Here is a 57,671-nt window from a genome sequence, read left to right as displayed (position 1 = left end):
CATTTGCATCACCGGTTGAAAAATTTCGTTCTGCGATTATAGTTCTAATTCCGGAGGCTACAGTATTAGAAGTTACAGTCCAGTTTTGTGTAGCATCTGTGCTTGGAGTAGCTCCAACTCCGTTTTGTCTTGCATCAACCAGAGTAGTCCCATTTGAGTATATTAAATCTTGTCCTGAAGCCATACCTCCGCTCCCTGTAAAACTTCCAAATTGCAGTGCAAACCATCGGTCTGAAGGACCTATAAGTTTTATTGTTGCTTTTTGAGTGGTATTGTTTAATGTCAAATTAGCTGTAATGTTGGTTGAGAAAGTAACATCTCCTGTAGATTTTTGCTGGGCAAAACTGCTTATACCAATTGCTAAAAGTGTTAAAAGAGTAATTTTTTTCATAATCGATTATTTTAAAAGGTTAATGATGGGTTCATTTTGAGAAAAAACAGCATATTCAAATGCTGTTTTTCCTTGATTATCTTTAATTGTTTTATCAGCTTTATGTTCTAAAAGCAATTTTACTAATTCAGTATTCTTAAATTGAACTGCTAGTGACAATGCTGTGATTCCGTTTGCATCTGTTGCATTTGGATTTGCTTTTTTCTCTAACAATAATTTTACTAATTGTGGCTGGTTTTTATACGTTGCCGCCATTAGAGCCGTTCCCATATCAGAGTTGTAGTTAATGTTTTTTACATTTTCTATAAGAAATTTGGCAACTTCAATATTTCCTCTGTAACAAGCCAGTATCAACGGACTTGTTTTATTTTCGTTAAGCGAATTGATTAAATCCGGGTTTGATTTGTTGAGATTTTGAATCTCTGTTAAAGTTCCGCTTCGGGCAATATCAAATACATTTTTTTCTTGTGCCGTAGAGATATAAAAACATAATAAAGCAGTCAATACGAATAGTTTTTTCATAGTAAAATCAGTTGTTTAATTAATTTGGTTCAAGAACGAAATTCATTGTAACTTTTACATTTTCAGCTATTTTTCCTTTAACCAGGCTTGGAATTTCAATTTTATAATCTTGCGGTTTAACCGAAATGGCGCTTGCTGCAAGAATTTTGGCTCCACTTAAAGTAAGGCTGATTTTCGTTTTTACCTTTTTTGTAACACCATGTATGGTTAGATCACCTTCTAAGTCATAAGTTGTTTTTGTAGCAGATAATTTTTTAGCATCAAAATTTAAAATCTTTCCTTTAAAAGTTGCTTTTGGAAATTGAGAAGACTCCATATAATTTTCATTAAAATGCTCTTCCATCAATGGTGCTTTGAATTTGAATGATTTTATCAGAGTCAAAGCCACAAAGTCGCCTGTACTCTTTTCAAGGATAGCAGATGCTGTTTTGTTAGTTGCTGCTATTTCTTCAAAAGCAGGCATTGAGGCTTCAAATTTTACTTCTCCGGTTCTGGTTACCATTTTTTGCGAAAAAACCATATTTCCCGCCAATAAAAACAATGCTGATATTAGTATTTCTTTCATTTTATATGTATTTAATTTTTGTATCCTTCTTTTTGCCAAAGCAAAATCATGTCGATGGTTGTTCTGGGCATAGGTGCACCTGGCGGCATAACGCTTCCACAGGATTGGGTTTGATCTATTCTGCATATCAGGTTTCCATTTTGAGCGGCATCCCTGACCTGCTCATACGTTTCTAAAGTAGGCGATCGCCTTCCTGCAGAGTGGCAACCCACACAGTTTAATTGTATGACAGGCCCAACATTTGCTGTATAAGTAGGTGAAGAGGATGACTCTGACTCTGAAATTTCTTCATAAGTTCTGGTTGTACAGGAAACTAAAAATGCTGTACAGATAAATAATAATAATACTATATTCTTTTTCATATGTTAACTTAAATGTTTCTTGTTTTTAAAAGGATCTGTACATGTTAAATCCAAAATAAATCTTTCCTTTATTCCAGTCTCCTGAGGCAGTTGAAAATACCGCTACATCATTCATAGGCTGGCTGTTTGAGAATACGAGTTGAAAAACGTGTCCTCCGGTTTCAATATCCAAACCAACCGTAAGCGGATTATGGTAAGGATCTATTGCTTTTTCTTCTGTTATTACTCGTGCAGCATATTCCAGGTTAACGCTCATTCTTTTGGCAATTTTGTATCGTAATCCTCCTGCTGCCGAAAATACATTTTGCTGTTCAATCGAATCATCATATAGATTTTTATAGACATTAATAAGTCCCAATTCGACTGATAATTTTTCATTTACTTTTCTGGAAACCAATAATTGGGTAGTAAAAGCTAAACGATCCGAAAATTGTAAATTTGGATACACTTCTTTTTCCAGTGCGCTGTTGATATCCATTGTATTGTAACCTACAATTGTAACCGGAAAACCATTTACTTGCTGATTAGCCATTTTATATTTGGCAGTTACCTCATATGTTTTATTGTATGTGTGACGGGTTGCACCAAGACTAAGCCAGTTTGTTACACCATAAATTCCACCAAACTTTGTCAGGGCATTATCTAAACCAAAGAAATTATTAAATCCTTCAGACAAATCACCAAAACGATGTGATACAAGCATATACCATTCTCCTTTTGCCGGCAATTTTGTAGATTGCATATTGGCTATCTGCAATCCTTTAAAGGCTGCAATTTCAATTTGTTTTTCATCTGATTTAATGGTATCCAGCTGACTCAGTAAATCATCTTGTGCAAATAGATTTCCCGTTAAAAAAAACACAAGCATAAAGCCTAAAAAATTCTTCATTTTTATTTTATTAATCATTATTTATTACTGTACACTCGTCTAATTTGATCTCTCCCATAAGGTCGTCATATCCTACAACTCTGCCTTTAAGAGTTATTTCCTGATCTTCTTTAATCGCAGGATCTAATTCTTTCAAATCACAAACAATTGTGTTGTCCAGAATGACTTGTTTTTGGTCTGCTTTACTGACGATTCCTTTGATGGCGATTGCTTTTTCCAGGTACTTTGTATTTGATTTGTCAATATCAGCATCAAATTCTGCTATAATGCTTTTTGAGGTAACATTAAATACAGCATCTTCGGCAGATACGTTTCTGGCACCTCCATACCAGACGTAGCAGTAACCAAAAATGCCAAAAGCAACTATTGCAAGAATAGTTAGTATTAATTTTTTTTTCATTTTTATTCTTTTAGGGGTTCAGTAGTAAAACAGCCTTGATGTAGATTACCCTACCAAAGAATTATTATTTTTTGAAAAAAAAATGAAAGAAATGTATTGCTTATTTTGCAATCCGGGATATTTGGATTAAAAGGAAACTCTAAAGCTCAGGTTTGGAGTTCTTTGTAGTGAAAATGTTTCGACATCCTCTATCGAATTTGAAAGGGAACTTATTCTGTAATATTCGCTAATTTCATTTTTCCTGTTGAGGATATTCAGGATGGAGATTCCTAATTTGTACTGAATTCCATTGGGCATTTTCCATTTATATGTAGAGGAAAGATTGACTTGCGAAAAAATATTCAAATTCGTATTGTTTGGTTTATTGTAAACCAACACAGGATCTGAAAGGTCTATTTTAGAAATATCAGGAGATGTTTTTGGTCTTCCTGAAGACCATTTTGTTCCCAAAGCTATTTTAAAATTATTTTTTTCATAACTTCCGGCCCACGATATGGTGTGTATTAATTCGAAGTTGTTCGGAAAACTTGGGTATTCATAATTAGAGAAATGGTAATTATTATTGTTGTAAGTATAGCTAAGCCAGGTCAGAAAATGATTCATCTTTTTTTGAATTAGAAATTCTGTTCCTAAAACTTCATAGTCACCGGTTGTTCTCACAAATTCTAACTGGTTCTGAAAACCCTGACTGGCAGTTGTAATTCCGTTTACTTTTTTATAAAAATTTTCTATATCCAGCAACCAGTCATTTTTTTTATAGAACAGACTCAATGATATTTGCTTGCTTCTTTGTATTGGAATTGTTGTATTATTTGAAATAATCCAGCGCCTTTTTTCAATGCCAAAATAATCTTTCTGTAAATCAATAATTTGTTGGGAGTTTTGACTTTTTAATTCTCCAAGCAATTCCAGATTTAGATTTTTGTTGAACCCATAATTAAACTGTATGCGGGGTTCAGGAATATATTTTTTAAATTTTTCAATATAATTTAATCGTATTCCCGCATTTAGTATTACTCTGGAAATGGTGTCATTGTATCTTCCTTCTAAAATTAAGGCATGGGTTCTTAAAACGTCTTTGGTCTTACGATAAAAATCCGGATTAGTTACTTGTTCTAAATTAGTGATACCAATTTCATTAAACTGATAGCCATCATGAAAACTGAATTTTGAATTAATCGTGTGGTTGTTTTCTAAATTAATTCCATTATTAGCGACAGTGTTTTCCTGAATTACTATTTGATTTCCAGTTGTAGTTTTTTGGTCCGCAAGAAGTTCATACGAAGAATTGTAAATATTTATTTTAGTAGTGTTTAAGCTATTCCAGTTTCTTTTCCAGGATAAATTACCACCATAGTTTTGTTGTCGTAAAATATTATCCTCAGATTTATTTATGTTGTACGAATCAGCACTCTGAAATACTTTTAAGTTGTCTTGTATGGTTATCAAATCTAATATTATTTGATCCTTTAAACCCAGTTTTTGAACGTATTTAAGTGTGGCATCGTAGAAATCGAATTCTTTGTCGCTTTTGTAATTAATATTTTGATTTTGAGAAAAATCAGTAATGGTTGTATTTTGAAATACTTTATTAAAATATTCTTTGTACGTTGGTGTTTCTACAAAATCGGTGATGGATTTTCGTCCTGAAATTTCTATATAACTCTTTTTCGAAAGATTGTATTTTGCATAAATATCAGCATTAATCATATTGATTCCTGCGCTAAAACTATTTTTTTCTGTTGTTTCAGGTGTTGAGGAAATAGCCACTACACTAGAAACGCTTTCGCCGTAAAATGGAGAGCTTCCATTTTTATAGATAGAAATAGTATGTGCCAAATTAGGATTAAATACCGATATTAAACCAAAAAAATGTCCAGTTTGAAACATTCGTATTCCATTCCATAAAAACAAATTTTGATCGTGTGTTCCGCCACGGACATTAATACTTGATACGCTTTCGTCGATACTGTTTACACCTGGAATTTGCTGCATGGTCTGCAAGGCATCTGATTCAATAAGCCCGGGTAAAATACCAAATTTCTTTGGTTTAATTTCAAATGAACCATCACTATTTTTCGAAATACCGGAAGCTAAAATAGGATTGGTTTTGATTTCTTCAAGTTCGGTAATTTCAGGTTCTAAGATTATTTTGAGACAATTTTGAGAATCTAAATTCGCGGTTGTTATTTTTTTGACCATAAATCCGACATGACTAATAAAAAAAATATTTTTAGAGCCTTTTTCAAATTCAAAATAACCATTTGAATCAGTAGTGATATGAGTGATGCTGTTTAAATGAATATTAGCATTTTCAATAGGTTTTTTATCAATATTAGAAAAAACATATCCGCAAATTACTTTTGAATCGTTATTTTTTTTATAAATGTTGATGAATTTATTCCCCAGGTTTTCAAAAGATAAATTGGTTTTTCTGGTGAGATATTGTAGTTTTTGTTCTAAAGAAAGTGAACTTTTAGGAGGCAATAATAAAAAGTTTGCAACATTTTCTTCAGTGTAATTAAAGTTTACCTGATGCTGTTGTTCTATTTCAGTTATAATTTTTTTTAAAGGCATAACATTTCCTTTGTCTTGCGCGTAAACGTTCAGGACAAGAAAAAGGTAAAAAAACAAAAAATGAAATGGTTTGGGGCGTAACATTTATTTTTCGTCAAAAATTATTTTATTTTTTGAAACTTTTTTTGCTTTTAAATGATAGGTTGTACTAATAATTTGTAATGCCATATCCAGGTCTTTCGTAGGCAGTTTTCCTGTAAACAAAGAAGTTGTATGGTCCGCATTTAATTCAATTGTAATGTCGTATTGCCTTTGAAGTTCGTCTAAAATGCTTTTTATATTTTCTTTATTAAAACATATTTGGTTGTCGATCCATGCAGGTTTAGATGACTTTATATCCGTATTGAATTGTTTTCCGTTTTCAAAAGTTACACTTTGCCCGCGTGTCAATATGATTTGTGTGCTGGCATAATTTACTTTGACACGACCTTCATAACAGGTTACATCAAATCTGTTTTTTCTGGCTTTTACATTAAATTGAGTTCCTAAAACCGAAACTTTTCCAAGTGGCGTCTGCACTTCAAAACGTCTGCCTTTTGATACCCTGAAATAAGCTTCACCTTTCAGTTCAAGACGTCTGTTAGTGTCCCAGTTCCATTTTTTATAGTTTATTTCAGATCCTGAATTCAATACAACCTCAGAATTATCGGGTAATGAAAAAGTGGTTTTTTCTCCAAAATTTGCTGTCTGGCTTTGTGGTACAAAATTTTTCATCACAAAAGTTATCCCAAGTGCTAAGACAAAAATAGCTGCTACACGAAATAACCTTTTTTTGTATAACGGAATCACTTTTGGAGCTGTTTTTTTCTGTTGAAGAATATTTGACAGCATCGCATTTTCATCCAGGTCATCTACTTCCAGGTGAGCCGTATAATTTTTTATTTTGTGGTATTTTTCGAAATCAGGACTTGCTTCAAACTCGGCTAATTCTTTCTCGGATAAATCATCGTTAAGCCATCTGGCTAATAAATCATCTTCTTTCATTGTATTGGCATTATAATTTTAAAACAACCAGGGTTGCATTTACCCTACTTTTATAAATCAATTTCTTTGCGTAAACTTAATAAAGCCAGATGAATGCGCTTTTCTACTGCTTTTACGCTTATATTCAACTCTACGGCAATTTCACTATATTTTTTCTTATCAATTCGGTGCATTAAAAATGCCACACGCTGTGTTTCGTTTAAATTTTCAATAGCTTTTAAAAGTTTGACCTGAAATTGTTTTTCTTCTAAAAGATATTCGGGACTTTCATTGGTTCTGTCTAAAGGAGCGAAATTTTTTTCATATCGTAAAACTACTTTTTGGTGCGCAATTTCATTTAAAGTGCTATTGTTTGCAATCGTATAAATATATGATTTTGCTTTTTCAACAGGTACAGAAGCACAGTTTTGCCAAAGTTTCAAAAAGGCTTCCTGAGCTACATCTTCGGCCTGATCTTTATTTCCAAATTTGTAAAAAAGAAAATTCCGAAGTGCTTTGATATGACTTTTAAAAAAAGACGAAAATACTATTTCGTCGCAAGTATTTGATTGTTCTATATTTGGCATTAGCAGTAAAATCTTTCAATTTGGATTTGCAAAAGTATTTCTTTTTAATTCAAGTAGGGTATAACCGAAGTAAAATGTTTTTATTCAGGTATAGACTGGTTGAATTATTTAGTATTCAAAATCAGGTTTTACCTTGCCAACGCTCATTTTAACCATAATTTATTCCTTGTAAAAAAAGGATTACTTTATCTGGAAAAATGGGCAAATTATGCAATAAGTGATGGGCAATTTGCCAAAAACAATATGTTAAATTATACATTTGTAAAAATATAAATATGTTTCGTTTTAATAAATATTTATCTATATTAGCTTTTCTCTTCTTTTTCTCTTGTCAAAGTGAATCAGACGAACAAAGCTATAATACCCAGACAGTAAACAGTTCTTCCCCGCTTACATCTTATTTGCAAAGGGTTGCCATGGTAAAAACCGTACAGGATAACGTAATCGACGGGTCTAATTATTGCACTATAAAACTACCTTATACTGTTACTGTTAATAATGCAAGTATTGCGATTAACACTACTGCAGATTATCAAAAAGTGGTTGACAATATAAACGCAAGTACTACTGATGATGATATTGTAAAAATAGATTTTCCGGTAACAATGATTTACTATAATTATATAGAAAAATTGATTCCAAATGAAGCCGACTTTGATTCCTTAATCGATTATTGGAATCTTTACCCTGATCTTTTATCCAAAATAAATGGGTTAAATATAAATTATCCCATAACAATTAATATTTACAACAGTTATAATCAGTCTGCAAGTTCTGTTTCTATTACAAGTGACCAGGCATTTTTTAATTTTATAAAAAATTTAAATGATAGCCAGTATATTTCGTTAAGTTATCCTATTTCAATAACAGAATGTAATAATCAGACAAAATCGATAAAGAATAATTTAGAGTTCGAAAATGCAATTAAATATGCAATTGATAATTGCGCAGAAAATAACATTGTATCGCTTGATTTTACACAAACAATAACTAATGGTACCTGGAAGATTGCTTATTTTTTTAAGGATTCAGATAAAACTTCTTCCTATACTGGATATGAATTTGTTTTTAAAAACGACAAAACGGTGGTCGCTACAAAAGATGGAATTTCTGCCACAGGACAATGGGATTGTAATATAGTAAACGGTGCCAAAGAGTTCAAAATTTACTTTAATTACAGCTCCTTACTGCTTCATAAATTAGATTATAGCTGGGTATTATTTGAATTTAATAATTCTGTAATACGCTTTCGCGACATAACTAACAATAACTATCTTTATTTTGAAAAAAATTAAATTCAAAAGAGAACATTATTAGCATAAGAATTACAGAGTATAACAAAAAACCAGTTAGTTAAGCTGGTTTTTTTATTGATATTCTCTAAATTTTACAAGTTGGTATCTTTGTGACTTTGTAACTTTAGTTTATATTTGCACTTCAATAAAAGAAAACAAAATTATGTTTGATAATTTAAGTGATAAGTTAGATAAAGCGTTCCATATATTAAAAGGACATGGTAAAATTACAGAAGTAAACGTTGCCGATACCTTAAAAGAAGTTCGTCGTGCTTTGCTTGATGCCGACGTTAACTTTAAAATTGCTAAAGATTTTACCACCAAAGTAAAAGAAAAAGCAATTGGTCAGGATGTATTGACTACGCTTCAGCCAGGACAATTATTGGTGAAGCTGGTAAAAGATGAGCTGACAGAATTAATGGGAGGCGATGTAGCCGGAGTTAACCTTTCAGGAAATCCAACAGTAATTTTGATGTCAGGACTTCAGGGTTCAGGTAAAACAACTTTTTCAGGAAAATTAGCCAACTTTTTAAAGACTAAGAAAAATAAAAAACCTCTTCTTGTAGCGTGTGATATCTACCGTCCTGCAGCGATCAATCAATTACATGTGGTTGGAGATCAAATAGGTGTTGAGGTTTACTCAGAACCGGAAAATAAAAATCCTGTAGAGATTGCTCAAAACGCAATAAAACATGCCAAAGCAAACGGATTTAATGTTGTTATCGTCGATACAGCAGGACGTTTGGCTGTAGATCAGGAAATGATGGATGAAATTGCACGTGTACACAAAGCAATTCAACCTCAGGAAACCTTATTCGTTGTCGATTCTATGACAGGGCAGGATGCTGTAAACACAGCAAAAGCTTTCAACGATATCTTGAATTTTGATGGCGTTATCTTAACGAAATTAGATGGTGATACTCGTGGTGGAGCGGCGCTTTCGATTAAATCAATTGTAAACAAGCCAATCAAATTTGTAGGTACAGGTGAGAAGATGGAAGCAATTGATGTTTTCTATCCGGAACGTATGGCTGAGCGTATTTTAGGAATGGGAGACGTCGTGTCTCTTGTTGAAAGAGCTCAGGAACAATTTGATGAAGAAGAAGCCAGAAAACTTCAAAAGAAAATCGCTAAAAACGAATTTGGTTTTGACGATTTCTTAACGCAGATACAACAGGTTAAGAAAATGGGTAATATGAAAGACCTGGTTGGAATGATACCGGGAGCTTCAAAAGCCATGAAAGATGTTGAAATCGAAGATGATGCATTTAAACATATTGAAGCGATTATTCATTCGATGACACCGGGAGAAAGAAGCAAACCCGCCATTATCGACGTAAAAAGGAAAGCCAGAATCGCAAAAGGCTCCGGGACAAAAGTCGAACAGGTGAATCAATTGATGAAGCAGTTTGATCAAATGAGCAAAATGATGAAAATGATGCAGGGACCAGGCGGAAAAAACCTGATGAAAATGATGGGTGGTATGAAAGGTATGCCAGGCGGAATGCCGAGATAATAAAAAAGAAAGTTTCAAATTTAAGGTTTCAGGTTATGAAACGAAATTTGAAACTTTTTTACTTGAATCTACATAAGTGTCGTTTCAACTTGAAATCTGAAACAAAAAATTAAACCAGAAACAAAAAACAATGCAAATACTAGACGGTAAAAAAACATCTGAAGACATTAAAAACGAAATTGCAGCTGAAGTTCAATCCATAAAAGCAGCCGGAGGAAAAGTGCCTCATTTGGCAGCAGTAATTGTTGGAAATAACGGAGCAAGTTTAACCTACGTAGGAAGCAAAGTAAAATCTTGTCAGCAAATTGGCTTCGATTCAACATTAGTAGCCTTGCCTGAAGATATTACCGAAGTAGATTTATTAGGAAAAATAAAAGAGTTAAATGAAGACGATAATTTAGACGGATATATCGTTCAGTTGCCTTTGCCAAAACACATAGATGAGCAAAAAATTTTATTAGCTATTGATCCTGACAAAGATGTTGACGGATTTCATCCAACAAACTTCGGAAGAATGGCATTAGAAATGGAAAGTTTTATTCCTGCAACACCATTCGGAATTATGGAATTGTTGGAGCGTTATAAAGTAGAAACTGCAGGAAAGCATACTGTTGTAATTGGGAGAAGTCATATTGTAGGACGTCCAATGAGTATTCTGATGAGCCGTAAAGGCAATCCGGGAGATTCAACCGTTACCTTAACACACAGCCGAACTAAAAACTTAGCCGACTTTACTAAAAATGCAGATATCATTATTACAGCTTTAGGAGTTCCTGAATTTTTAAAAGCAGATATGGTAAAAGACGGAGTTGTAATTATTGACGTTGGAATCACAAGAGTTGAAGATGCAGCAAACTCAAAAGGATATGTTATAAAAGGAGATGTTGATTTTGATGGTGTAAGCAAAAAAGCATCTTTCATTACCCCGGTTCCGGGTGGAGTAGGGCCAATGACAATTGCCATGTTGCTTAAAAATACACTTTTAGCACGTAAAATGAGAAGCGCAGCAAAATAATATTTTATAGAATATCAATAAACAAACCCATTCAAACGAGTGGGTTTTGTTATTTTACATTAAAGACAAGTGTCAGGCTGAGCGGAGTCGAAGCTTTTCACACTCAAAAACCTTCAACTTCGCTCATGTCCTCAATTTTTCCAATAGGTTATTTTTAATTTTTAATTAATAGTTTAAAGTTTCAGGTTTTAAAAATAAAAGATACTTTTGCCACACTAAAAAAACACTTCTCCAAATGGACGATTATTATTCGTTAGTATTAAATTAAAGCAGCTTTTGAAAAATTTCAAAATGCTGTGATAACACCCTGTATTTTGAAATGAAAGCCTTTTACACAAACAACAACGGAGTAATAGAAATCCCAAAATGGAATCCAGATTGCTGGGTTAGTATTCAGGATCCAACAGATTCAGAAAAAAAATATTTATTAGAAGAGCTTCAGATTCCCGAAGCCTTTTACAATGATATCGAAGATATCGACGAAAGACCCCGTATCGAAATTGAAGATGGCTGGACGCTAATTATTATGCGGGTTCCCATCAAAAGCGATGATGTTAAATTGCCATTTCAGACCATTCCGCTGGGCGTAATTTTTAAAGAAGATATCTGTGTAACCATTACTTTTTACAAAACAGAAATCATAGCAGATTTTGTCTCGTATTCACAACGTAAGAATATTGAAATCAAAGACAATCCTGATTTGGTTTTACGATTGCTGCTTTCATCGAGTGTTTGGTATTTAAAATATTTAAAACAAGTCAATCAAAAAATTAAACTTGCAGAAGATAATTTGGAGAAATCCATCAAAAACGAAGAACTGCAGGCATTACTTCAAATCGAGAAATGTCTTGTGTTTTTTATTACTTCTCTGAAAGCCAACGATGTCTTATTTCAGCGAGTTAAAAACCTAAAAGCACATAAGGCAAATTACGATTTGGATTTGCTGGAAGATGTCGAAATCGAATTAAGTCAGGCACAGGATACCGCTAATATTTATAGCAACATCTTAACAGGAATGATGGATGCCTATGCTTCAGTAATTTCAAACAATATGAATAATATTATGAAGCAGATGACTTCAATTTCTATCATTTTAATGATTCCCACGCTAATCGCCAGTTTGTACGGAATGAACGTACCAAATGGTTTAGAAGAGAGCAGATACGGAATCTGGATTCTGCTTTTGGTTTCCATTATTTTATCTGTTTTAGGGGTTTTGTTATTCAAAAGAAGAAGATGGTTTTAATTAAAAATCTCACTATAAAGCAAAAGCCTGTTCACTGCAAACAGGCTTTTTCGTTTTTATATACTTTGGGCGTGACCCTGTTTGCAAAAAGGCGCTCCAATCTTGACGTATATTGTGCGCCTTTCCGCAAACAGGGTCGGGCTATCCATGCTACTTCGGTAGCTTATTTCTATCCCTCACGCGGCTCACAGGAAATTATAAACCCATAGTTCCTGAAAGTTTTTCAAAACCTTGCAGGTATACTTTAAGCACTAAAACAATATTGTTTTTTATTCTAACAAGACTAAAGACCTGTAAGGTTTTAGAAACCTCGAAAGAAGAATCTACATTATCCTTAAAAATATTTTTAGATTTTTATTTGCCAATTCAAAATAAATAATAACTTTGCAGTACAAAGTACTTTATTTATGGATCAGAAGCACCAGGAAGATTTAGCCCACATTCGTTCTATGATGGAACGCTCTTCAAGATTTATATCCTTAAGCGGACTCTCAGGAGTTTTTGCAGGATTGTCAGCTCTTATCGGAGGATTGTACGTTTATCAATTATTCAAAGCCAACGGTCTTGATTATTTTGATGGTGATCATAAATTGTATTCCGCCAGTTTAGTTTCAGAGTTAGTTTGGATTGCTCTTCTTATTTTGGTCTTTGCATTTACATTCGGAATCTTTTTTACCATCAGAAAAAGCAAAAAATACAACTTGCCGATCTGGACATCTGCAACAAAAAAAATGCTTTTAAATTTAGCCATTCCACTTTTGTCAGGCGGGATATTTTGTTTAGCGCTTTTATATCACCACCTATATGTTTTAGTTGCTCCTGTGACTTTAATTTTCTACGGTTTAGCCCTTGTAAATGCAGAAAAATACACATTTTCTGATGTAAAGTATTTAGGATATTGCGAACTGGTTTTAGGATTTATTTCTCTTTTCTATTTAGGATATGGTTTAATTTTTTGGATAATCGGATTTGGTATTTTACACATCTTGTACGGATTAGTAATGTTCAAAAAATACAAATAAGCCCATGGGAATTATTGATAAATTAAATAAAGATTTCGAAAGCCGTGTCCGATTAGGTATAATGTCTATTCTGATCGTAAACGAGTGGATTGATTTCACCGAAATGAAAACACTTTTGAATATCACAGACGGTAATTTAGCAAGCCATTCCTCTGCTCTTGAAAAAGCCCAGTATATCGAAGTAAAGAAAGAATTTGTAGGCAAAAAACCTAAAACCTCATACAAAGTCACCGATCTTGGGCGTGCTGCCTTTAAAGAGCACCTTAATTATCTGGAAAAATTAATGAAATTTTAAATATTCAAATTTTTTTATCTAAAAACTTTGAAATACAAAGTACTTTTTGAATTATGTAATAAAATCAAAAATAATATAAGTGAAATCATAAAAGATATAATTTAATTTCAACACAACAACTAAAATTCTACAACCATGAAAAAACATCAATTTATTCTGGCCAGCAGTTTGATTTTTACACTGCTTTTTTACAATGAGACAATGGGCATTAATCTGGCGTTGTTCGGTTTGGCAATAACGGCGGCCATCTGTTATTTTTTTCAGGACAAATTTACAGACAGAACCCATTTAATATTAGTTGTAACCTCTATATTGTCTTGTCTGGCATTTGCCTGGTACGGAGATTTTGCCTCTTTTTGGGCGTTGGCATTATCAGTTGTCTTTTTACAATTCAAAACCCATGAAAGAGAACTCAAAGTAATTCAGGTAATACCGCTAATCTTTTTAAACGGAATTACTTCCTTAGGACGCATTTTCATGTTTAAACAATGGCTTCCCGAAAAGAAAATCCATAATAATTTTGCAAAAAAACTCGTTGCTTTCGTGATTATCCCAACCGTTTTTTTAGGACTCTTTTTTATTGTCTATTCTTTCGGAAGCGATCATTTTTCTTCACTCTTTACAGATTATACTTTAGATATTGATCTTTGGCAGTTAATCGTTATTTCAGGTTTAGGGTTCTATATTTCTTTCAGTTTTTGGAATTACTGGATCCCGGAAGTTTGTTATGAAAAAAAATATGTATTAGATAATGATTTCAGCAATACAGACACAATCGAAAACCAAAATACATTTTCTTTCCTGGATGTCGATTTTGAAAGAAAGAGCGGCGAAATTACGCTGGTACTATTAAACCTAATGTTATTGATTTTCATCGGAACCTATAATTACGAGCAGTTTTTTGAAGTGGTCGAGAAAACAAATTTAAGTTCAGACACACACGAACGCGTAAATGCTGTAATCTTCTCCATCGTTATGGCTGTCGGGGTAATTCTGTTTTATTTCAAAGGCGGATTCAACTTTGATGAAAAAGCCGCACAGCTCAAAAGGCTCGCCAAAATCTGGATTGCATTAAACTGTGTTTTAATTGTAAGTGCAGTGATGAAAAATACCGAATATATTGCCTTTTTCGGGTTAACTTATAAAAGGCTTGGCGTATACTTGTTTTTAGCTTTAGCAATTATAGGTTTAATGGTTTCTTTTCAAAAAATAATCAGGCAAAAAACAAACGCTTATCTTTTTAACCACATGATTTGGTATGTATACGGAACGATTTTGATTTGCAGTTATTTCAATTGGGGGAATTTGATTACCAATTATAATATCTCAGTAAATAAAGGAGTAGAGCCGATTTTTTTGAGTGATTTGAATTTTAATGATAAATCAAGAAGAGAATATTTTTTAAAGAACAATTTAGACGGTCAGGTAAAAGAAGCTGCAAGAGAAGCCGAAATTCATTCTTATCAGGAAAAATCGTTTTTATCAAAAGCATTGTATTATGAGTTTTTGAAGAAATAGTAAAATAACTAAAGAAATCCTATTCAACAACGAGTAGGATTTTTTTTATAAAACATTCTTTTTAATCGATTTTCTTCAATTTTTTATTGACAAAAAGCAAATAATAACGTTGAATGTACACTTAAACAAAACTTATTAAGAAATACTTTGTTATATTTGATTTGTGAAATTTGCTAGTTATGTCAGTTAAATATGGCTTAATTAACAGGATTCATAAAATCTAAATATTAATTAACAAACCTAAAAATTATTTACCATGGAAAAAATTACCCCAACTGAATGCCCTGTAATCATTTATCCTCCAGGAACAGATATTACGCCTATTGAAGGAGCAAATTCAATAGGAAATGTGACATTTCAGGAAACGAAATCTGTAGAGATTCTAGCTCCTTATGTTGAAGCCTACTATTCTGCCAAAGACAATACACTTACGATGAATGCTATTATTTATGTAGATGCTGAGGCCATCAAAAACGAAGTACTTGATTATAGCGTCATTCAGAATACCTATATAGATATTGAGGGAGATGCACAATTACAGTTTTTTATAGTATACAATCAGCCTGAAGAATTATCGGGAGATTTGTTTATTTATGAAGTAATTTTTCAGGCTGATGCAGATATTTTTATTGGTGGACTTTCAAACCTAACATCAATCCAGACATTTCTGTGGGATTCTGATCCAGTAACTTCTAGAGGGACTGTGACAACAGTACAACATAATTAGAATGAAATTTAATCAGATAGATAATGATTAAAAGTTTTTTTATTCTTCTTTCTATATTAAATACATTTTTTCTTTTTTCTCAGGAAATATCAGAAAATAATTTAATGAAATTTGAGATTAGAAATAAAGTAATAAAATATCATAAGCAAATTAATTTTAATAAAGCTCAACATTTCTTTTTTGAAAAGCAATGGGATTCTACTTTAGTTTATTCTATGAAACAACTTAGCAGTAGAAATTCTCTTGAGCTATTTAATTATTGTCATTATTTTAGAGCGATAAGTTTTTTTGAAAAAAAAATTTTTAAAGAAGCAAAAAAAGAGTTTAAGTTAATTTCTCCTAATTTTAAATTTTATTATAAAGTAAATTTTTCTTTAGGAGAAATTGCTTTAGAGCAAGGAGACTTTAATATAGCATTATCGAACTTTAATGAGGTTGAAAACTTAAGCAAAGATTTTTACGATTTTAAAAAAAGTACTGTATTTCATAATTTAGGATTGTGTTATTTACACCTTGAAAAATATGACAAAGCTGAAGAGTATTTGTTTAAAAGTGCTAAATTACAAGAAGTACAAAAAGATACTATATTGCTTATTGGTTCCTATATGGATATTGCTAATTTATATTATATACAATACAAGGATGATGAGGCAATTCCATATTTCGAAAAAGCATATCATCTTTCTAAAAAAGTAAAATCATTTGAGTTAAAGCAAAATGCCACATTAAACATGGCAGTAGTAGAGGAAAATAGAAAAAACTTCCCGTTAGCCTTAACTTACAGAAAAGAATACGAAGCATGGAAAGATTCCTTAAATGATCAAAACAAAGTCTGGGCGATTGCAGATCTTGAAAAGAAATTTGCCATAAAACAAAAGCAAAAAGAAGTCAACGTTCTGGCTGCAGAGAATAAAGCAAAAATAGCCGAAAGAAATGGGTTTCTCATTTCTTCGGTTTTATTGTTTGTACTGTTGGGTACCGGAGTTTATTTTTACAGGCAAAAAATCAGGAGCAATAAAATCATCTTAGCGCAGAAAAACGAACTGGATGAACTCAATGCTACAAAAGATAAATTGTTCTCAATCGTCAGTCATGATTTGCGTTCTTCTGTAAATGCTCTGAAAGTGAGTAATAGTAAACTTCTGGATAATCTTGAAAGTAAAAACTATACCGAGCTGGATGTTTTACTGCACAAAAACAGCTCCATTGCCAGTGGTGCATACAATTTGCTGGACAACCTGCTCAATTGGGCTTTATTGCAAACCCAGCAGAGCTATTTTTACCAGGAATCCTTGCATTTGTCTTCGATAGTGCAGCATGTAGAGTATAATTACAAGCCTTTGATGCTCAATAAGAACATTAGTTTTGTAATCAATGTTGCGGCTTCAGATTATGTGTTTGCTGATCTGGATTCGCTTAAAATCATCATTCGGAACTTTTTAGACAATGCGATTAAATTCTCTAAAGAAAACGGAACGATTTCTATTTACAGCCGTCCTGCATCAGAAGAATTTTGTTATCTGGTCATCGAAGACACCGGATTAGGAATGAACGAAGCAAGAAGAAAAGAATTATTAAAAGAAACCATTTTATTGTCTAAAAAGCAAAACGATGATATTATAGGAACCGGATTAGGAATGCAGTTGTGCAAAAGCCTGATTCGAAAAAACGAAGGAACACTCGATATAGAGAGTGAAGAAGGTGTTGGAACTAAAATCATCATAGGATTACCAAAGTTTAAAAATCATGGATAATATAAATGTACTTATTGTCGAAGATACGCCGGCCGAAAGCGATGCGCTTGTAAAAGTACTAACCGAAAACAATTATAACATTGTAGGAATTGCCCAAACGTATCAGGATGCACTAACCCTTTTTTACAAAAATACAATTGACATCGTCGTGATCGATGTTTTCTTAGATGGAAAACCGGACGGAATTACTTTTGCAGAAACAATAAATATTGTTCCCAATAGCGTAAAACCTTTTGTTTTTTTAACCAGTTCAAAGGATCGTCAGATATTTGAAAGAGCTAAACTGACCAAGCCTTTTAGCTTTTTGCTGAAACCATTTAACGAACTGGAAATTTTGTACGCACTCGAAATGGCTGTCGAAAAGTTTTATGGACAGACCAATGCTTTTCACAGCGAAGATCAAAATGCCGTAATAAGTAATGATTCGCTGTTTATCAAAAAAAATAAATCCTTGAAGAAGGTACAAATCAAGGATATTGTGTACATAGAAGTCGAAGACCGCTATTGCAACATTATAACCGAAGCAGAAAAATTCGTTATTTTAATCTCCCTGACCAAAATCATTCAGCTTCTGGATCCTGCAAAATTTTTTCAGACCCATCGAAATTATATTGTAAACGCTACAAAAATTCAGGAAATAATTGTGAATGACAATTTGATTGTTCTAAAAGGTAATCACAAAGTTACATTAAGTGATAAATACAAAGACTTCGTAAAACACTTTAGAATATTAAAATAGAAATTATTTGAAAATCAAGGAGATTGTTATAGCGAAAGCTTAATAATCTCCTCTTTTTTTAAATCGGGGATCGTGTTTTGAAATAAATTCTGTTCTTCTTTTTGGAGCTTCCGGTTTTGGTAAACTGGCTTCTTCAGTTTTACTGGAAGGTTCGATTAACTGATTTAGTTCTTTTATTTCAGCATCGGTTAAATCTCTGTAGCGTCCCACAGGAACATCCAGTGAAATGTTGATAATCCGGATGCGTTTTAAAGCCGTAACTTCATACCCTAAATACTCAGACATTCTTCGAATCTGACGATTTAAACCTTGTGTCAGAATAATTTTGAAGGTGTATTTACTAATTTGCTCTACTTTACATTTTCGAGTAACGGTATCTAAAATCGGAACACCATTTCCCATACGTTGTATAAAACGGTCGGTTATCGGTTTATTTACGGTTACGGTATATTCTTTTTCGTGGTTGTTTCGGGCTCGTAAAATCTTGTTTACGATATCGCCGTCATTGGTCATGAAAATCAATCCCTCACTGGCTTTATCCAGCCTTCCGATTGGAAAAATACGTTTTGGGTAATTGATATAATCGACAATATTGTTTCGGACTTCAAGATTGGTTGTACATTCAATTCCTGTAGGTTTATTGAAAGCCAGATACACCATTTTTTCGTGTTTTTCAACGATTAGTTTTCCGTCTATGCGCACTTCGTCATCAGGCGAAACTTTGGTTCCCATTTCGGGTACGGCACCGTTTATGGTTACGCGTCCTTCTTCGATGAGTTTATCTGCTTCACGGCGGGAACAATACCCTGTTTCTCCAATGAATTTATTAAGGCGTTTTAGATTTTCTTCCATATTGCAAAAGTAGTCAAAAATTAGACTTCTTAGACTTTAAGATTGTTAGACTGTTAGATTTTTAAAACTAAAAATGAATTTTTAATTTTAACCTCAGAAACTCAGAAAAAAATCTTTGTTCCTTTGGGTCTTAGCAACTTTGAAGCTTTTTATTTATCATGAAAGCCTGAGCTGTCTTTTGGAGTTTCCTTGCGGTCAAACATCCCATAATCACGAACTACAGAGGCAATTCTTAAATGATAGTCTTTAAAAATTTCATTTCTGCCTTTGGACTGAGCAAGACGGTGCATTTCGAGATTTCTCCATTGCTGAATGCTTTCTTCGTCTTTCCAGAAAGACAAGGACAAGACTTTTTCAGGATTGCTAAAACTCTGGAATCTTTCTATCGATATGAATCCTTTAATATGATCTAATTCAGGATGCAAGCTTGCGGCAATATCAAGATATTCTTCTTTTTTCCCTTCGTTCGGAATAACTTCAAAAATTACGGCTATCATAATTATTTAGATATCTTAGATTATTAGATTATTGGACTATTAGATTTTTTTAGAAAATATTAACAGAACTTAGATTTTTAACTTAAGATGAAAATAAAAATTCAATCACTTTCTGATATAATTCATCATCGTGCATTCCGTGACCTAATCCTTTAGTTTCGACAAACTGACTGTTCTTCCAATTACTGGCGATTTTTTTTCCTTCTTCAAAAGCAACAATTTTGTCTGTTGTGTCATGAGCGATTAAACCCGGAATATTAAATTGAGAAGCGAATTTTTGTCCGGAGAAATCTTCGAGTTTAAAATTGAAATGTGTTAAAAAACGATTTTCTAAAAGCGAAAACATTTTGGTATTTAAACTCAACATCGAAACATAATTGTCAATCAGCGTTTTTAGATCTGAAGGCGCTCCCAAAATTACCATTTTATTAATACTGGTATTTGGAAATAAATACTGATGATAAACACAGGCCGCACCGCCAATAGAATGCCCGATTATAATATCCGGATGGTATTTTTCTACTGCCTTATTGATGAACTCGGCATAAAGCGGAACGTTAAATTCCTTTCCGCTGCTTTGTCCGTGTGCAGGTGCATCAATGGCAATAATAGTGCTTCCTGATTTTTGAAGATGAGGGAAAGTTTTTTTCCAGCGGGAAGAGTTACTCTCCCAGCCATGAACAAGTAAGATTTTGGTTTCGTTTCCTTTCCAGATATACGTTTGAAAATGATGTTCGTTATGGTGAAACGTTTCTGTTTCTGTGTTTTTTAAAAATTTTGGTAAACTTTCTTTTAGTAATCTGCCGTCCCGTGGCTGGCTGAAAAGTGCGTATGAAAGTTCGACGGCTTTTTGTGGGCGGACATAACTTAGGAAGTTAATGTATTGTCCTACCGATTTTAATGTAATAAAACGAATTCCTTTTTTAATTCCCAAAACCAATAATTTTATGGTAAAAAAAAGTCCCGATGTTGATCGGGACAATTTTATTTAGATTTTAGCGAACAATTGTTCCATTTTTTCTCTCTCTTCGTCAGCAAGTGCGCTGTCAACTAAGATTCTTCCTGAATGTTCATCAGTGATGATTTTTTTTCTGGAAGCAATTTCAACCTGAGTCTGTGGCGGGATAGTGAAGAATGATCCTGCAGAAGCACCTCTTTCAATAGATACTACCGCTAAACCATTACGAACGCTGCTTCTTATTCTGTTGTAAGCAGCTAATAATCTTGCTTCAATTTGCTCAGAAAACTCAGCAGATTTCTCCGTTAAGAAGATTTCTTCTTTTTGAGTTTCTGCCATAATTGCATCCAATTCAGATTTTTTATGCTTTAAGTGATTGCTTTTAGCTTCTAATTTTTCTTTTAGATTTGAAATAACTTCTTTCTTATGCTCGATAGAAGCTTTCATTTCTTTGATTTGCTTTTCAGCCAATTGAATTTCTAATTCCTGAAACTCAACTTCTTTGGTCAAAGAATTAAATTCTCTGTTATTGCGAACTGATTCTTGTTGTTTTGTGTATTTTTTGATCACTTCTTTGTGCTCTTCAATAGCGTTTTTCTTAGTTTTGATAAGATCCTCAACTACTTCAAGTTCACTTTTAAGTTTTTCTGAACGAGTGCTTAAACCTGCAACTTCATCTTCTAAATCTTCAACCTCTAATGGAAGTTCCCCTCTTACGTTTCTGATTTCGTCAATTCTGGAGTCAATAAGCTGTAAATCGTATATTGCTCTTAACTTGTCCTCAACACTTAATTCTTTCGTATTCGCCATATTCTATAAGTACTTAACTGGATTTGTATTTTCTTCTGATAAAATGATTGCAAAATTAAGGATTTTTTTCCTAAGATAATCAACAATATAATTTTTTGTATACCGTTCGCTCTCAAAATGACCAATATCGGCTAAAAGTAAACGATTTTCGGCTTCATAAAACTGATGATATTTTAAATCGGCGGTCAAAAAAGCATCTGCTCGCGCCTGAAGTGCGTTTTTAATGGCAAAACTTCCTGATCCTCCCAAGACGGCAACTTTCTTTATTTTTTTTCCTGTAAAGGCTGAATGACGGATTCCATCGGCAATCATTTTATCTTTTACGAAATACAAAAAGTCTTTTTCATCCATTTCAGTTTCCAGTTCACCAATCATCCCAAGCCCGATATTTTGATGCGAATTCTGTAAATCATAAATCTCATAAGCGACTTCTTCGTAAATATGATTTTTAAAAAGGGCTTTTAAGATTCCGGATTGCAAATGTTTTTCAAAAACAACTTCAATTTTTATTTCGGTTCCGGTATGTAGTTTTCCTTTTTCGCCAATTACAGGATTACTGTCTTCATTTCCCTGAAAAGTAAAAAAGCCTTCAGAGTTAAAACTGCAGTTGTCATAATTACCTATTGTACCCGCACCTGCCTCAAACAATGCATTTCTAACTTTTTCTGAATTATCGGGAGTTGTGTATGTAACTAATTTTTGAATGAAACTTTGCTTCGGAATCAAAACCTTTGTATGGGTTAAGCCTAAAGCATCACAAAATATTTTGTTTACTCCTTGCGAATGATTGTCTAGTGCAGTGTGAACGGCATAAATGGCGATGTCATTTTTGATAGCTTTTAAAATGGCACGTTCGACATAGTTTTTGCCTGTGATTTTTTTGATTCCGGAGAATAATATTGGATGAAAACAAACCACCAGATTGCAGTTTTTAGCAATGGCTTCTTTGATTACGTTTTCTAATGCATCGTGGCAAACCAAAACGCCCGTACTTTCAGTTTTTGAATTTCCGACTAAAAGGCCAACGTTGTCAAAATCTTCTGCGTAAGCCAATGGTGCCATTTGTTCAAGTACGTCTATTATGTTTTTGATTTTCATCTTTAAATTTTCATTATTTGTATTAACAAATTAACGAATTTGTTTGAAGTTGACCTTTGCTGAATGTATATTATTTACATTAATAATTCATATTTTGTATATTTGTGATTCTAAATCAATCGATATGACTACAGTAACAATAAAAATTAACGAACGTACTAAAGCAGGAAAAGCTTTTATGGCTATTTTGTCTGAGGCTTTTGTTAAAGGAGCTGATGGAGTAGAGATTGTAGAAACAGATTCAAAGAAACTTATAAAAAAAAACAGCCCCTATAATCCTGAATTTGTAAAAATGGTTTTAGAATCAGAGAAAAGAGGTGACTATACTGATGTTGATCCAAAAGATGTATGGGGAAGTTTGGGCTTAAAATAGAAAAATTAGCTGAAGCACATTTAAAGAAACATTTTAAGGCAGGTAATCAGGCTAGTATTAAAAAAATCACTCAAATATTAGAAGAACTTAGTGAAACTCCTTATGAAGGTGTTGGAAAACCGGAAGCATTAAAATACGGACTAAGTGGTTTTTGGTCGAGAGAAATAAACTCTAAAGACAGAATTATATATAAAGTGCAGGAGGATATTGTAACCGTTTTTGTAATTTCCGCAATGGGGCATTATTCAGATAAATAACTTTATGAACTTACTTCGAAAAATACTTTTCCCATTTGCCATTTTATACGGATTCATTACTTTAATTCGTAATTTTCTTTTTGATAAAGGAATTTTAAAATCTACTTCATTTGATATTCCGGTTATTGCGGTTGGAAACCTCAGTGTAGGCGGAACTGGCAAAACGCCTCAGATTGAATATTTAATTCGATTGTTATCGGATAATTACAGAGTAGCTACTTTAAGTCGTGGTTACAAACGTAAATCTGAAGGTTTCATTTTGGCAGATTCAACTTCGAATGCCGAAATTTTAGGTGACGAGCCTTTTCAGTTTTTCCAGAAATTTCCAAATATTCAGGTTGCGGTTGATGCGAATAGAACCAACGGAATTACACAATTGCTTTCACAGAAAATAAAACCGGAAATTATTTTATTGGATGATGCCTATCAGCACCGAAAAGTAAAAGCGGGATTTTATATTTTACTGACTGCTTTTGGCGATTTGTATGCAGATGATTTTATACTGCCAACAGGAAATTTGAGAGAGAGCAGGAGAGGAGCCAATAGAGCTAATATTGTTGTAGTCACAAAGTGCCCGAAGAATTTGTCTGATGAAAAACAAGACAAAATTCGTTCGAAACTTAAATTAAATTGCGGTCAACAAATCTATTTTACTTTTATAGACTATGACGATGCAATTTATAATCTAGAAGAAAAAAAAGCTGTAAACGAAATAAAATCAGAACCAAAAGTACTTTTGGCCGGAATTGCAAAACCGAAACCTTTTTTTGATTATTTGAAGAATGAAAATGATGTATGTTTGATTTTTCCTGATCATCATCATTTTTCTGAAAACGATTTAAATGAAATTCGAAATAAAGCTCAAAACAAAAAAATCATTACAACCGAAAAAGATTATGTGCGTTTAAAAGAAGCTGAGATAATTTCGAATTTGTATTATTTGCCTATAAAAAGTACTTTTATAAATCATAAGCAAAATTTTGACGCAACTATTTTGCAGTATGTAAAAAGTTAGTTGGATCAAAAAATCAATCAAAAAACTTAGCAATAGTATTGTAAAATATATCAGGAACAAAAGGTTTTGTAATTACATCATTCATTCCAAAAGATAAAAGCTGCTCTCTGTTTTCATCGAGCGAAATAGCCGTAAGGGCGATGATTGGTGTTGTTTTATTAAATTCACGTATAAGCTGGGTTGCTGTTGTGCCGCTTATACCCGGTAAATGGACATCCATTAAAATTAAATCAAAAGTTTTTATTTTTAATAATTCAATTGCTTCTTCTCCATTATCAAGTATCTCACAGCATATGGATTTGTTTTCGAGCATTTTACGGGTAATCATCTGATTGATTTTATTGTCTTCAATCAATAAAATGATTTTGTTTTTTAATTGATTATCATTATAAGATTTTGCCTCCTGAATTTTTTCTGATGGGGTTTTACTGATGTCGAAGTTTAATTTAAAATTAAACGTAGAACCTTTCCCTACTTCACTTTCTAAGTGAATTTTACCTCCTAACAGGTGGATGAGTTTTTTTACAATTGTAAGTCCCAAACCTGTTCCGCCATATTTGCGATTAACCTCTACAGAACCTTGTGAAAAACTTTCAAAAACTTTTTTCTGTTTATCTTTAGGAATTCCGATTCCGGTATCCGTAATTTCAAAATAAACTGTTGCTTTTTCGTTTTCCAGAACATGTAATTTTGCGATAAGTGTTACTTTGCCGTTTTGGGTAAATTTTAAGGCATTGTTAATTAGATTCAGGATTATTTGAGAAAGTTTGGTTGTATCGCCAATTAAATTATCCGGAATAGCATCGTCTATTTCCAGTAAAAAATGATTATTGTTGGCTGCTGCTAATTCCTTTAAAGAATTTTGAATATTGTTAAGTAACGCTTTTAGGTCGAAACAAATTTTTTCTATTTCAATTTTAGTTGAATCGATTTTATTTATTTCAAGTATTTCATTGATAAAGGTAGTGAGGTAATTTCCGGAGAATTTCAATGAATCTAAATATTTTAATTGTGATTCTTTTGGACTTTCTTCTAGTAACAAATGTGTGATGCCGTTAATTGCATTTAATGGTGTTCTAAGCTCATGACTTACTGTTGATAAAAAATCAGTTCTCGCTTTTGAAGCTTCTTCAGCTTTATTTTTTGCCAGAATAAGTTCTTTGTTTTTTTCTCTTAAAACTAAATTATTCTGATTTCTAATAACATTGTTTTTGTATAGAGCCAGACTCAATAAAGAAAGAATTGAGATTAACGCAATGGCTAAAATGCTTATCAATTTTGAGTATCGATACGTTTTTATCTGCGCCTTTTCTTCACTTTTTCTTTTTTCTTCATTTAAAAGATGAATTTGATTGATTTTTTTATGTTTATCAAAATTGAATTTGCTGTCATTTAATTTTAGAATATTATGCTCTATTTGATAATATTCACTCAGGTAATTGTAAGCACGCTCATATTCTTTGTTGTTTTTGTGATAGTTGCTTATGGCTAATATAATATTTGCTTTTTGTTTTAAATTTTTTGTTTTTGAATTTTCCTCTAAAGCATTATTAAAGTAAAAAATGGCAGAATCATTTCTTTTTAGTTGTATTTCAATTAATCCAAGTTGATAATAAGCTTCTGATTTGACAGCTAAAGTGTTATTATTATCAGGGCGTTGAACTATCTTTTTTAGCGTTTTAGAAGCTAATTTGTAATTTTTAAGTGATTTGAATGTCATCGCTTTCTGGAAATTCAGATATTCATAAGAATTCCTGAAATTGGATTTTTGTACAACGATGTCTGCTTTTTTATCGGAGATGGCTAAATTTTTATAATAGGAAGAACTATCTGTATTCGGCTTAGTTTGCGAATACAAAAAGGTGTAAAAAAAACTGATAAAAATAAAAAGGTATTTCATACTGTAATACTTTTTATAATGGAATCTTATGTTTTTTTCATCAGTATAATTAAATCGATAAGTCTTGATGAATAGCCTATCTCATTATCATACCAACCAACGACTTTTACCATTTTATCGATGACAGAAGTTAGTTGAGAATCAAATAAGCATGAATTTGTATTGCCTATTACATCAACTGATACGATTGGATCTTCTGTGTAATCTAAAATGTTTTTTAAATATGTTTGGGATGCTTTTTCAAAAGCATCGTTAATTTCATCTATTGTTACAGCACGTTTTACATTAAACGTAATATCAGTTAAAGAACCATCAGGAACCGGAACACGAATTCCGCAGCCCCCAATTTTTTGGTGTAAGCCCGGAAAAATCTTTGTTAGTGCTTTCGCAGCCCCGGTTGTCGTAGGAACAATAGACTGACTGGCTCCTCTTGCTCTTCTTAAATCTTTATGCGGTTGATCATGTAAACTCTGATCGGTTGTATAGGAATGTATAGTGGTAATATAGGCTTGTTCAATTCCGCATAACTCATCAATTATTTTTATCATCGGAGCAGCATTGTTTGTCGTGCAGCTTGCATTCGAAACAATTTTTTCGCTTCCGTCTAAAATTCCTTCATTTACTCCTAAAACAACAGTTTTTATAGTGTTTACTTCTGACGGAGCAGAAAGAATCACTCTTTTGGCTCCTGCTTCAATATGTGCATTTAACTCTTCGTAGGTTTTGTATTTCCCTGTTGATTCAATTACAAAATCTATATTATGACTTTTCCAGTCTAAATTTGAAATATTTTTTTCATGAAAAAACATATAATGTTTTTCATTAACTATTATGCTTTTTTCGTCATGAGATACCATAAAAGGTAAAACTCCATGAATACTGTCATATTTTATCAAATGTGACATCGTTTTGTTGTCTGCAATATCATTAATTGCAATCACTTCAATTTCGGGATGGTTTAAAAGTAATCGAAATAAATTTCTGCCAATTCTTCCAAAACCATTTATAGCAATTCTAGTTTTCAATTTTTTATTCTGTTGGTTTGTTTAATCGGTTAAACAATTAATGATTAACCGAATAAACTTTTTACAATATATGTTTTTGTGCTTTATAAGATGAACGAACAAGAGGGCCGCTCTCTACATGGCGGAATCCAAGTTCAAGTCCGAATTTCTCATATCTGGCAAATTGCTCAGGAGTTATAAACTCTTTTACAGGTAAATGTTTTTTGCTGGGCTGTAAATATTGACCAATAGTTACTACATCAACGTTTGCATTACGCAAGTCAGTCATGGTTTGAAAAACTTCTTCTTCAGTTTCGCCAAGTCCCAACATAATTCCTGATTTGGTTCTGTTAATCCCTTTTTCTTTTAAATAACGTAAAACTTCTAAACTACGATCGTATTTTGCCTGAATACGTACTTCACGGGTTAAACGGCGAACAGTTTCCATATTATGAGAAACAACTTCAGGATTTGCTTCTACAATTCGGTCAAGATTTCTTTCAATTCCCTGAAAATCCGGAATTAAAGTTTCAAGGGTCGTATTTGGGTTCATACGTCGAATTGCTTTTACGGTTTCAATCCAGATAATAGAACCGCCATCTTTCAAATCATCTCTGTCTACACTTGTAATTACAGCATGTTTGATGTTCATTATTTTGATAGAACGTGCTACTTTTTCTGGTTCGTCCCAATCTACTGTTTCTGGTCTTCCGGTTTTTACACCACAAAAACCACAAGAGCGGGTACATACATTACCTAAAATCATAAAAGTTGCAGTTCCTTCTCCCCAACATTCACCCATATTTGGGCAACTTCCTGAAGTACAGATGGTATTTAAGCTATATTTGTCTACCAGACCACGAAGTTCAGTATATTTTTGACCAATTGGAAGTTTTACTTTTAACCATTTTGGTTTTCCGGTAGGGATATTTTCTACTACAGTTTCCATACATTAAAATTGAACTACAAATATACGCAAAGTTGTATAAGTTAGAGATGTGTCTAATTGTTATCTTGTCGAGTTTATTTGTTAATTATCGATAATTTGTTAATTTTATATAATAAATTAGATACTAATTTTAATAATGTAGAGAATTTATGGTTCTTTAACGGTTAAAAGAAATAAATATAAATCGTTTTATATTTTTAGTTCTAAGTATATTTGTTCTGTAATTAAATTAAAAAAGATGAAAAATAAATTTATAGTTTTAGGAATTCTATTGGCTTCTTTGGGCTTTACAAAAGTACAGGCACAAATTAATTTTGGTGAAAAAGCTATAGGAGCAGTTCAAAAAGGGGTGGCTAGTTTTACTCTTACAAACGAAGATGCAGCTAAATTATCTAAAGAAGCTGTAGCTAAATTAGACGCAGAACACGAAGTTGCAGGTCCTACTGATCCTTACACCTTAAGATTAAACAGGGTTTTTGGTAAGCACACTTCTGGTGAAGGTTATACTTTAAATTATAAAGTGTATAAAATAAAAGAAGTAAACGCATTTGCAACAGCAGATGGAAGTGTAAGAGTCTATTCAGGATTAATGGATATTATGGATGATAACGAATTATTGGCTGTGATTGGCCATGAAATTGGTCACGTAGCTAATAATGATTCAAGAGATGCTATGCGTGCTGCTTATCAAAAAGAAGCTTTGTTAGATGGCGTTTCTTCGCAATCTGCAACTATTACAAGTCTTACAGATAGTCAGTTAGGAAAAATTGGAAGCGCTATGATTGATAGCAAGCATAGTCGTAAACAAGAAGCTGAAGCTGATTTATTTGCTTATAATTTTATGAAAAAGAATGGTTATAATGTTAATGCCGAAGAATCTGCATTCAGGATATTAGCCAAAATGAGCGAAGGAACTCAGTCTTCTTTTTTAGATCAGATGATGAGTTCGCATCCGGATTCAAAACAAAGAGCTGAAGATGCTAAAAAGAGAGCAGAGAAAGATGGTTTGTATAAAGCGTATGTGCAGCAAAAAATTGTAAATACCGCACCGGCACCTGCTAAAAAAGCAACAACAAAGAAAAAGACAACTAAAAAGAAATAAGAAGTCTGAAAAACAGAAAACCCGACAAGTTTAATATTGTCGGGTTTGTTGTTTTATCCTAAAACATGATGTGCCAATACTTTTTGCACATCATAAACATTTACTGATTTATTAAATTGTTTTATAATACTAGGCTGTAATTCGCTTGAAACCCAGATTTTTAATTCGGCATCAAGTTCGAACGTTCCGGCAGTTTCTACGCTGAATCGTGTAATGCTTTTGTATGAAATTGACTTGTATTCGGTCTTGCTTCCTGTAATTCCTTGTACATCAACTAAAATTAATCTTTTATTAGTGAAGACAAAAGTGTCCCGGATTAATTTAAAACCCATTTCGATTTCTTCGTTATCGGTTAAAAGCTGTCCGTATTTTTTAATTAAATCCTCCTGGCTTACTGAACCGGCGTTGCCAAGAATAGCTGAAAATATTCCCATTTTTTAGTTTTAATTTGATTGATTTCTCTTTTTAAGCTTTTACAAAATTAATTGAATTTTCTAGTTTTTTGAAAATTTGCTAAAATATAATAAATAGGGGTTAAAACTAATGCAATCATTATCGATGAAATAATAGAAACAATAATGTTTCCGTATTCTTTAGCCCTTAGTTCTGTTGTAAATCGAAAAAATAAAATTATAGAAGATATAAGCAATAATAAAATCCAGTAAATTTTATTTATTGAGAAAATTGGAGTAGAACCTTTCGGGAGTTTAAAAAAGGTATAAAGAATAACTGTTCCTCCTATAATTGTGCTTGAGTGCTGTGCAATTTTTAATGCTGGGATTTTTATATCAAAAAAGGAAAAAGTTTTTTGCAGCCAGGAAATACGATTGACAAAATATCCATGATCGTGAGTAAAGCTGTCCCAGAAAAGATGCGATGCAGTTCCTGTTAAAATTGAAATAATTATAATAAACCAGTTGTTTTTAAAATAATTATTCCAGTTAAAATCGTTGAAGATTGAAAGCCTTATTTGAAAACTCTTAGGTAAATTTTGGAATAAATACTTTTTTACTATGTTGTGAAAAAGAAAAGCCAACAGAAGAGCGAGAGGTAAATCGAACCAGAATATTCCATCAATCGTGTGACTGTAAATACTTTTTACTTTCATTCTGATAAAATATTCGAAATCCGGAACCATACTGCCAATAACTAATCCTGTTAATGAAAACCATTTTTTTGGAAAATATTTTAATGGTAAAACTATTGCAGGATGAGAAAAAGTGAAAGGCATTAAAATGTGTTTTTGAATAAATTGATTTTTGTGTAAATATACATTTTTGATCAAAAAAAAAGCAGAACCTAAATTCTGCTTTTTGTATTGTTATTGTTCCATTTCCGTTTTTATTATTATCGGAAGATTATAAGCGGTTCGCACCGGTTTTCCTTCTAATATTCCCGGAGTCCATTTTGTTCTTAATGATTTTAGAACACGTATAGCTTCTTTTCCTAATCCGTAACCAGGATCGTTTTTTACTGTAATATCAGTCATTGAGCCGTCTTTTTCGATAACAAAAGAAACATATACTCGCAATGTTCTTTCAGCGTCCAGTTCAGGTTTGTTAAAGTTGTTTCCAACATAAGTGTAGAACTTAGCCATTCCGCCCGGGAATTCCGGCATTTTGTCTAATATGGCTGTGCTTACAACCGTATTTCCGTCGCCTGTTGTTTTAGTTGCTTCTCCTCCCGTTCCATTACCGCCTGTTGTTGGCAATACATTGACAGCAGTTCCAGTTCCGATGGAAGTATTATCTACTACTGGAGCATTGTCTTTGTTTGTTGCAATGTCTTGTATAGCATCCTGAGCTACAGCGACAACAGGGTTTACTAATTGACTGGATTGTGTTACTTGGGTAACGGCTTGTTGTTGCTGTGCTGGCGGTGCAACAGCTTCTTCAGTTTCCGGTCGTACTATCCGATCTAAATCAACAGGTGTTATTACATCGTCCAACGTAGGAATGCTTTCAGTGATAGCAGAAGTTGTTGAAACTTTGCCAATCAGCATCGACAGACTTCCTAAAGCTGCTATTAACAGTAACGCCATAAATAGTGCTGAGACAGTTGTTTTGGTATTCTCCTGACGTAATTGGTACGCGCCGTACTCTTTGTTTCTGTTTTCGAAAACAAGATCAGTCCATTTGGTTTCGTAAAGGCTTAATTTAGACATAGTAATTAGATTTAAAAGGTTAAGTAACATTAAATCATAAGCATGACAAGGTTTATAGTTTAACTAATAACGAAAACAAAGAACTTTTTGTGTGTGAAATATTTGATTTTTTAAGAATAAATATGCTGATATCTTATTCTTTAATTAAAGATAGTAAATTATCTATTTCGTTCGATAATTTCTGCTAATAATTTTTTAGCACGAAGTAATTTTACTTTTACATTACTTAAGGGCTCATTAATTTTGAGTGCAATTTCCTGATAAGTCATTTCCTGAAAATAGCGCAACTGAATGACTTCCTGATAATGTGGTTTTAATTCTTTGATGCATAAAAGCAAGCGGGATAAATTTTGCTCTTTAATCAGTGCGTCTTCTGCAGAAGGAGTAGGGTCGGCAATATTGTAGGCCTGTTGATCTTCATTGTCTGTGATTTCTATAAAAAGATTCGTTTTCTTTTTACGCAGTAAATCAATGTAAACGTTTTTTGCAATACTGATTAACCAGGTGTTGAATTGAAAATCCGGGTTGTAAGTTGCAATCTTATCGAAAGCTTTTGAGAAAGTTTCAATAGTAATATCTTCAGCTATAGTCTCATTTTCGGTACGTTTCAACATAAATCCGTACACTTCATTCCAGTAAAAATCTAATAAAAAAGTAAAGGCGATTTGATCGCCTTCTTTTGCTTTTTCTATTTTAGAATTTATTTCCAATTTGCTGGTTTTGAAAAAATATTAGTTATAAATATATTAATTTGAATAATTACAAGCACGATTTCAATAATAGGAAACCAAACTTTAAGATCATTTTCTTTTAATTTTCCTGCAGAAAATCCGAATACAATCCATACAATCGTATAGCGGGTTGCCAATAATGCCAGGACTGCGATCCATTGAAATTGAAAAGCTAGTAAAAGTATAACTAATAAAAAGAATAATAATTGTGAGCTGTAAAAAAGACCTAATTGAATTTTGTCGAAAAATTTATAATAATTTGCAGTAGCTACGTGTCTTCTTTTTTGTGTAAACCACTCTTTGTAGGTTTTTTTTGGTTTTGAATAAGTAAAACTTTCAGGTGTATATGCAATTGTAGTGTTTGCTTTGTTTGCTGCCTGGTTTACAAATAAATCATCATCGCCTGAACGAACCTGAATGTGTTCAATAAAACCGTTTACATTAAAAAACTCTTCTTTTTTGTAAGCCAGATTTCTCCCGACTCCCATGTAAGGAAGCCCTGTTTTTGCCCATGAAAAATATTGTAACGCTGTAAGAACTGTTTCAAAACGGATAATTTTATTTAATAAAGAACGTTCCGTTTTTTCATAACCTCCATATCCTAATACAATAGTTTTATTCATGGTAAATTGTGAAGTCATGACAGTAATCCATTCTTTTGAGACTGGATAGCAATCTGCATCGGTAAATAGTAAATAATCTTTTGAAGAAGCTTTGATACCTAAAGTTAAAGCGTATTTTTTATTCCCCCAAAAAGCTTCGTTGTTTTTTACTTTTACTAATCGGATGTTTGAATATTGTTTTTCAAATTCCTCAAAAACTTCTAACGTTTCATCACTAGATGCATCGTCAATTAAAACAATTTCGAAATCAGGGTAATTTTGCTCCGCCAATAGTGGAATGTATTTTTTTACATTTTCTTCTTCGTTTTTTGCACAGACAATTACAGAAACCGGAAGTTTTTTTGGTGTAATGCTTTGAGGTTTTCCAAAAGCGAACTTTCCAAAAATCCCTAAGTAATAAAAAATTTGTATGAATACAACAGCAATAAAGAAGTAAAGTAAAAGTATAAGCATCTGTTTTAATGTCTTTTAATTTTTGAATCTTGCGAGTGCAAATGTACTTATGAATTCGTAATTTTCAATGATTAAAACCGATTTACTTTCTGCATTTCGACATTTCTTTTGCAACGGCAATAGCCTGAGGGTTTTCGGTTTTTTTTAACTCTGAAATTATATTTTTATAATTGTGGTCATCACGATTTTGTGATAGTTTTTTAGTGGCCTGAATTTCATCAATTTCTATCTCAAAACCAAAAATACCTTTAGCTTCGCGCATTGTTTTTGCAGATAAGTTTTCTACAATAACAGGGTTTTCTGAGTTGGCCTCATATTTATCAACTAATTTTTTAAGTTGTTCTATTGAAGCAGCTTCGTCTACAATTTTAATTCGTCCGTAAACATGTACGGCTATGTAATTCCATGTCGGCACATTTTCATGATCATACCACGAAGAAGAAATATACGAATGTGGGCCGGTAAATACTGCTAAAACTTGATCATTTTCAGTAAAACCTTCAGCCTGCTGATTTAGTTTTGAAATATGTCCCTGAAGGATTTCTTTTCCGTCAGCATTCACTTCAAGTTCAATCGGAATATGGGTCGCACATAATTTGCCATTAGTCTGATTAATTAAAATTCCAAAACTATTTTCTTTTAAAAAAGTTCTGATCGATTCCGGATCTTCATTTTTATATAAGTCAGGTGTATACATTTAGGAATGTTTTAAGTGTTTTTTTGTCTTGCTAAAACTTATAAATCGTTCACATATGCTTTGATTGAAAAAAGGCTTGAAACTAAGTTTTTCTAAAATTAAACAATTTTGGATTAACACTTAGCCATAAAACGATAATTCCAAAGGCAGTAAAAGTAATTCCTCCAATGATAAATCGTAAGGCAAAATCATCAGTAATTGATGAAGCAAAAAAATCGAATAGTCTCGAGAATACTCCTTTTCTGAAGAATTTAAGTCTTATAATAATGTACATTACTATTGAGACTAAAATTGTATTTAGAGATGAAAATTTATACTTCCAATTCAAAAAAGAAATTAGAATGACTCCAGCTGATAAGCCTAAGAATATCCAGATATAAATACTAGGCCAAAAACTGGAAATATCTTCAGTGGTTGGAAATAATCTATTCCAGCATTCCGATTTTTGATCCTGAAAATGATTTGTAGCACAAATGAATTTTTCTGCAACAGTATAAAATCTTAATTGCAGCATACCATGAATTAAGAAAATTATTCCGATCAACTGAAATAAAATTACTCTAATATTTAGTTTTTTCATTTAGGAGTTAAATAGGTAAAAAAATCTAGTTTAAATAACATTTACTTCCGCTTCGATTTGAATGCCAAAAATTTCAAAAACTGTTTTTTGAACATCTCTGGAAACCGCCAGAATTTCCTGCCCGGTTGCATTTCCGTAATTTACCAGAACCAAAGCCTGATTTTTATGAACTCCGGCATCGCCAAAGCGTTTTCCTTTAAAACCTGCCTGTTCGATTAACCATCCCGCCGGAACTTTTACTTCGGTTTCAGAAACTTCATAGTATTTCATTTCAGGGAACTTTTTATGAATTTTTTCGAAATGAGATTTTAATAAAATTGGATTTTTAAAAAAACTGCCGCTGTTTCCTAATTCTTTAGGATCAGGTAACTTGCTTTGTCTGATAGCGATAACGGCGTTACTGACATCTTTTAAGGTCGGCACAGTAATGTTGTTCTTGGCTAATTCTGTAGTAATATCGCCATATGAAGTATTGATTTTATGATTGCGTTTTGTCAATTTGTAAATTACAGATGTAATAATGTATTGATCTTTTACTTCGTTTTTAAAAATACTTTCACGATATCCAAAATTACATTCGGTATTTGTGAAGGTCTTCATTTCCTGAGATTCAATATTTATTGCCTCGCAGGAAACAAAGGTGTCTTTTATTTCGGTTCCGTATGCACCAATATTCTGAACAGGTGTTGTTCCAACATTTCCAGGAATCAGGGACATGTTTTCCAGTCCTCCAAAATTATTGTCTATTGTATAAAGTACGAAATCGTGCCATGTCTCTCCGGCCTGACTTTCGACCCAAACGAAATCATCATCTTCTTTGATTATTCTTTTACCTTTCAAATCAATATGAATCACCAAAGCGTCAATATCTTGCGTTAAAAGCATATTGCTTCCTCCGCCTAAGATGAATTTTTTCTCGTTTTTATTTTCCTTCAAAATAGTTTTCAATTCATCAACTGAATGTACGGCAACAAATTTTTTCGCTTTGGCTTCTATACCAAAAGTATTGTAATTTTTTAAAGAAAAATTGGATTGGATTTCCATAAATATAATGCTTTTGTAAATCCCGTATTTGGGCATAATTGATTTCAAATGTAATGATTGTAATTTATTATAGTTGGTTTTAATGTGTAATATTATTGCTTTTTTCAGTCTTTTTGGTTAATTTATCAGATTTTTCACGCCTCGTTAATTGGTATAGATTGCTGGTACTGATGCAATTAAAAAGTCAGCTATTCGATACGAATCTGTTTTTATGAAGTTGGCGAAATATATTTGAGGTGTATTAATTGGAGCTAAATTCTGTTTCTGTAATAAATGTCAAAATAGTACTTAACGCTCAACCGATAAAAATGTTGCAATTATTTATTTAAATTCAATAAGGCATGATACTTCTCTGCTATGGCTTTCATATTAATGTCATAATTAGCATTATTTTCTACAAAGTTTCTATTTTGAAGAATAGCTATATTTCGGGATTCGACATTTTCTATAGTCCAAATAAGTTCTTCGGCCAGCATTTCGATGTTGTCAATTTCAATCAACTGTCCATTTTTACGATGTTTAATCCAGCTTTGATTTCCCGGAATATCAGAAACTACGGGATAACAATTACAGGCCATAGCTTCAAATAAAGAGGCTGAAACACCTTCGGTAATGGGCATGCTGATATAAATATTTGATTGCTGTAGTAAGTTAGGAAGTTCTGTATTCGGAATTCTTCCTGTAAAGATTACTTTGTTTTCGATTTGCAATTCTTTTGCCAGATCTCTCAAAAACTGCAATCGGGTTCCATTGCCAACGATGGTTAACGAAAAATCAATTCCTTTTTGGTTTAAAATTCCAAAAGCTTTTAGAATAGAATCGTGTCGGTATTCTGGCTGGAGAGAACGTGTTACAATTGCTTCAATTCTTTTTGGATTATGGGTTGACGGAGTAAAAATAGATAAATCAATTCCTTTTGGAAGAACCAGGACTTTATTCATATCCACGCCAATTTCTCTCATCGAAATAGTCATTACAGGTCCCCAGGCGTGAATTAAATCGGCTTTTTTGAAAGCATATTTTTGAATTAATTTTTTTAAGGGATATAAAACAGAAGTTTCAGGCCATAAATCAGTTCGGCCTTGCTGAGCAATTGCAATTGGATGCATTCCGGAAATTGCAGCAAGAAAACCATAACTGGTTGTTCTTTCTGCAATAATCATGTCTGGTTTTTGCTGACGGATTGTTTTTCTAATCGAAACAGGAGAAAAGATATATTCTAAAAGGCGTTTGAACCGATTCAGTTTTGAATTGTTTGGTGTTTGAAGTTCCCAGGTGCAGATTTCGAAATCGCCAAATTCTTTCAAGCCTTTCATCCACGTTATAGCATCGGCACGATAGGATTCTCCCAGAAAAAGTATTTTCCTTTTTTTCATTCGATAAACTTAAAATTCCTCTGTTTCTAAAGCACGATTAATGAATTCATTTAAAGGTTTTAGTGCGATTAGTTTCTGACTCATTTTGCCAACAAAATCTTTTTTGGTGACTTCAGAAATGTCATATTTTTGAGTAGCAGTAAAACTTTTTAATCTTAAAAAGGCAATTGCCGGATGGTCTTTTTCGTAACCACGAGGCATGCTTTTAAGAGAATTATTTTCGTTTATATCTAAATTTCCAAATTCTTTTTTGAAATTTTTATTAGCTAAAATAGCTTCCAGATCATCGTGAAAAAATGCAATTTCTTTACGGACTTTTTTTAAATCCTCGGCTTCCGGCGAATAAAATCCTCCTGCGATAAAGCTGGCGCCTTTTTCAATATGAACATAATATCCTGCACGATTCGCACCTTTAGCTCCTGCAGACATCCAAACGCCTAAATGTGCTTTGTAAGGTGATTTGTCTTTTGAGAATCGAATATCACGATTAATCCTAAAAGTACAATTCTTGACTTCTAATAATTCCAGTGAGGGATCAAGGGGTTTCATTACATCAAGGAAATCACTTACCAGTTGATGATAATCTTTTTTGAATACTTCGTACCTTTTTTTATTGTCCTGAAACCAGTCTCTGTTATTGTTCTTTTTTAAATCGTCTAAAAATTGCAATGATTCTTTTGTAAGCATAATCGATTTTTTATTGCAGTTGTTTTTTTTAACTTTTGAATTCTTTATAAAATTACAAATTAAATATTTTATAACTCTGATGTGTCGATTTGACAATTTTTTCGGTACGTTCCGGATGTGTATCTGAAATAAAAAGCTGGCCAAAAGTTTCGCTGTTAACCATTTCTATTATTTTAGCGACACGGCTTTCATCTAATTTATCAAAAATATCATCAAAAAGTAACAATGGTTTTACGCCGCTTTGTTTTTTAAGAAACTCGAATTGTGCCAGTTTTAAAGCAATCAAAAATGATTTTTGCTGGCCTTGTGACCCGAATTTTTTTATTGGATATGAATCGATTTCAAATGATAAATCATCTTTGTGGATACCAACACTTGTGTAGTGCAGCGCACGATCCTTATTGATATTTTCCTGTAAAAGAATCAGGAGATCTTTATCAAACAAATGACTTTCATAAACCAATTGAACTGATTCTTCGGATCCTGTTATAGCTTGATGGTGTGTATTAAATATAGGTATAAATTGTTCCAGAAAATCTTTTCGTTTTTCAAAAATAGACTGTCCAAAACTATTCAGTTGTTCATTATATATAGATAAGGTGTCATTATCAAAAACATGATTCAGTGCAAAATATTTCAGTAAAGCATTACGCTGAACAATTATTTTTTGATACTGAATAAGCTGATGCAGATAATTAGAATCTAATTGCGAAATCACACTATCCATAAATTTACGTCGTGTTTCGCTGCCTTCTACAATTAAATCACGATCTGCCGGAGAAATAATCACAAGCGGAATGAATCCAATGTGGTCCGAAAATTTATCATAAGCCTTGCCGTTTCTTTTTAAAACCTTTTTTTGCCCTTTTTTTAAACTGCAGACAATTTGCTCCGTCCTGTCATTTTTTTCTAATTCGGCATCAATCACAAAAAACTCTTCTCCATGTTTGATGTTTTGCACAGCCAACGGATTAAAATAGCTTTTTCCGTAAGCCAAATGATAAATAGCATCGAGTACATTGGTTTTGCCAATTCCGTTTTTGCCAACAAAACAATTGATCTTGTGGTCGAAATCAAAACTAACTTCGGAGAAATTTTTATAATTGAATAGAGAAATTTTGTTTAAATGCATTTTAAGGAACTCTAAAGGTGAATTTTGGTGTTTTGGAAAGCCAAGAATTCGAGGGTGCAAATTATCGAAAATTATCGATATAAAAGGCTTTTGAGGCTTTTTCGAATGATTTATTTTATAACTGAACTAAAAGGAGTTATGATTGTTGAAATTATTTTTTTTAAAATAGTGATAAAATTGATTTTTTTGACGTCAATTTCAATAAAAATTTTATTTTTGCCGTTCACTAAATTAATTTTAAATGGCAACTTACAATAAAAGAGGATATAAGACACCAAAAGAGAAGGAAGTAAAAGAAGTTAATGAAGAACAAGAGGTAATTATTGACGAAAAAGATAGTACAACTGCCGGTGTTTTCTCAAAGTTAGATGAAACTGCTTCAAGAACTGAGGACTGGGTGGCTAAAAATCAAAAAATCATTATTGGTTTGGTTGCCGGTATTGCTGTAGTAACAATTGGATATTTAGCTTACCAAAAATTTATTGAAGCTCCTAAACAAGATGAAGCGGCAAATGAAATGTTTGTTGCTCAGGAAAATTATAAAAAAGCAACAGAAGGAGTAGCAAGCGATTCATTGTATAAATTAGCTTTAAATGGTTCTGAAGGTAAATTCGGATTTATTAAAATTGCTGACGAATATTCTGGAACAGATGCTGGTAACTTAGCAAACTATTATGCGGGTATGGCTTCTTTGAATATCGGTAAATTTGATGATGCAATTAAATATTTAGGAGAATTCAAATCAGATGAGGCTATCGTTAATGCTTTAGCAATTGGAGGAATTGGAGATGCTTATTCTCAAAAAAATCAACAAAAAGAAGCTCTTGATTATTATGTAAAAGCTGCAGAATCGAATAAGAACGATTTTACAACACCTCGTTTCTTGTTGAAAGCCGGAAAAACAGCTTTGGCTTTAGGTCAAAAAGAAGACGCTTTGAAATACTTTACAGATATTAAAGAAAACTTTGATGCAACTCCGGAAGCTGCTTCTGTTGATGTATTGATTGGATTAGCGCAATAATTTTATTTTTTGAGTTCAGATTTAGTTTTTAGATTTGTATTTTTACAATCTAAATTGAAAATCTAAAATCTTAAATATAAAAGATGGCTACTGAAAATAAAAATTTATCAGAATACGATAAAAACACGATCCCAAATGCGAAAGACTTTCGATTTGGGATTGTTGTTTCTGAGTGGAACGACACTATAACAGAAGGACTTTACAATGGTGCTTTTGAAGCATTAACAGATTGCGAGGTTCCTGCACAGCAAATTATCCGCTGGAATGTTCCCGGAAGTTTTGAACTGATTTATGGTGCAAAAAAAATGCTGCAAACACAAAATGTTGATGCAGTTATTGTAATTGGTTGTGTTATCCAGGGAGAAACCAAACATTTTGATTTTGTATGCGAAGGTGTTACACAAGGAATCAAAGACTTGAATGTTCAAACAGATATTCCGGTTATTTTTTGTGTTTTGACAGACAATACAATGCAACAATCAATCGATAGAAGTGGAGGGATTCACGGAAACAAAGGGACAGAAGCTGCTATTGCAGCAATAAAAATGGCGTACATTCGTCAGCAGGCTTCAATTTCACATCCGTTTAATCAGCCTTTATTGTCTTCAGGTGCAATTCAAATTGAAGAAACTCCAATCAAAATAGAAAACGAATAAACACAATTGTTTTAAAAGTACTAAAACCTATACTGTGTCAAATAGTATAGGTTTTTTGTTTTTTTTATGACATCACATATTCCAAAAGCCAAGAGAAAATTCTTAAATTTGTACACCTTGGTTTAGATTTTAAATCAAAATTCTTAAATCGTTAATCTACAATCTTAAATTTTAATGTCAAGTATTATTCAATTGCTTCCTGATCATGTTGCTAATCAAATTGCTGCCGGAGAGGTGGTTCAAAGACCTGCTTCAGTCGTAAAAGAATTGTTGGAGAATGCTGTTGATGCTGATGCAACCGACATTAAACTTATTATCAAAGATGCCGGAAAGTCATTAGTTCAGGTTATTGATAATGGTAAGGGTATGAGTGTTACAGATGCTCGTTTGTGTTTTGAGCGTCATGCAACCTCAAAAATCCGTCAGGCCGAAGATTTGTTTTCGTTATGCACTAAAGGTTTTCGAGGTGAAGCTTTGGCCTCTATTGCTGCAATTGCGCATATGGAAATGAAAACAAAGCAAGATCAGGAGGAACTAGGTACACACATAGTTATTGAAGGAAGCAAGTTTATTTCGCAGGAAGTAGCAGTTTTGCCAAAAGGAACTTCTTTTGCGGTTAAGAATCTATTTTTTAATATTCCTGCCAGACGTAATTTCTTAAAGTCGGATACAGTTGAGTTTCGTCATGTTATGGACGAGTTTCAACGTGTTGCTTTAGCGCATCCCAATATTCATTTTACTTTTTATCATAACGGAAGCGAAATGTACAATTTGCCGGCTGCGGGTTATCGTCAGCGTATTGTTGGAATAATGTCCGGGAAAACCAATGAAAAGTTAGTTCCCGTAAATGAAGATACTGAAATTATAAACGTTCAGGGATTTGTTTGTAAACCTGAATTTGCTAAGAAAAGCAGGGGTGAGCAGTTCTTTTTTGTAAACGATCGTTTCATAAAAAGTGGCTATTTGCACCATGCGGTTATGGCAGCCTACGACGGACTTTTGAAAGATGGTTCGCAGCCAAGTTATTTTCTGTATCTGCAAGTTCCGCCAAATACGATTGATATCAATATTCATCCAACAAAAACTGAAATTAAGTTTGATGATGAACAGGCTTTGTATGCTATTTTAAGGGCCTCAATTAAACATAGTCTTGGACAATTTAATGTTGCCCCTGTTTTAGATTTTGACAGGGATTCGAATTTAGACACACCATACTATTATAAAGATTTGGAAGCAGAAACACCAACGATTCAGGTTGATGGAACTTTTAATCCTTTTACAGATGATAAAACAAATCAGCATTATTCAAAAGCTGGTTCAGGATCTGGTTCGGGTTCAGGTTTTAGTTCAGGGTCAAACTCATACTCCGGATATTCTAAAAGAGTAGAACCAACAGCAAGCTGGGAAAGTTTATATGTTGGGTTGGATTTAGATAATGTAGAAAGTATTGAGAGTTCGCCTTTTACATTCGAAAATGAGGAAGTAACATCGTCATTGTTTAATGATGATGAAATAGAGCAGGCAAGTCAAAAAACATATCAGATACATAAAAAATATATTGTTTCGCCAATAAAATCAGGAATGGTAATTGTGGATCAGCAACGCGCTCATCAGCGTATTTTGTACGAACAGTTTTTACTGAATATGACAGTAAATCAGGCTTCAAGTCAGCAATTGTTGTTTCCTTTGAATTTGTTTTATTCTTCAGATGAAATGACATTGATTGAAGAGTTAAAGCCTTCATTAGAAACAACAGGTTTTGTTTTTGAGAATGCACAAACGGATCATATCGTAATTTCAGGAATTCCGGTAAATATTACCGAAAGCGAAGTTTCTATAGTAATCGAACAATTATTAAGTGATTTACAAGACGGAATCCCAGCCAATAGTTATAGTCAAAATGATACCATTGCCAAATCAATGGCCAAAAGTTTAGCAGTTAAAACCGGATCTTATTTAACCGAAAAAGAACAGGATAATTTGGTAAACGGATTATTTGCCTGTAAAGATCCTAATATTTCACCTTTTCAAAAACCTACTTTCATCACCATGCGTGTGGAAGATATAGATAAAAAGTTTGCCTTATGATGAATATGACTCCAGTTGTAAAACAACTGATTATTATTAATATTCTTTTTTTTATTGGATCTCAATTGGTCGAGGTCTCTTATGGATATTTACCACTGTTTTATCCGGAAAGTAATAATTTCGAAATTTGGCAAATTTTTACCCACATGTTTATGCATGCGCAATGGCCGAATTTTGCACATATTCTCTTCAATATGTTTGCATTGTATAGTTTTGGATCTGCATTAGAACATTTTTGGGGAGGGAAAAAATTCTTGTTTTTTTATATTTCCTGTGGTTTAGGTGCTGCATTGCTTCATACAGGAGTGAATTATTTAGAGATACAGAGTATTTTAAATGCTGTAACCAATCTAAATTTGTCTAAATCTGATCTTCATTTGATTTTAAATGCAGATTATCAGTCTTTATTTGATGCAAATGGGAAAATGATACCGGGTCAAATTGCTACTATTTTGGATAAGGCAAACTGTACACAGGAACAATTTAATTCTTTGGTACAAGCAAGTTCAATAGTTCAGTCACCTGTTTTAGGAGCATCTGGTGCTACCTATGGCTTAATGACGGCTTTTGCATTTATGTTTCCTAATGCCCAACTTGGATTTATGTTTATTCCAGTTCCTGTTAAAGCAAAGTATTTTGTTCCGGTAATTTTAGCAATTGATTTGTTTTTTGGATTAAAAGGAAGTTCTTTTTTTGCGAGCGGTAGCACCGGAATCGCGCATTTTGCACATCTTGGAGGAGCGTTAACAGGTTATTTAATGATGTTATACTGGAAAAAAAATCAGTTTAATGATAATCGTTGGAATTAATTTTTAACTTTAAATAATTAATAATAAAACCAAAAAGAATCTTTTATGAATATTCTGGATGATTTAAAATTGCAATATAAAATAGGCGGTATTTCGCTACGTTTAATTTATTGGAATATTGCCTGTTTCCTGATTTCGTTGGTGTTTTACCAATTTTCTCTTGGTCAGTTTGATTTTCCAAATTGGTTAGAATTATCTTCAGATCCTAATGTTTTTTTATTCAGACCCTGGACATTTATAACGTATGCATTTTTTCATTCTTCATTTTTACATTTATTGTTTAATATGATGGTATTGAATTTTGCGAGCCAGTTGTTTTTGACTTTTTTTACTCAAAAACAATACTTAGGCTTATATATTTTAAGTGCCATTTTTGCCGGGATTACATTTGCATTAAGTTATTATTTTTTGAATATTTCAGCTCCTATTGTGGGGGCTTCCGCTGCAATTATGGCAATTCTTGTTGCTGCAACAACGTATCAGCCATTGATGAATGTTCGTTTGTTGTTGATTGGGAATGTAAAATTATGGCATATTACAGGTGTGATACTTATTTTAGATCTTATGCAATTGCGTTTGGATAATACAGGTGGACATATCTCACATTTAGCCGGGGCCTTTTTTGGTTTTATTTACATTAAACTGCTTCAAAACGGAACAGATTTAAGTATTATTGTTTCCAGAATAATAGACTTTTTTGTTAATCTGTTTAGAAAATCCCCTACGACCCCATTTAAAAAAGTTCATAAAAATTATCAAAAACCTACAGAAAAAGTTACTTCAAGAATTGTTACAAAAGACAAAACGCAACAGCAAATAGATGAGATTTTAGATAAAATTAGTCAATCTGGTTATGATTGTCTGACAAAAGAAGAAAAAGAGTTTTTATTTAAAGCTGGAAAATAATTTTAGCAAGATAATTATGAAGAACCTTTCGTGGTTTAATAAAATAATGTTCTTTTTAAATATAGTACTAACTATTGTTACATTTAGTGTCTATATTTTGCCTTTTTTAGCACCTAAAAGTTTTCCGCTTTTATCGGTGCTTACGCTGTTTATGCCAGCCTTTTTTGTTTTAAATGCCTTCTTCTTTGTGTATTGGGCAATTCAGTTTAAAAAACGCCTTATTTTGTCTGGTTTGGTGTTGTTGACCGGAATTACATTTATTAGTAAATTCTATAAAATTTCTGGTAAGGAATATGTAGAAGATGAAAAAGATTTTTCTGTAATGAGTTATAATGTGCGTCTTTTTAATGTTTTTAAATGGTTGGATCGTGATGATATCCCTTCAAATATTAAAGCTTTTATTGATGAAAAAGACCCCGATATTTTATGCATTCAGGAATACTCAAATTCAGCACACCTTGATTTAAAAGTGTATCCGCACCGTTATATTTTTATTGACGGGAATCAAATAAAAACAGGGCAGGCTATTTTTTCAAAATTCCCAATTATAAATGAAGGAAACATTATTTTTCCTAAATCAGATAATAATGTAGTTTATGCTGATATAAAACGAGGGAAAGATGTTATTCGTGTTTATAACATGCACTTGCAGTCAATTAAAATATCACCTGATGTTGATAAGATTTCGAATGACATTGATAATGTAAACCAACGTAAGTCACAACAAATTTATAGCAGAATCAGTGCGGGATTTAGACAGCAGCAGGAGCAGGCAGAAATATTTAAAGAAAATATTAAACAGTGTAAAAATCCTATTGTTATATGTGGAGACATGAATAATAGTCCATTTTCGTATGTTTACAGAAACATTAAAGGAAAGCTAAAAGATACTTTTGAAGAAGCCGGGGAAGGTTTTGGAGCGACATATAAATTTCGCTACTATCCCGCTAGAATTGATTATATTTTTACAGATCCAAAAATGAAAGTAAAACAGTTTGAGAGCTTTTCTGATTTTGAAAACTCTGATCATTATCCAATAATGACAAGGATTTCGATGGAATAACTAATAATAAATTTCAATTTTTGATTCTCCAAATTCCAATAAAAAATTCAAAACGTAGATTATTACCCTATTTTACTTCTAATTTCTGTGCTTTTAAATAATCCATTGCAAATTTACCTTCATTGAATAGTAAATCCAAAACGCTTAGGTTATTAATAAAACCATGTTTTTCATCAAAAACCTGAGGGTATTTTTCGAATGAATTAGTATCTTTTTTTCCGTTTGCCAAAAATCTGAAATCTGAGATGTTTTCTGTCTCATGAAAATATTCGGTTGTTTTACCAAACTCTAATTTCATACGTAAACATTTGGTCACTATATCCAGCACTTCCAGATTTAAATCCATAAGATACATATGTTTTTTTTCGAATACAGGAAGAATATCATCCTCAAAAAACTCAAAAAAAGGAGAGCTTCTGTAGGCGGCTTCCAAAGATTTGAAATGCTGTTTCTGCCAGTCAAATTCATTCTCAATTAGAACATCTTTCGTTTTTTGATGTGCCGTTTTAGAATGTTTAACAGGAATATTTAAAAGTTGAATTCCGTTTGGACTGTAGATATAGGTGCGGTTCCTATTAGTCTGTTTCTGAAAATTATCTTCCATTTCAAAAGTGATATTTTCAGATTGAACCATAACTGCAAAATGGCTAATCGACGGAAAATAGGTAGGAAGTAATAAGGAATTCATTTTGTTTAAGTTTTAAAAGTCTGAAAGTCAAAAGTCATAAAGTTTTGGATTGGCTTTATGACTTTTGACTTTCAGACGTTCGACTATTTATGCTTTTTTTTCTTGTCTTTTTTTCCAAAAATACTCTCCAATAAAAAATACGGCTAATGCAATCAGAAAATATTTGAAATAGGATTGTGGCTGTCCTTCGCCATCAACAGTGGTGAAAACCCTGTCCCAGCGGATTTTATTAATACCTTTTCCGTTGGTATCCCAACTCATCCAGATAAAAACAGGTTTCCCTACAATGTGATTTTCGGGAACATATCCCCAATAACGGCTATCTTCTGAGTTATGACGGTTATCACCCATCATCCAATAGTAGTTTTGTTTGAAGGTATATGTAGTAGCCGGTTTACCGTTGATTAAAAAATGTGCCCCATCTAATTGTAGCGTATTGCCTTCATGAGTAGTTATGATGTCTTTGTAAAATGGTAACGATTCATTTGTCAAAGCAACTGTTTTTCCAGCTTCCGGAATGTATATTGGACCAAAATTATCCTGATTCCATTTGTTGATATGCGGGAAAATTGCATTTTCATTTCCTTTAGAAATTTGCCTTTTAACATTGGTAATGCCGGGAGTATTTTTCAAACGTTCAGCATTTGCTTCTGTTAAAGCAGCAAAATATAAAGTGTCTCTTTTTGTTTGATCTCTGAATCCTAAAACATCAACAAGGTTGACATTAAGTTCTTTTAAAAGAGATTCAAAATCAATTGGTGTTTTACCGTCTAATGCTACTGCATAAGAATATTGTGGTTTTGCTCTTTCAGGAAGAATTAGCTTTTTATTATTTATGTATACAAAACCGTCTTTTATGGATAAACTATCACCTGGAATACCAACGCAACGTTTTACATAATTTGATTTTTTATCAATTGGTTTTATTACACCGGGTCTTCCTTTTGGTTCAAAGAAGTAATGCACTGTATCAACCGGCCAGTTGAAAACAACAATGTCATTTCGTTTTATTTTTTCTAAAGCAGGCAATCTAAAATAAGGTAATTGTGGCCAGCTTAGATATGATTTTCTCTTAGTTAACGGAATAGAGTCGTGTACCATTGGTAATGCAATCGTGGTCATAGGAACTCTTGGGCCATAGTTTACTTTACTTACGAATAAAAAGTCCCCAATTAGCAGTGATTTCTCTAAGGAAGAGGTTGGGATTGTAAAAGGCTGTACCACATATGTGTGAACCAACGTTGCTACAATTATAGCGAAAAGGAGTGAACTAACTGTGTCTGCTGTTCTGTTTTCGGGTGTTAATTTTCTATCGGCATTGTACTCTGGTTTTTGGGTATAGTTTACATAATAAACATAAAATCCTAAAGTAAAAATTCCTAAAATAGTATCTAAAGTTGTTTTTTTGCCAAAAGTTCTCAGTGTTTCTACCCAAACAACCGGAAACATAATCAGATTAATAATCGGGATGAAAAGCAGTAGTGTCCACCATGTTGGTCGGCTTATGATTTTCATTAAAATAATCGAATTATAAACAGGGATTGCTGCTTCCCAGGATTTTCGGCCCGCAGCCTGATATAATTTCCAGGTTCCCAGAAAATGAATTATTTGTACGGCTAAGAAAAAAACAAACCAAAGATAAAGTGTCATAGTTTTATATTTTAGTTCTGAAATTTCAGAATATTATTTTTTGGATTTTATTTAGATTCCAGATTTAAAACGTCTTTCATTGTGTAGATTCCTTTTTTACCTGCTAACCATTCAGCAGCAATAACAGCTCCTAAAGCAAAGCCTTCACGATTGTGTGCAGTATGTTTTAACTCGATGCTGTCAACGGTTGAATCATAAGTTACTGTGTGAGTTCCGGGAACATCACCAATTCTTTTGGCTTCGATGTAAATCTCTTCCGGTTTTGGACTTTCCATTGTCCATTTTGCGTAAGCGCTGTTTTCAATCACTCCTTTTGCCAAAGAAATTGCAGTTCCGCTTGGTGCATCTAATTTTTGGGTATGGTGAATTTCTTCCATTGATACTTTATAAGAGTCAAATTGAGCCATGATTTTGGCTAAATATTCATTTAACTCAAAAAAGATGTTTACTCCCAGACTAAAGTTTGAACTCGAAATAAAACCACCTTGTTTTTCTTTGCATAGTGCTTCCATTTCATCATAATGTTCCAGCCAGCCAGTTGTTCCTGAAACTACCGGTACATTTGCATGAAAGCAACTTGAAATGTTAGAAACGGCTGCAGTAGGAACACTGAAATCTATAGCGACATCTGCTGTTGAAAGTCCGTCATATGTATTGAATTCATCTTTTTTTAAGACAATTTCATGACCTCTTTCCAGAGCAATCCTTTCGATTACCTGACCCATTTTTCCGTATCCTAAAAGTGCAATTTTCATTTTTTTGTATATTTTTAAATTTAAATAGAGGTAAAAAAAGCTATTTAAAAGTTGTAATTAAAAGTTAGTCCAACATTTGGTTTAAAAGTTACATCCGAGGGATAAATTTCCGGACGAAGAGATAGTCTTTCGTTGACGTTAAATTGAATCAAAGCAGCATCAACATTTGCGTCAATGATATTTAAGACGTAAAATCCAACAACAAATAAAGCGGATAAATCACGATTACGCTGGTAAAATTTTTGGCCGGCAATAAGTCTGTCATCACTCAGGTAATCAAAATCACCACTTTCTGCGCTATATCCTTCAAGCCTTCGTTTGTATTCGTCACGATACTGATGGTATTTTTTGTTATTGTCAATATAAAAATACAAACTGGTACCAATTGCACCATAAACCAAAGGGATTTTCCAGTATTTTTTATTGTACGCCTGTCCTAAACCGGGCAAAATTGCCGAATAAAAAGCTGCTTTTGCTGGTGTAAGCGGATCTATTTCCTGCAATTTGGTAGTGTCTTTAGCGACTAAAACCGTTTCTTCTTTTGTTTGGGCAAAAAGAGAGACGGTTCCTAAGAGAAAGAACAATAGGCCTATGGGGACAATTTTATTCACTATCCGTTTATTAATTTTATAATTCTGTTAAAGTCGGCTTCTGAGTTAAACGGAATCGTAATTTTTCCTTTTCCATTTCCGGCAACTTTTATATCAACTTTTGAGCCAAAATAATCATTAAAGCTGTTTTTTTGTGTTTCTCTGACAACAAAAGCAGCGTCTGATTTTGGTTTTCCTTCTGCTTTTGGTTGCTGCCCTTCATGATAATTTTTAACTAAAGCTTCAGTTTCGCGAACAGATAAATTCTGACTTACAATTTTTTGATAAATATCTGTTTGAACGTCTAAATCCTCAATGTTAATAATGGCTCTTCCGTGACCCATGCTGATAAAACCATCACGAATACCGGTTTGTATAATTGGGTCTAATTTTAAAAGGCGTAAATAATTGGCAATAGTAGAACGCTTTTTTCCTACACGTTCACTCATTTGCTCCTGTGTTAACTGAATTTCATCAATTAAACGCTGATATGAAAGCGCAATTTCGATAGGATCTAAGTCATGACGCTGTATGTTTTCAACCAAAGCCATTACCAATGATTCATTATCATTAGCAATACGGATGTAAGCCGGAACATGTGTTAAACCAACCAGAGTAGAAGCACGTAAACGGCGCTCTCCGGAAATTAACTGGTATTTATTGAAATCTAATTTTCGAACAGTAATAGGTTGAATTACACCAAGTTCTTTAATAGAAGTGGCTAATTCGCGTAATGATTCCTCATTGAAATTACTTCTGGGCTGAAACGGATTTATTTCGATAGCACTAATTTCAAGCTCAATGATGTTTCCAACAACCTTGTCAGCATTTTTATCTTCTACTGATGTAATATCGTTTTCGGGATCTTTTAATAATGCTGATAATCCTCTTCCTAAGGCTTGTTTTTTAATTGCTTTTGTCATAAAAACTATTTGCTGTTTTTCTTTATAATTTCCTGAGCTAAATTAATGTAATTCACAGCTCCTTTACTGGTAGCATCATAATTAATGATACTTTCACCAAAACTCGGTGCTTCACTTAATTTTACATTTCTTTGAATTACGGTTTCAAAAACCATATCATTAAAGTGTTTTTGAACCTCTTCAACAACCTGATTTGATAAACGTAATCTCGAATCGTACATGGTTAGTAATAGCCCTTCAATGTCTAAATCAGGGTTGTGGATTTTTTGAATACTTTTTATGGTGTTCAAAAGTTTTCCTAATCCTTCGAGTGCAAAATATTCGCATTGAATAGGAATAACCACTGAATCCGCTGCTGTTAAGGCATTTAGTGTCAGTAATCCTAAAGAAGGTGCGCAGTCGATGATAATAAAATCATATTCTTCTTTAGCCTCTTCTAATGCTTTTTTAAGCATGTACTCACGGTTTTCTTTGTCAACCAATTCAATTTCGATCGCAACAAGGTCAATGTGAGCCGGTATCACGTCAACATTTGGAGCCGTACATTTTAAAATGGCTTCCTTTGGTGTTACAGTGTGTTCAAGAATTTGATAAGTTCCAATTTCAACTGATTCTACGTCAATTCCAAGGCCAGATGTAGCATTGGCCTGAGGATCAGCGTCGATCAATAATACTTTTTTCTCTAAAACACCTAATGAGGCAGCAAGATTTACTGATGTAGTAGTCTTTCCAACGCCTCCTTTTTGATTAGCAATCGCAATGATTTTGCCCATTTATTTTCTGAATTTTGAACCGTAAAAATACAATTATTTATGGTTTTTGAAAATCTATTTTGTTAACATTTGCTAAACATTCTTTAGCCTTTGTTTGGTGGGAGTTTGATCGGATTTATTTTTTGGTATTCCGAAATTTCTTTCCGTTTGTTATATCAAATTTCAAACAAACAGGGGAAGAAATTATTTTTTAAAACTAAAATTTAAAATTCAGTCTATTTTTTTTCTTTCAGATCTTTTATAAGACTTGTTGTGAAAAATAAAATCGTAATTCCGCCAAACAAAATACAAAGCCACATAAACCAACCTTGCTGCCAAAAAGATGTATGCTCCGTTTTATTTTTCGCTGTTGAATTTTGCTGAATATTGTAGATATATGTTTGAGGTAAAATTCCTTTAATATTATTTTTAAAATCAGAAAGATCATAATCAGGTTCAGTCAGCTTATTATCGCCTGTTTTTATGCTGTATTTTTCGTTTGCATTCAAATCGGCAATAATTGAAATTGGTTTTTGACTGTATTTTATTGTCGAAACAGACAAAGGAAGGTTATCGTGATTTTCTATTTTGATGTAGAATTCTTTTTCGAATATTTCGGGAATTTCAAAACTGTTTTTAGTATTTGAATTTAATTCTAATGAAACAATTTCTTCATCTGCTATTTGCGATTTTCGTTTATTTTGAATAGTTATTTTTTTGTAAATAATTGCTTTACGTTTATAATAGGTTGGTCCTGTAATGTCAAAAGTAATCTGGTTGATTACTTGTGGTCCGTCAAAAACAACATGGATTTGAGTTTCTTTTTCAGATGAAATTTCAGATGTTGACGATTTTTTGGGTTTAATTTCCTGTAATGTGTTTTTTTGAAGCTGCGTATTGAAATTTCCTACTTTTAAAACATTGATTGGAAGTGTTTTTTGATCATCAAAATCAATTTTTAAATATTTATAAGTGCTCAACGGATAGGAAATAGTTTTTACTACACTTGCTTCTGTCGAACTGTTTAAGTCATATAAAACTTCCGAATTTGATATTCCAAACCATTCTTTCTGATCGCTGCTGCCGGATATAGAATACTTTTTTTCAACATCGGCATTAGCAATAAACAGAGAAAGCTGATTGTTGTTTTTGGTTAATGGAATAGCAACAACAATCGAAGTGGTTTTCTTCGGGGAGACTGTTTTTGAAACAATATTATATTCTTCAAATGTATTTAATAAAGCTTCAGAATTACTTTTTATGAAATATGGAATTTCATTTCCTTTAGAATTAAAAATTCTGATATCGCTTAATTCTTGTTTAGAATATGAACGGATTTCTGGTGGCAAAACAATTTCATGGAAACCATTTTCTTTGGCTTCTTTTATTTTTCCGGTAATTTGAAATTGTCCAAACGAAAAGTTTGTCAGGAATAAGAGTATAAAAAAATTATTTAATTTCATTAGTTTCATTAGGTTTGGTTTCATCAATAACAAGCACTTTGATCTTTTGATAAACGAAAGAAATTATCAAAATTAAGATTCCTAAAAGAATAAAGGATACGATCTTTCCGGTTTCAGAAATGTTGCTGATGTCGTATAAAAATAATTTCAAGATTGTTAATCCAAGTAAACTTAACGCAATAATTCGAATTGTTTTGACTTGTTTTTTTATTCCGATAATTAAAAATGCAAAAGCCAGAATTCCCCACAGTATTGGGAAGCCGGTTTTTATTATTTTAGTTCTCGCCAATTCAATAACATCTTCTGCTATCAATTCACGAAGGTAAGGGATTTCAGATTTGTAACTTGCATACATTGTGCTGGTTTGTATGTCTTGTAATGTGACTGGTGAATTCATCAATACAAGACCATGAAGCATGACTTCTGAACTTGCAATATAAATAATAAAGAACGCTGCAACCCAGACAAAATAACGATTTTTGAAAAAACTGAAATTGTTCCTGTTTTGAATCTGGAACAATTGATAGCCGGAATATACGATTATTGCTAATGAAATATAATGAAGATAAAACGCTATTGGCTGGCCCTTTCCTGTACGAATGATATCCGTATGTTCGAAAAAAGCATAATTTGAAAATCCGAAAGTAAACAAAACAATATTTGTGACAGTGATTATGATAGCCAGCTGAGATCCTTCATTCGTTTTGTTTTTAATTAAAGCAGAACTTAACATGACGCAGAACAATAAATGATAAAGAACAGGTAATGCAATGGCGCTATTAATATTTTCAATATGAGTATTTGACTGGTAAATAATTTCGAGTAAACCTGTTAAATACAATATAGAAAGCCCTATAATCAAAACGTACTTTTTATACTTTTCAGGATTGAAAGTGATATTCAAAAATGTAATGGTTTCGGTTTCATTTTTCAATAAAAACCAAATTGCAAATAGTGATGAGAAAGCAAAAACGCCTGTTATAAATATTGGATTAATTATAATTTTTAAAGGTAAATTATTGCTGTAAAATAAATCCCAGTCCATTATCAGGCTAATGATCATTAAGATATGAACGATTACTGAGCCAAATCGATAACTTGAAATTTTTGATTTTTGAGAAAGCCACAACAATAAAACAGCTTCTGCAGCCCAGAATAGTGTAATATAATTGCCTTCAAACTGAATAGGGATTGCCAGTGTTATAAAAGTCAGTGTTAATCCAATAAGCAGGTAAACTGCTTTTTTGTCCAGTCCGAATTTTTTGTACAAAAACCACGCATAAGTTAAATTTAATAATGCAATTGCGGTAGTAAACAAACCTCTTAATTCAGGATGGAAATTCGATAAAATAGCCATGCCCGCTGCATAAAACAAAAAGGTATTGCTTGCTAAAATAGTTAATTGGGTTTTAGAGAATTCTCCTTTTGTTCTTATATTATTGATTATATTCATTAAGATAAAAATAAAATAGAAGGCAAATCCAAACAGTAAAGCGCCAAGGTAATGTGGTTTTTCACCGGTCAAGTCATCGGCGAGCCATCCTCCATAAAGTAAAACCGTAAAAACATAGGTGAGTATGTTAACAAGATTCCATTTTTTGTAATAGGCAATGGCTAAAATTCCAATGTTTAGAATAATAATATAACTAAAGAGCACGATGTAATTTCCTTCTCCGGTACTAACCATAAAAGGAACTGCAAAACCACCAATTAAAGAAAGTACAGCAAGTTCTATTCTATTATAAGATAATGATATTAAAGCACTAAAAGCTGTTATGACAACCATTATGCTAAAAGCAATGGATTGATTAAATAAATGATAATCATGAAAAGCAATTCCGATTGTAAAATAGAAAATCGCAATAGCCCCCGCTACAATTACCGAACTGAAAGCAGCGTAATTTTTACGTAATTTATGTGCAATTCCCATTACTAAGGCACCACATAATACGCCAATTCCAACACGCGCAGGTTCGTTGATCCAATCCTTATCAATCGCATATTTTACAAAATAACTGATTCCTAAAACCAGAATTAAAACACCAATTTTGTTGATTAGATTTTCACCAATAAATTTCTCTAAGTCCGGATTTTGTTCTTTAAAATTTTCCCAAAATGATTTTTTTGGTTCAATAGGAGTAATAGGTTTTTTAATTGCTTCCTGATTCGTAAGGCTCGGTTTCGCCTCCATAGAAAGATCTATTTGTACAGGCTTAAATTCTGATGTTTTTTCTTTTATTGAAGGAATTGGCGCCTCTTTAATTTCTACATTTTCTTCGAATTTGATTTCTTCTTTTGGAATAACAACAGAAGCGGATATCGGTTTTTCAACAGGTTTTTCGGCTGTTTTTAAAAGATCGATTTTTTTGCTAAGCTTTTGAATATCATTTTCGAGATTATCAAAACGACTTTTAATTGTATTAAGAATGTAAATAAGAATACCAAATAATCCTGCTAAAAGAAAAACCTCCATATAGTTATAAATAAATGTTTCTAATTGGTAAATATAATAACATTTTAATGCGATAACAGTTTTTTAATTTTTTACTTTTTGGATTTACATTATATTAATACTGGAAACTTTTTTGGTGTAAAAAAAAATATCTCTTCAAAAAGCGGAATACATTATGTGCTTTTTTTATTTAAATCAGGTTAATTGTGTGTTTTATAGATAAATAAGATTTGATTTAAATTTATTAAATATCTTGTGAGAAAACTGCTTGTTCATGCTGTATATTTGCAGGAATTATTTTAATAATTAGATAGGTATAATTATTCATTTTATTTTTAATTGTATGTGTTTAGCCAAATTCTAATATAATATTTTCAATTACAAATCTTCTTATAGTTAGAGGAAGTTAAAGCCAAAATTTAATTTGAAGAGTTTATTCTATAACTAATTTTTAGGCTATTCTCGAATTATTAATAAACCAAAGCTAAATTTATTTTATGAAACTGATGAACTTCATTTTGCATCAAAACCGATGTTTTTTTCTTCTATTTTTTATTGGGCTATCAATCTATTCTCAGCCAAAGCAAAGGGAAGGAGATTTGTTAATAAATGATTATCTGACCAAAGGATATGATTATCAGTTAGAAGGTAAGTCAGATTTGGCAATGATAGAATATGACAGGGTTTTGAAATTGGATAATACTAATAATACAGCCTATTATAACATTGCTTTGATTTATGCAAAATCAGGACAACAGCCTAAGGCAATAGAGATTTGTGAAAAAGCCTTGCAGTTTTGTACCGGTGATTTGGTTGACTTTTATCTTATGAAAGCCAACTGCTATTCTGACATTGGGAAATTTGAAGAGGCATTGCCTTTGTATCATAAAACTTTGTTATTAGAAGTTCCGGACTCCAATAACAATACGCATTATAACCTTGGTTATACTTATTTTAAATTGCATAAATGGCAAAGTGCTATTGTTTATTTAAAAGAATATCTGGAAAAAGGAGAAAAAGAAAATGGTAATTATAATGATGCATTATTTTATGTTGGAAGCTGTTATAACCAATTAGGTAATGACAATGAAGCAATACTTTATTTTGATAAAGCGATTGCTCAGAAACCGTATTATAGTTATTTTTTTAACAAATCAGAGTCTTTGATAAAGCTTAACAGAAAAGAAGAAGCATTAAAAGTTATTGAAACAGGATTGATGAATAATCCTGATAATGCTGAATTATATTTTAAAAAAGCTCAAATCTACAATTCTTTGAAGCAGCCTGAAAAAGCCAACACAGAACTGAAGCGCGCTTATGAAATTAATCCTGCAGATACCGATATCCTTTTAGATATGGGCGTGATGTATGAACACGATAACCAGATAGGGATGGCAATAAAGATGTACAAAAAATGCATTCAGTTAAAGGATAACCTATCAGGAGCTTATGGTAATTTAGCAAATATATATATAGCAATAATGAATTAAAGAAAGACAGTGCATTTTACTACTATCAAAAAGCTTTAATTACAGATAATAAAAATGCTAATAATTATTATAATTTCGGGAATCATTATAAAAAATACAAAAAATATGATCTTGCATTAGAAATGTATACTAAGGCAATAGAAGTTAATCCTTCCCTGACACAAGCCTATATAAATAGTGCCATAATTTATGATGTACAAAAAGATTTAAAAAAGGCAATCGAATCTGTTATAATTGCAATTGATTTGGAGCCGGGAGATTACTCAAATAATGCATTTCTAGCTTCTTTATATTTTGATGCTATGGATTATAATAATACAATTTTGTATACTACTAAAGCCATACGATTGAGTACACCGGAAAGTAAGGATTATGGATTGTTGTTTAAAAGAGGAGTAAGTAGACAAATTGTAGGAGAGTATCAAAATGCATTGTATGATTACTTAGATATAGTGAAAAACTATTCAGCCAATGAAAAGAAACAGCATGCAGATGTTTTTTCTAATATTGGGTATTGTTATATGGAAGATGATCAATTGGAGGCTTCTCTTAAATATTTTAAGGAAGCAGTAACCTATAAACCGGAAATTGATCAGCTTATAGGTTTGTTTACCGTTCAGTATTTGCTTAATGATAAAGTTGGAAGTGAAAAAACGATTAGCAAGGTAAAAACGGTAGAACCCAAATTAAAAGAAGGCTACAAAGGCATTGGAAAACTTGAAAAAGAAGGATATTTTTATACAAAAAGACATAAAGAGGTACTCCGGAAAATATTGAATTAACTTCAAAATACCTGGAAGTATCAAGCTGTTTTTCCCTGTTACATTCAATCCGTCCCTCAGGGCGGATTTTTGTTTTTAACTCAACATGAACATGGCAAGTTGTGTTTTGAGGCATTTTTTATATGGGATTGACTTCGTTTCACAGTCAGTTTCGTTCTATTGGTGTCAATTATAACCAAATTGTAAAATACACCAGAATCTATTGAAAAAGGAAAATTTTCTAATAATCATCCGGTTTATAAAGAAACTGTGACAAATAAAAACCGCCACGGTGAAGATCTGATGGTGTACATCCAAAGAAATGTTTAAAGTCTTTTATAAAATGGGACTGGTCAAAATACCTTAAATTGTGGGTTATCTGCTGCCAGTCAACATCTTTTATCTGTTGGATTTCTTTGTATGCTGCATTTGCTCTTACAATACGGCTGTAGGTTTTTGGAGAAACGCCAATCTGCTGTTTAAAATGGTTTTGAAAGGAGGCTCTGGTCATTCCTACTTTATTGCGTAGCTGCACAATATCCATCTGGCCGGAACTTGTAATAATATGCTGCATAGCCAGTAGGATTTCTGTTTTTGGTTTATTCTTAGACCGTACAGCCATTTCGAGCAGCCAATTATCTACTATAGGAATCATACTGTCAATATCCAGACCGCAGTCATCCAGCTGATCATAAAATGTGGCAGTATCCGGTAAAAAATTATCTACTTCCATCCATTTATTGGTAAAATAGTTTTGGGGAATTCCAAACAATTCAAAAGCAGCACCCGCCTTAAGTTCTACAAGGATTTCTGAATTGACAATGGCTTCACTTGTAAAATATTTTACCTCATCAGTCTGCCCGCTAAAACGGATGCGTGCCGAGTGCTGTTCTTTCCTGCCAATATCAATTACACTGGC

Annotated in this window: 60 protein-coding genes (1 of these 60 running past the window's edge); 23 read left to right on the top strand and 37 right to left on the bottom strand. The window is 32.6% G+C overall.

What is annotated here, in order from left to right:
- The 9 genes from JE46_RS14065 to JE46_RS14025 all read right to left on the bottom strand — a co-directional run.
- Positions 1-391 carry the 5' portion of a T9SS type A sorting domain-containing protein gene (locus JE46_RS14065; protein WP_031455934.1) on the bottom strand. The gene continues 386 nt to the left of window position 1, outside the view, so the window shows 391 of its 777 coding nt (coding positions 1-391); it begins with the start codon at positions 389-391; its stop codon lies off the left edge, out of view.
- A 6-nt stretch (positions 392-397) separates the two neighbouring features.
- Positions 398-913, bottom strand: coding sequence for an ankyrin repeat domain-containing protein (locus tag JE46_RS14060; protein WP_031455933.1), 516 nt, complete (start codon positions 911-913; stop codon positions 398-400).
- A gap of 19 nt (positions 914-932) precedes the next feature.
- Positions 933-1,478 (bottom strand): YceI family protein, encoded by a 546-nt coding sequence (locus JE46_RS14055; protein ID WP_031455932.1) that lies wholly within the window; start codon positions 1,476-1,478, stop codon positions 933-935.
- Between the two features lie 11 nt (positions 1,479-1,489).
- Positions 1,490-1,840 carry a hypothetical protein gene (locus JE46_RS14050; RefSeq protein WP_031455931.1) on the bottom strand — a complete coding sequence of 117 codons (351 nt, stop codon included), beginning with the start codon at positions 1,838-1,840 and terminating at the stop codon, positions 1,490-1,492.
- Positions 1,841-1,865: 25 nt separating this feature from the next.
- Complete coding sequence (locus JE46_RS14045; protein ID WP_031455930.1) at positions 1,866-2,729, bottom strand: DUF5777 family beta-barrel protein; 864 nt, start codon at positions 2,727-2,729, stop codon at positions 1,866-1,868.
- 10 nt (positions 2,730-2,739) lie between these two features.
- Positions 2,740-3,129 carry an OB-fold protein gene (locus tag JE46_RS14040; RefSeq protein WP_031455929.1) on the bottom strand — a complete coding sequence of 130 codons (390 nt, stop codon included), beginning with the start codon at positions 3,127-3,129 and terminating at the stop codon, positions 2,740-2,742.
- A 126-nt stretch (positions 3,130-3,255) separates the two neighbouring features.
- The gene (locus JE46_RS14035; RefSeq protein ID WP_236010811.1) at positions 3,256-5,706 is read right to left on the bottom strand and encodes a TonB-dependent receptor; all 2,451 of its coding nucleotides are present in this window, start codon (positions 5,704-5,706) and stop codon (positions 3,256-3,258) included.
- An 84-nt stretch (positions 5,707-5,790) separates the two neighbouring features.
- Positions 5,791-6,690, bottom strand: coding sequence for a FecR family protein (locus JE46_RS14030; protein WP_031455927.1), 900 nt, complete (start codon positions 6,688-6,690; stop codon positions 5,791-5,793).
- Positions 6,691-6,740: 50 nt separating this feature from the next.
- Positions 6,741-7,256 (bottom strand): RNA polymerase sigma factor, encoded by a 516-nt coding sequence (locus JE46_RS14025; protein ID WP_031455926.1) that lies wholly within the window; start codon positions 7,254-7,256, stop codon positions 6,741-6,743.
- Positions 7,257-7,672: 416 nt separating this feature from the next.
- On the opposite strand from JE46_RS14025, the gene JE46_RS14020 reads away from it, so the two are divergent.
- From JE46_RS14020 to JE46_RS13975, 10 genes are all read left to right on the top strand, one after another.
- A complete protein-coding gene (locus JE46_RS14020) occupies positions 7,673-8,551 on the top strand; it encodes a hypothetical protein (RefSeq protein WP_244881886.1) in 879 nt (292 codons plus the stop codon).
- A 163-nt stretch (positions 8,552-8,714) separates the two neighbouring features.
- Complete coding sequence (gene ffh / locus JE46_RS14015; RefSeq protein WP_031455924.1) at positions 8,715-10,067, top strand: signal recognition particle protein; 1,353 nt, start codon at positions 8,715-8,717, stop codon at positions 10,065-10,067.
- 130 nt (positions 10,068-10,197) lie between these two features.
- Positions 10,198-11,082 carry a bifunctional 5,10-methylenetetrahydrofolate dehydrogenase/5,10-methenyltetrahydrofolate cyclohydrolase gene (locus JE46_RS14010; RefSeq protein ID WP_031455923.1) on the top strand — a complete coding sequence of 295 codons (885 nt, stop codon included), beginning with the start codon at positions 10,198-10,200 and terminating at the stop codon, positions 11,080-11,082.
- Positions 11,083-11,401: 319 nt separating this feature from the next.
- Positions 11,402-12,328 (top strand): magnesium transporter CorA family protein, encoded by a 927-nt coding sequence (locus tag JE46_RS14005; protein ID WP_031455922.1) that lies wholly within the window; start codon positions 11,402-11,404, stop codon positions 12,326-12,328.
- A gap of 407 nt (positions 12,329-12,735) precedes the next feature.
- A complete protein-coding gene (locus JE46_RS14000; protein ID WP_031455921.1) occupies positions 12,736-13,350 on the top strand; it encodes a hypothetical protein in 615 nt (204 codons plus the stop codon).
- A gap of 4 nt (positions 13,351-13,354) precedes the next feature.
- A complete protein-coding gene (locus JE46_RS13995) occupies positions 13,355-13,645 on the top strand; it encodes a winged helix-turn-helix domain-containing protein (RefSeq protein ID WP_031455920.1) in 291 nt (96 codons plus the stop codon).
- Positions 13,646-13,780: 135 nt separating this feature from the next.
- Entirely contained in the window at positions 13,781-15,163 is a 1,383-nt protein-coding gene (locus tag JE46_RS13990) for a DUF4153 domain-containing protein (protein WP_031455919.1), read from the top strand.
- Positions 15,164-15,419: 256 nt separating this feature from the next.
- On the top strand, positions 15,420-15,890 hold the full coding sequence (locus tag JE46_RS13985; protein ID WP_031455918.1) for a hypothetical protein: 471 nt from the start codon (positions 15,420-15,422) through the stop codon (positions 15,888-15,890).
- 104 nt (positions 15,891-15,994) lie between these two features.
- Positions 15,995-17,644 (top strand): tetratricopeptide repeat-containing sensor histidine kinase, encoded by a 1,650-nt coding sequence (locus JE46_RS13980; protein ID WP_244881885.1) that lies wholly within the window; start codon positions 15,995-15,997, stop codon positions 17,642-17,644.
- Positions 17,637-18,383, top strand: a complete 747-nt coding sequence (locus tag JE46_RS13975; RefSeq protein WP_031455916.1) for a LytR/AlgR family response regulator transcription factor — start codon at positions 17,637-17,639, stop codon at positions 18,381-18,383. Before JE46_RS13980 ends, JE46_RS13975 begins: the two co-directional genes overlap by 8 nt.
- Before the next feature lie 39 nt (positions 18,384-18,422).
- Here the strand turns inward: JE46_RS13975 and rluF are convergent, their stop codons facing one another.
- The 5 genes from rluF to JE46_RS13950 form a co-directional block, all read right to left on the bottom strand.
- Entirely contained in the window at positions 18,423-19,235 is an 813-nt protein-coding gene (gene rluF, locus JE46_RS13970; protein WP_031455915.1) for a 23S rRNA pseudouridine(2604) synthase RluF, read from the bottom strand.
- Between the two features lie 149 nt (positions 19,236-19,384).
- Positions 19,385-19,732: an antibiotic biosynthesis monooxygenase family protein gene (locus JE46_RS13965; RefSeq protein ID WP_031455914.1), complete on the bottom strand. Its 348-nt coding sequence runs from the start codon at positions 19,730-19,732 to the stop codon at positions 19,385-19,387.
- 82 nt (positions 19,733-19,814) lie between these two features.
- Positions 19,815-20,666 (bottom strand): alpha/beta fold hydrolase, encoded by an 852-nt coding sequence (locus JE46_RS13960; RefSeq protein WP_031455913.1) that lies wholly within the window; start codon positions 20,664-20,666, stop codon positions 19,815-19,817.
- Positions 20,667-20,720: 54 nt separating this feature from the next.
- Positions 20,721-21,500 (bottom strand): zinc ribbon domain-containing protein, encoded by a 780-nt coding sequence (locus tag JE46_RS13955; protein ID WP_031455912.1) that lies wholly within the window; start codon positions 21,498-21,500, stop codon positions 20,721-20,723.
- A gap of 3 nt (positions 21,501-21,503) precedes the next feature.
- The gene (locus tag JE46_RS13950; protein WP_031455911.1) at positions 21,504-22,598 is read right to left on the bottom strand and encodes a Nif3-like dinuclear metal center hexameric protein; all 1,095 of its coding nucleotides are present in this window, start codon (positions 22,596-22,598) and stop codon (positions 21,504-21,506) included.
- Positions 22,599-22,722: 124 nt separating this feature from the next.
- Here JE46_RS13950 and JE46_RS13945 point away from each other — a divergent pair, with 124 nt between their 5' ends.
- The 3 genes from JE46_RS13945 to lpxK are packed head-to-tail and all read left to right on the top strand — an operon-like array spanning position 22,723 to position 24,243.
- On the top strand, positions 22,723-22,971 hold the full coding sequence (locus tag JE46_RS13945; RefSeq protein ID WP_031455910.1) for a DUF2683 family protein: 249 nt from the start codon (positions 22,723-22,725) through the stop codon (positions 22,969-22,971).
- Entirely contained in the window at positions 22,947-23,228 is a 282-nt protein-coding gene (locus JE46_RS13940) for a Txe/YoeB family addiction module toxin (protein WP_031455909.1), read from the top strand. The genes JE46_RS13945 and JE46_RS13940 overlap by 25 nt, the downstream gene beginning before the upstream one ends.
- 4 nt (positions 23,229-23,232) lie before the next feature.
- Positions 23,233-24,243: a tetraacyldisaccharide 4'-kinase gene (gene lpxK / locus JE46_RS13935; protein WP_031455908.1), complete on the top strand. Its 1,011-nt coding sequence runs from the start codon at positions 23,233-23,235 to the stop codon at positions 24,241-24,243.
- Positions 24,244-24,256: 13 nt separating this feature from the next.
- On the opposite strand, the gene JE46_RS13930 is transcribed toward lpxK, so the two are convergent.
- The 3 genes from JE46_RS13930 to lipA form a co-directional block, all read right to left on the bottom strand.
- Entirely contained in the window at positions 24,257-26,143 is a 1,887-nt protein-coding gene (locus tag JE46_RS13930) for an ATP-binding protein (protein ID WP_031455907.1), read from the bottom strand.
- Positions 26,144-26,169: 26 nt separating this feature from the next.
- Entirely contained in the window at positions 26,170-27,168 is a 999-nt protein-coding gene (gap, locus tag JE46_RS13925; protein WP_031455906.1) for a type I glyceraldehyde-3-phosphate dehydrogenase, read from the bottom strand.
- 61 nt (positions 27,169-27,229) lie between these two features.
- Positions 27,230-28,096 carry a lipoyl synthase gene (lipA, locus tag JE46_RS13920; RefSeq protein ID WP_031455905.1) on the bottom strand — a complete coding sequence of 289 codons (867 nt, stop codon included), beginning with the start codon at positions 28,094-28,096 and terminating at the stop codon, positions 27,230-27,232.
- A 238-nt stretch (positions 28,097-28,334) separates the two neighbouring features.
- Here lipA and JE46_RS13915 point away from each other — a divergent pair, with 238 nt between their 5' ends.
- Entirely contained in the window at positions 28,335-29,198 is an 864-nt protein-coding gene (locus JE46_RS13915) for a M48 family metalloprotease (RefSeq protein WP_031455904.1), read from the top strand.
- Positions 29,199-29,251: 53 nt separating this feature from the next.
- Here JE46_RS13915 and JE46_RS13910 read toward each other — a convergent pair whose 3' ends face one another.
- The 11 genes from JE46_RS13910 to recF all read right to left on the bottom strand — a co-directional run bounded on the left by JE46_RS13910 (position 29,252) and on the right by recF (position 38,685).
- Positions 29,252-29,632 (bottom strand): PH domain-containing protein, encoded by a 381-nt coding sequence (locus JE46_RS13910; protein WP_031455903.1) that lies wholly within the window; start codon positions 29,630-29,632, stop codon positions 29,252-29,254.
- 47 nt (positions 29,633-29,679) lie between these two features.
- Positions 29,680-30,429, bottom strand: a complete 750-nt coding sequence (locus JE46_RS13905; protein WP_035136608.1) for a DUF4184 family protein — start codon at positions 30,427-30,429, stop codon at positions 29,680-29,682.
- Positions 30,430-30,519: 90 nt separating this feature from the next.
- Positions 30,520-31,362: an energy transducer TonB gene (locus JE46_RS13900; RefSeq protein ID WP_031455901.1), complete on the bottom strand. Its 843-nt coding sequence runs from the start codon at positions 31,360-31,362 to the stop codon at positions 30,520-30,522.
- 158 nt (positions 31,363-31,520) lie between these two features.
- A complete protein-coding gene (locus JE46_RS13895; RefSeq protein ID WP_031455900.1) occupies positions 31,521-32,072 on the bottom strand; it encodes an RNA polymerase sigma factor in 552 nt (183 codons plus the stop codon).
- Positions 32,063-33,169: a glycosyltransferase gene (locus JE46_RS13890; protein ID WP_031455899.1), complete on the bottom strand. Its 1,107-nt coding sequence runs from the start codon at positions 33,167-33,169 to the stop codon at positions 32,063-32,065. Before JE46_RS13890 ends, JE46_RS13895 begins: the two co-directional genes overlap by 10 nt.
- An 82-nt stretch (positions 33,170-33,251) precedes the next feature.
- The gene (locus tag JE46_RS13885; RefSeq protein ID WP_031455898.1) at positions 33,252-33,866 is read right to left on the bottom strand and encodes an FMN-binding negative transcriptional regulator; all 615 of its coding nucleotides are present in this window, start codon (positions 33,864-33,866) and stop codon (positions 33,252-33,254) included.
- A gap of 82 nt (positions 33,867-33,948) precedes the next feature.
- The gene (locus tag JE46_RS13880) at positions 33,949-34,446 is read right to left on the bottom strand and encodes a hypothetical protein (RefSeq protein ID WP_031455897.1); all 498 of its coding nucleotides are present in this window, start codon (positions 34,444-34,446) and stop codon (positions 33,949-33,951) included.
- 30 nt (positions 34,447-34,476) lie between these two features.
- Positions 34,477-35,490, bottom strand: a complete 1,014-nt coding sequence (gene murB / locus JE46_RS13875; RefSeq protein WP_031455896.1) for a UDP-N-acetylmuramate dehydrogenase — start codon at positions 35,488-35,490, stop codon at positions 34,477-34,479.
- A 317-nt stretch (positions 35,491-35,807) separates the two neighbouring features.
- On the bottom strand, positions 35,808-36,866 hold the full coding sequence (locus JE46_RS13870; RefSeq protein ID WP_031455895.1) for a glycosyltransferase: 1,059 nt from the start codon (positions 36,864-36,866) through the stop codon (positions 35,808-35,810).
- 9 nt (positions 36,867-36,875) lie between these two features.
- On the bottom strand, positions 36,876-37,553 hold the full coding sequence (locus tag JE46_RS13865) for a DUF2461 domain-containing protein (protein WP_031455894.1): 678 nt from the start codon (positions 37,551-37,553) through the stop codon (positions 36,876-36,878).
- A gap of 52 nt (positions 37,554-37,605) precedes the next feature.
- Positions 37,606-38,685 (bottom strand): DNA replication/repair protein RecF, encoded by a 1,080-nt coding sequence (gene recF / locus JE46_RS13860; protein WP_031455893.1) that lies wholly within the window; start codon positions 38,683-38,685, stop codon positions 37,606-37,608.
- Positions 38,686-38,926: 241 nt separating this feature from the next.
- Here recF and JE46_RS13855 point away from each other — a divergent pair, with 241 nt between their 5' ends.
- The 6 genes from JE46_RS13855 (at position 38,927) to JE46_RS13830 (ending at position 45,228) form a co-directional block, all read left to right on the top strand.
- Positions 38,927-39,706, top strand: coding sequence for a tetratricopeptide repeat protein (locus tag JE46_RS13855; protein ID WP_031455892.1), 780 nt, complete (start codon positions 38,927-38,929; stop codon positions 39,704-39,706).
- 83 nt (positions 39,707-39,789) lie between these two features.
- On the top strand, positions 39,790-40,362 hold the full coding sequence (gene ribH / locus JE46_RS13850) for a 6,7-dimethyl-8-ribityllumazine synthase (protein WP_031455891.1): 573 nt from the start codon (positions 39,790-39,792) through the stop codon (positions 40,360-40,362).
- A gap of 174 nt (positions 40,363-40,536) precedes the next feature.
- The gene (gene mutL, locus JE46_RS13845; RefSeq protein ID WP_031455890.1) at positions 40,537-42,450 is read left to right on the top strand and encodes a DNA mismatch repair endonuclease MutL; all 1,914 of its coding nucleotides are present in this window, start codon (positions 40,537-40,539) and stop codon (positions 42,448-42,450) included.
- Entirely contained in the window at positions 42,447-43,259 is an 813-nt protein-coding gene (locus JE46_RS13840) for a rhomboid family intramembrane serine protease (RefSeq protein WP_031455889.1), read from the top strand. The genes mutL and JE46_RS13840 overlap by 4 nt, the downstream gene beginning before the upstream one ends.
- 45 nt (positions 43,260-43,304) lie before the next feature.
- Complete coding sequence (locus JE46_RS13835; protein WP_031455888.1) at positions 43,305-44,165, top strand: rhomboid family protein; 861 nt, start codon at positions 43,305-43,307, stop codon at positions 44,163-44,165.
- A 16-nt stretch (positions 44,166-44,181) separates the two neighbouring features.
- Positions 44,182-45,228, top strand: coding sequence for an endonuclease/exonuclease/phosphatase family protein (locus JE46_RS13830; RefSeq protein WP_031455887.1), 1,047 nt, complete (start codon positions 44,182-44,184; stop codon positions 45,226-45,228).
- 67 nt (positions 45,229-45,295) lie between these two features.
- On the opposite strand, the gene JE46_RS13825 is transcribed toward JE46_RS13830, so the two are convergent.
- The 8 genes from JE46_RS13825 to JE46_RS13790 form a co-directional block, all read right to left on the bottom strand.
- Positions 45,296-45,916 (bottom strand): WbqC family protein, encoded by a 621-nt coding sequence (locus JE46_RS13825; protein WP_031455886.1) that lies wholly within the window; start codon positions 45,914-45,916, stop codon positions 45,296-45,298.
- Positions 45,917-46,003: 87 nt separating this feature from the next.
- The gene (gene lepB, locus JE46_RS13820; RefSeq protein WP_031455885.1) at positions 46,004-47,566 is read right to left on the bottom strand and encodes a signal peptidase I; all 1,563 of its coding nucleotides are present in this window, start codon (positions 47,564-47,566) and stop codon (positions 46,004-46,006) included.
- Positions 47,567-47,613: 47 nt separating this feature from the next.
- Positions 47,614-48,321 carry a 4-hydroxy-tetrahydrodipicolinate reductase gene (gene dapB / locus JE46_RS13815; RefSeq protein WP_031455884.1) on the bottom strand — a complete coding sequence of 236 codons (708 nt, stop codon included), beginning with the start codon at positions 48,319-48,321 and terminating at the stop codon, positions 47,614-47,616.
- A gap of 44 nt (positions 48,322-48,365) precedes the next feature.
- On the bottom strand, positions 48,366-48,932 hold the full coding sequence (locus JE46_RS13810) for a DUF5683 domain-containing protein (protein ID WP_051872888.1): 567 nt from the start codon (positions 48,930-48,932) through the stop codon (positions 48,366-48,368).
- Positions 48,932-49,834, bottom strand: a complete 903-nt coding sequence (locus JE46_RS13805) for a ParB/RepB/Spo0J family partition protein (RefSeq protein WP_031455882.1) — start codon at positions 49,832-49,834, stop codon at positions 48,932-48,934. The genes JE46_RS13810 and JE46_RS13805 overlap by 1 nt, the downstream gene beginning before the upstream one ends.
- A gap of 5 nt (positions 49,835-49,839) precedes the next feature.
- The gene (locus JE46_RS13800) at positions 49,840-50,607 is read right to left on the bottom strand and encodes a ParA family protein (protein ID WP_031455881.1); all 768 of its coding nucleotides are present in this window, start codon (positions 50,605-50,607) and stop codon (positions 49,840-49,842) included.
- A gap of 215 nt (positions 50,608-50,822) precedes the next feature.
- Positions 50,823-52,049, bottom strand: a complete 1,227-nt coding sequence (locus tag JE46_RS13795; protein WP_031455880.1) for a hypothetical protein — start codon at positions 52,047-52,049, stop codon at positions 50,823-50,825.
- On the bottom strand, positions 52,036-54,522 hold the full coding sequence (locus JE46_RS13790) for a DUF2339 domain-containing protein (protein WP_031455879.1): 2,487 nt from the start codon (positions 54,520-54,522) through the stop codon (positions 52,036-52,038). The genes JE46_RS13795 and JE46_RS13790 overlap by 14 nt, the downstream gene beginning before the upstream one ends.
- Positions 54,523-54,998: 476 nt before the next feature.
- On the opposite strand from JE46_RS13790, the gene JE46_RS13785 reads away from it, so the two are divergent.
- The 3 genes from JE46_RS13785 (at position 54,999) to JE46_RS24730 (ending at position 56,979) form a co-directional block, all read left to right on the top strand.
- Positions 54,999-55,991, top strand: a complete 993-nt coding sequence (locus tag JE46_RS13785; protein WP_031455878.1) for a tetratricopeptide repeat protein — start codon at positions 54,999-55,001, stop codon at positions 55,989-55,991.
- Positions 55,970-56,773, top strand: a complete 804-nt coding sequence (locus JE46_RS13780) for a tetratricopeptide repeat protein (RefSeq protein WP_317041408.1) — start codon at positions 55,970-55,972, stop codon at positions 56,771-56,773. Before JE46_RS13785 ends, JE46_RS13780 begins: the two co-directional genes overlap by 22 nt.
- A gap of 122 nt (positions 56,774-56,895) precedes the next feature.
- Positions 56,896-56,979, top strand: a complete 84-nt coding sequence (locus JE46_RS24730; protein ID WP_449403940.1) for a plasmid mobilization protein — start codon at positions 56,896-56,898, stop codon at positions 56,977-56,979.
- A gap of 14 nt (positions 56,980-56,993) precedes the next feature.
- On the opposite strand, the gene JE46_RS13775 is transcribed toward JE46_RS24730, so the two are convergent.
- On the bottom strand, positions 56,994-57,671 hold a 678-nt coding region (locus tag JE46_RS13775), incomplete at its 5' end, for a helix-turn-helix domain-containing protein (protein ID WP_031455876.1).

The sequence above is a fragment of the Flavobacterium chungangense LMG 26729 genome, assembly GCF_000735715.2.
Lineage (GTDB): Bacteria > Bacteroidota > Bacteroidia > Flavobacteriales > Flavobacteriaceae > Flavobacterium > Flavobacterium chungangense.
This window is presented reverse-complemented; position numbering and strand designations above follow the sequence as displayed.

Bases quoted from the DNA above. Each gene is read 5' to 3' on its own strand.
- JE46_RS14060 (WP_031455933.1), bottom strand. From the start codon at position 913: ATGAAAAAACTATTCGTATTGACTGCTTTATTATGTTTTTATATCTCT.
- JE46_RS14055 (WP_031455932.1), bottom strand. From the start codon at position 1,478: ATGAAAGAAATACTAATATCAGCATTGTTTTTATTGGCGGGAAATATG.
- JE46_RS14050 (WP_031455931.1), bottom strand. From the start codon at position 1,840: ATGAAAAAGAATATAGTATTATTATTATTTATCTGTACAGCATTTTTA.
- JE46_RS14045 (WP_031455930.1), bottom strand. From the start codon at position 2,729: ATGAAGAATTTTTTAGGCTTTATGCTTGTGTTTTTTTTAACGGGAAAT.
- JE46_RS14040 (WP_031455929.1), bottom strand. From the start codon at position 3,129: ATGAAAAAAAAATTAATACTAACTATTCTTGCAATAGTTGCTTTTGGC.
- JE46_RS14035 (WP_236010811.1), bottom strand. From the start codon at position 5,706: ATGCCTTTAAAAAAAATTATAACTGAAATAGAACAACAGCATCAGGTA.
- JE46_RS14030 (WP_031455927.1), bottom strand. From the start codon at position 6,690: ATGAAAGAAGATGATTTATTAGCCAGATGGCTTAACGATGATTTATCC.
- JE46_RS14025 (WP_031455926.1), bottom strand. From the start codon at position 7,256: ATGCCAAATATAGAACAATCAAATACTTGCGACGAAATAGTATTTTCG.
- JE46_RS14020 (WP_244881886.1), top strand. From the start codon at position 7,673: ATGGTAAAAACCGTACAGGATAACGTAATCGACGGGTCTAATTATTGC.
- ffh (WP_031455924.1), top strand. From the start codon at position 8,715: ATGTTTGATAATTTAAGTGATAAGTTAGATAAAGCGTTCCATATATTA.
- JE46_RS14010 (WP_031455923.1), top strand. From the start codon at position 10,198: ATGCAAATACTAGACGGTAAAAAAACATCTGAAGACATTAAAAACGAA.
- JE46_RS14005 (WP_031455922.1), top strand. From the start codon at position 11,402: ATGAAAGCCTTTTACACAAACAACAACGGAGTAATAGAAATCCCAAAA.
- JE46_RS14000 (WP_031455921.1), top strand. From the start codon at position 12,736: ATGGATCAGAAGCACCAGGAAGATTTAGCCCACATTCGTTCTATGATG.
- JE46_RS13995 (WP_031455920.1), top strand. From the start codon at position 13,355: ATGGGAATTATTGATAAATTAAATAAAGATTTCGAAAGCCGTGTCCGA.
- JE46_RS13990 (WP_031455919.1), top strand. From the start codon at position 13,781: ATGAAAAAACATCAATTTATTCTGGCCAGCAGTTTGATTTTTACACTG.
- JE46_RS13985 (WP_031455918.1), top strand. From the start codon at position 15,420: ATGGAAAAAATTACCCCAACTGAATGCCCTGTAATCATTTATCCTCCA.
- JE46_RS13980 (WP_244881885.1), top strand. From the start codon at position 15,995: ATGAAATTTGAGATTAGAAATAAAGTAATAAAATATCATAAGCAAATT.
- JE46_RS13975 (WP_031455916.1), top strand. From the start codon at position 17,637: ATGGATAATATAAATGTACTTATTGTCGAAGATACGCCGGCCGAAAGC.
- rluF (WP_031455915.1), bottom strand. From the start codon at position 19,235: ATGGAAGAAAATCTAAAACGCCTTAATAAATTCATTGGAGAAACAGGG.
- JE46_RS13965 (WP_031455914.1), bottom strand. From the start codon at position 19,732: ATGATAGCCGTAATTTTTGAAGTTATTCCGAACGAAGGGAAAAAAGAA.
- JE46_RS13955 (WP_031455912.1), bottom strand. From the start codon at position 21,500: ATGGCGAATACGAAAGAATTAAGTGTTGAGGACAAGTTAAGAGCAATA.
- JE46_RS13950 (WP_031455911.1), bottom strand. From the start codon at position 22,598: ATGAAAATCAAAAACATAATAGACGTACTTGAACAAATGGCACCATTG.
- JE46_RS13945 (WP_031455910.1), top strand. From the start codon at position 22,723: ATGACTACAGTAACAATAAAAATTAACGAACGTACTAAAGCAGGAAAA.
- JE46_RS13940 (WP_031455909.1), top strand. From the start codon at position 22,947: ATGGGGAAGTTTGGGCTTAAAATAGAAAAATTAGCTGAAGCACATTTA.
- lpxK (WP_031455908.1), top strand. From the start codon at position 23,233: ATGAACTTACTTCGAAAAATACTTTTCCCATTTGCCATTTTATACGGA.
- JE46_RS13930 (WP_031455907.1), bottom strand. From the start codon at position 26,143: ATGAAATACCTTTTTATTTTTATCAGTTTTTTTTACACCTTTTTGTAT.
- lipA (WP_031455905.1), bottom strand. From the start codon at position 28,096: ATGGAAACTGTAGTAGAAAATATCCCTACCGGAAAACCAAAATGGTTA.
- JE46_RS13915 (WP_031455904.1), top strand. From the start codon at position 28,335: ATGAAAAATAAATTTATAGTTTTAGGAATTCTATTGGCTTCTTTGGGC.
- JE46_RS13910 (WP_031455903.1), bottom strand. From the start codon at position 29,632: ATGGGAATATTTTCAGCTATTCTTGGCAACGCCGGTTCAGTAAGCCAG.
- JE46_RS13905 (WP_035136608.1), bottom strand. From the start codon at position 30,429: ATGCCTTTCACTTTTTCTCATCCTGCAATAGTTTTACCATTAAAATAT.
- JE46_RS13900 (WP_031455901.1), bottom strand. From the start codon at position 31,362: ATGTCTAAATTAAGCCTTTACGAAACCAAATGGACTGATCTTGTTTTC.
- JE46_RS13890 (WP_031455899.1), bottom strand. From the start codon at position 33,169: ATGCTTATACTTTTACTTTACTTCTTTATTGCTGTTGTATTCATACAA.
- JE46_RS13885 (WP_031455898.1), bottom strand. From the start codon at position 33,866: ATGTATACACCTGACTTATATAAAAATGAAGATCCGGAATCGATCAGA.
- JE46_RS13880 (WP_031455897.1), bottom strand. From the start codon at position 34,446: ATGAAAAAACTAAATATTAGAGTAATTTTATTTCAGTTGATCGGAATA.
- murB (WP_031455896.1), bottom strand. From the start codon at position 35,490: ATGGAAATCCAATCCAATTTTTCTTTAAAAAATTACAATACTTTTGGT.
- JE46_RS13870 (WP_031455895.1), bottom strand. From the start codon at position 36,866: ATGAAAAAAAGGAAAATACTTTTTCTGGGAGAATCCTATCGTGCCGAT.
- JE46_RS13865 (WP_031455894.1), bottom strand. From the start codon at position 37,553: ATGCTTACAAAAGAATCATTGCAATTTTTAGACGATTTAAAAAAGAAC.
- recF (WP_031455893.1), bottom strand. From the start codon at position 38,685: ATGCATTTAAACAAAATTTCTCTATTCAATTATAAAAATTTCTCCGAA.
- JE46_RS13855 (WP_031455892.1), top strand. From the start codon at position 38,927: ATGGCAACTTACAATAAAAGAGGATATAAGACACCAAAAGAGAAGGAA.
- ribH (WP_031455891.1), top strand. From the start codon at position 39,790: ATGGCTACTGAAAATAAAAATTTATCAGAATACGATAAAAACACGATC.
- mutL (WP_031455890.1), top strand. From the start codon at position 40,537: ATGTCAAGTATTATTCAATTGCTTCCTGATCATGTTGCTAATCAAATT.
- JE46_RS13840 (WP_031455889.1), top strand. From the start codon at position 42,447: ATGATGAATATGACTCCAGTTGTAAAACAACTGATTATTATTAATATT.
- JE46_RS13835 (WP_031455888.1), top strand. From the start codon at position 43,305: ATGAATATTCTGGATGATTTAAAATTGCAATATAAAATAGGCGGTATT.
- JE46_RS13830 (WP_031455887.1), top strand. From the start codon at position 44,182: ATGAAGAACCTTTCGTGGTTTAATAAAATAATGTTCTTTTTAAATATA.
- JE46_RS13825 (WP_031455886.1), bottom strand. From the start codon at position 45,916: ATGAATTCCTTATTACTTCCTACCTATTTTCCGTCGATTAGCCATTTT.
- lepB (WP_031455885.1), bottom strand. From the start codon at position 47,566: ATGACACTTTATCTTTGGTTTGTTTTTTTCTTAGCCGTACAAATAATT.
- dapB (WP_031455884.1), bottom strand. From the start codon at position 48,321: ATGAAAATTGCACTTTTAGGATACGGAAAAATGGGTCAGGTAATCGAA.
- JE46_RS13805 (WP_031455882.1), bottom strand. From the start codon at position 49,834: ATGACAAAAGCAATTAAAAAACAAGCCTTAGGAAGAGGATTATCAGCA.
- JE46_RS13800 (WP_031455881.1), bottom strand. From the start codon at position 50,607: ATGGGCAAAATCATTGCGATTGCTAATCAAAAAGGAGGCGTTGGAAAG.
- JE46_RS13795 (WP_031455880.1), bottom strand. From the start codon at position 52,049: ATGAAATTAAATAATTTTTTTATACTCTTATTCCTGACAAACTTTTCG.
- JE46_RS13790 (WP_031455879.1), bottom strand. From the start codon at position 54,522: ATGGAGGTTTTTCTTTTAGCAGGATTATTTGGTATTCTTATTTACATT.
- JE46_RS13785 (WP_031455878.1), top strand. From the start codon at position 54,999: ATGAAACTGATGAACTTCATTTTGCATCAAAACCGATGTTTTTTTCTT.
- JE46_RS24730 (WP_449403940.1), top strand. From the start codon at position 56,896: ATGGGATTGACTTCGTTTCACAGTCAGTTTCGTTCTATTGGTGTCAAT.